Origin of the sequence: Sphingobium lactosutens DS20, from assembly GCF_000445105.1 — a bacterium.
GTDB classification, from domain to species: Bacteria; Pseudomonadota; Alphaproteobacteria; order Sphingomonadales; family Sphingomonadaceae; genus Sphingobium; species Sphingobium lactosutens.
This window is the reverse complement of sequence record NZ_ATDP01000089.1, coordinates 56,020-112,094: the sequence shown is the minus strand read 5'-3', so window position 1 is coordinate 112,094 and position 56,075 is coordinate 56,020. Positions and strand designations below refer to the sequence as shown.

At 61.8% G+C, this 56,075-nt stretch carries 57 protein-coding genes and 2 pseudogenes (1 of these 59 running past the window's edge); 16 read left to right on the top strand and 43 right to left on the bottom strand.

From position 1 onward, the window contains the following. The 6 genes from RLDS_RS40530 to RLDS_RS40505 form a co-directional block, all read right to left on the bottom strand. A protein-coding gene (locus tag RLDS_RS40530; RefSeq protein ID WP_021226140.1) for a zinc-dependent alcohol dehydrogenase family protein crosses the window boundary here: on the bottom strand, positions 1–490 show its 5' portion. Its footprint begins 518 nt before the window's first position; the window shows 490 of its 1,008 coding nt (coding positions 1–490); its start codon is at positions 488–490; its stop codon lies off the left edge, out of view. 121 nt (positions 491–611) lie between these two features. After that, positions 612–2,006, bottom strand: a complete 1,395-nt coding sequence (locus RLDS_RS40525) for an NAD(P)/FAD-dependent oxidoreductase (RefSeq protein ID WP_021226139.1) — start codon at positions 2,004–2,006, stop codon at positions 612–614. Between the two features lie 55 nt (positions 2,007–2,061). Next, entirely contained in the window at positions 2,062–3,510 is a 1,449-nt protein-coding gene (locus tag RLDS_RS40520; RefSeq protein WP_021226138.1) for a coniferyl aldehyde dehydrogenase, read from the bottom strand. Positions 3,511–3,569: 59 nt separating this feature from the next. Continuing rightward, positions 3,570–4,661: a Zn-dependent alcohol dehydrogenase gene (locus RLDS_RS40515; protein ID WP_021226137.1), complete on the bottom strand. Its 1,092-nt coding sequence runs from the start codon at positions 4,659–4,661 to the stop codon at positions 3,570–3,572. Then, complete coding sequence (locus tag RLDS_RS40510; RefSeq protein WP_021226136.1) at positions 4,658–4,936, bottom strand: hypothetical protein; 279 nt, start codon at positions 4,934–4,936, stop codon at positions 4,658–4,660. Before RLDS_RS40510 ends, RLDS_RS40515 begins: the two co-directional genes overlap by 4 nt. Further along, the gene (locus RLDS_RS40505) at positions 4,933–6,513 is read right to left on the bottom strand and encodes a phytoene desaturase family protein (RefSeq protein WP_021226135.1); all 1,581 of its coding nucleotides are present in this window, start codon (positions 6,511–6,513) and stop codon (positions 4,933–4,935) included. Before RLDS_RS40505 ends, RLDS_RS40510 begins: the two co-directional genes overlap by 4 nt. Positions 6,514–6,791: 278 nt before the next feature. Here RLDS_RS40505 and RLDS_RS40500 point away from each other — a divergent pair, with 278 nt between their 5' ends. Beyond that, positions 6,792–7,754: an AraC family transcriptional regulator gene (locus RLDS_RS40500; RefSeq protein WP_021226134.1), complete on the top strand. Its 963-nt coding sequence runs from the start codon at positions 6,792–6,794 to the stop codon at positions 7,752–7,754. 38 nt (positions 7,755–7,792) lie between these two features. On the opposite strand, the gene RLDS_RS40495 is transcribed toward RLDS_RS40500, so the two are convergent. Then, a complete protein-coding gene (locus tag RLDS_RS40495) occupies positions 7,793–8,707 on the bottom strand; it encodes an AraC family transcriptional regulator (RefSeq protein WP_021226133.1) in 915 nt (304 codons plus the stop codon). 73 nt (positions 8,708–8,780) lie between these two features. Between RLDS_RS40495 and RLDS_RS40490 the strand changes: the two genes are divergently transcribed. After that, the gene (locus RLDS_RS40490) at positions 8,781–9,635 is read left to right on the top strand and encodes an SDR family NAD(P)-dependent oxidoreductase (RefSeq protein WP_236616853.1); all 855 of its coding nucleotides are present in this window, start codon (positions 8,781–8,783) and stop codon (positions 9,633–9,635) included. A gap of 190 nt (positions 9,636–9,825) precedes the next feature. On the opposite strand, the pseudogene RLDS_RS40485 reads toward RLDS_RS40490, so the two are convergent. Further along, positions 9,826–12,063: pseudogene (locus RLDS_RS40485) on the bottom strand (heavy metal translocating P-type ATPase); the annotation flags it as partial. Positions 12,064–12,121: 58 nt separating this feature from the next. Then, positions 12,122–12,532, bottom strand: coding sequence for a winged helix-turn-helix transcriptional regulator (locus RLDS_RS40480; protein WP_021226130.1), 411 nt, complete (start codon positions 12,530–12,532; stop codon positions 12,122–12,124). An 88-nt stretch (positions 12,533–12,620) separates the two neighbouring features. Between RLDS_RS40480 and RLDS_RS40475 the strand changes: the two genes are divergently transcribed. Together RLDS_RS40475 and RLDS_RS40470 are read left to right on the top strand one after the other, a co-directional pair. Continuing rightward, positions 12,621–13,475 (top strand): SDR family oxidoreductase, encoded by an 855-nt coding sequence (locus tag RLDS_RS40475; protein ID WP_021226129.1) that lies wholly within the window; start codon positions 12,621–12,623, stop codon positions 13,473–13,475. Positions 13,476–13,828: 353 nt separating this feature from the next. Next, positions 13,829–14,380 carry a flavin reductase family protein gene (locus tag RLDS_RS40470; protein ID WP_031298165.1) on the top strand — a complete coding sequence of 184 codons (552 nt, stop codon included), beginning with the start codon at positions 13,829–13,831 and terminating at the stop codon, positions 14,378–14,380. A 342-nt stretch (positions 14,381–14,722) separates the two neighbouring features. On the opposite strand, the gene RLDS_RS40465 is transcribed toward RLDS_RS40470, so the two are convergent. Together RLDS_RS40465 and RLDS_RS40460 are read right to left on the bottom strand one after the other, a co-directional pair. Beyond that, the gene (locus RLDS_RS40465; RefSeq protein ID WP_021226127.1) at positions 14,723–16,267 is read right to left on the bottom strand and encodes a carboxylesterase/lipase family protein; all 1,545 of its coding nucleotides are present in this window, start codon (positions 16,265–16,267) and stop codon (positions 14,723–14,725) included. Further along, positions 16,264–16,938: a TetR/AcrR family transcriptional regulator gene (locus RLDS_RS40460; RefSeq protein WP_021226126.1), complete on the bottom strand. Its 675-nt coding sequence runs from the start codon at positions 16,936–16,938 to the stop codon at positions 16,264–16,266. The genes RLDS_RS40465 and RLDS_RS40460 overlap by 4 nt, the downstream gene beginning before the upstream one ends. A 369-nt stretch (positions 16,939–17,307) precedes the next feature. Here RLDS_RS40460 and RLDS_RS40450 point away from each other — a divergent pair, with 369 nt between their 5' ends. The 3 genes and pseudogenes from RLDS_RS40450 (at position 17,308) to RLDS_RS0128175 (ending at position 19,269) form a co-directional block, all read left to right on the top strand. Beyond that, positions 17,308–18,309: a sensor domain-containing diguanylate cyclase gene (locus tag RLDS_RS40450; protein WP_021226124.1), complete on the top strand. Its 1,002-nt coding sequence runs from the start codon at positions 17,308–17,310 to the stop codon at positions 18,307–18,309. Between the two features lie 56 nt (positions 18,310–18,365). Beyond that, positions 18,366–18,596 (top strand): annotated as a pseudogene (locus tag RLDS_RS40445) (zinc-dependent alcohol dehydrogenase); the annotation flags it as partial. A gap of 13 nt (positions 18,597–18,609) precedes the next feature. Beyond that, complete coding sequence (locus RLDS_RS0128175; protein WP_052034125.1) at positions 18,610–19,269, top strand: alpha/beta hydrolase fold domain-containing protein; 660 nt, start codon at positions 18,610–18,612, stop codon at positions 19,267–19,269. Positions 19,270–19,364: 95 nt separating this feature from the next. Here the strand turns inward: RLDS_RS0128175 and RLDS_RS40440 are convergent, their stop codons facing one another. Together RLDS_RS40440 and RLDS_RS40435 are read right to left on the bottom strand one after the other, a co-directional pair. Next, entirely contained in the window at positions 19,365–19,547 is a 183-nt protein-coding gene (locus RLDS_RS40440) for a hypothetical protein (protein ID WP_021226121.1), read from the bottom strand. A gap of 606 nt (positions 19,548–20,153) precedes the next feature. After that, a complete protein-coding gene (locus RLDS_RS40435) occupies positions 20,154–20,501 on the bottom strand; it encodes a hypothetical protein (RefSeq protein WP_021226120.1) in 348 nt (115 codons plus the stop codon). A 198-nt stretch (positions 20,502–20,699) separates the two neighbouring features. On the opposite strand from RLDS_RS40435, the gene RLDS_RS40430 reads away from it, so the two are divergent. Next, on the top strand, positions 20,700–20,936 hold the full coding sequence (locus RLDS_RS40430; protein ID WP_031298160.1) for a hypothetical protein: 237 nt from the start codon (positions 20,700–20,702) through the stop codon (positions 20,934–20,936). 15 nt (positions 20,937–20,951) lie between these two features. Here the strand turns inward: RLDS_RS40430 and RLDS_RS40425 are convergent, their stop codons facing one another. From RLDS_RS40425 to RLDS_RS40380, 12 genes are all read right to left on the bottom strand, one after another. After that, positions 20,952–21,464 (bottom strand): hypothetical protein, encoded by a 513-nt coding sequence (locus RLDS_RS40425; RefSeq protein ID WP_021226118.1) that lies wholly within the window; start codon positions 21,462–21,464, stop codon positions 20,952–20,954. 281 nt (positions 21,465–21,745) lie between these two features. Beyond that, positions 21,746–22,726, bottom strand: coding sequence for a DUF2493 domain-containing protein (locus RLDS_RS40420; protein WP_021226117.1), 981 nt, complete (start codon positions 22,724–22,726; stop codon positions 21,746–21,748). 100 nt (positions 22,727–22,826) lie between these two features. Further along, the gene (locus tag RLDS_RS56980) at positions 22,827–23,459 is read right to left on the bottom strand and encodes a DUF6117 family protein (RefSeq protein ID WP_236616852.1); all 633 of its coding nucleotides are present in this window, start codon (positions 23,457–23,459) and stop codon (positions 22,827–22,829) included. A gap of 70 nt (positions 23,460–23,529) precedes the next feature. Continuing rightward, positions 23,530–24,540 carry a DUF2493 domain-containing protein gene (locus RLDS_RS40410; RefSeq protein WP_021226115.1) on the bottom strand — a complete coding sequence of 337 codons (1,011 nt, stop codon included), beginning with the start codon at positions 24,538–24,540 and terminating at the stop codon, positions 23,530–23,532. 71 nt (positions 24,541–24,611) lie between these two features. Next, positions 24,612–24,890 (bottom strand): hypothetical protein, encoded by a 279-nt coding sequence (locus RLDS_RS40405; RefSeq protein ID WP_021226114.1) that lies wholly within the window; start codon positions 24,888–24,890, stop codon positions 24,612–24,614. Between the two features lie 87 nt (positions 24,891–24,977). Then, positions 24,978–25,448, bottom strand: coding sequence for a DUF736 domain-containing protein (locus RLDS_RS40400; RefSeq protein WP_014076245.1), 471 nt, complete (start codon positions 25,446–25,448; stop codon positions 24,978–24,980). Between the two features lie 616 nt (positions 25,449–26,064). Beyond that, a complete protein-coding gene (locus RLDS_RS56975; RefSeq protein ID WP_021226112.1) occupies positions 26,065–26,286 on the bottom strand; it encodes a hypothetical protein in 222 nt (73 codons plus the stop codon). After that, entirely contained in the window at positions 26,283–26,912 is a 630-nt protein-coding gene (locus RLDS_RS40390) for a hypothetical protein (protein ID WP_236616851.1), read from the bottom strand. Before RLDS_RS40390 ends, RLDS_RS56975 begins: the two co-directional genes overlap by 4 nt. Before the next feature lie 97 nt (positions 26,913–27,009). Beyond that, positions 27,010–27,216, bottom strand: coding sequence for a hypothetical protein (locus RLDS_RS0128165; protein ID WP_031298157.1), 207 nt, complete (start codon positions 27,214–27,216; stop codon positions 27,010–27,012). A gap of 39 nt (positions 27,217–27,255) precedes the next feature. Further along, positions 27,256–28,539: a hypothetical protein gene (locus RLDS_RS40385; RefSeq protein WP_021226110.1), complete on the bottom strand. Its 1,284-nt coding sequence runs from the start codon at positions 28,537–28,539 to the stop codon at positions 27,256–27,258. Positions 28,540–28,551: 12 nt separating this feature from the next. Beyond that, a complete protein-coding gene (locus RLDS_RS0128160; RefSeq protein WP_031298156.1) occupies positions 28,552–29,754 on the bottom strand; it encodes an ATP-binding protein in 1,203 nt (400 codons plus the stop codon). A gap of 60 nt (positions 29,755–29,814) precedes the next feature. Continuing rightward, a complete protein-coding gene (locus RLDS_RS40380; RefSeq protein ID WP_021226109.1) occupies positions 29,815–30,657 on the bottom strand; it encodes a hypothetical protein in 843 nt (280 codons plus the stop codon). Positions 30,658–31,091: 434 nt separating this feature from the next. Here RLDS_RS40380 and RLDS_RS40370 point away from each other — a divergent pair, with 434 nt between their 5' ends. Beyond that, complete coding sequence (locus RLDS_RS40370; protein ID WP_021226106.1) at positions 31,092–32,480, top strand: DUF6880 family protein; 1,389 nt, start codon at positions 31,092–31,094, stop codon at positions 32,478–32,480. 21 nt (positions 32,481–32,501) lie between these two features. Here RLDS_RS40370 and RLDS_RS40365 read toward each other — a convergent pair whose 3' ends face one another. The 6 genes from RLDS_RS40365 to RLDS_RS40340 all read right to left on the bottom strand — a co-directional run bounded on the left by RLDS_RS40365 (position 32,502) and on the right by RLDS_RS40340 (position 36,797). Then, on the bottom strand, positions 32,502–33,584 hold the full coding sequence (locus RLDS_RS40365) for a DUF5983 family protein (RefSeq protein ID WP_021226105.1): 1,083 nt from the start codon (positions 33,582–33,584) through the stop codon (positions 32,502–32,504). Positions 33,585–33,599: 15 nt separating this feature from the next. Then, positions 33,600–34,061: a hypothetical protein gene (locus RLDS_RS40360; RefSeq protein ID WP_021226104.1), complete on the bottom strand. Its 462-nt coding sequence runs from the start codon at positions 34,059–34,061 to the stop codon at positions 33,600–33,602. A gap of 137 nt (positions 34,062–34,198) precedes the next feature. Continuing rightward, a complete protein-coding gene (locus tag RLDS_RS40355; protein ID WP_236616850.1) occupies positions 34,199–34,498 on the bottom strand; it encodes a hypothetical protein in 300 nt (99 codons plus the stop codon). A 37-nt stretch (positions 34,499–34,535) separates the two neighbouring features. After that, a complete protein-coding gene (locus tag RLDS_RS55305) occupies positions 34,536–34,883 on the bottom strand; it encodes a DUF4262 domain-containing protein (RefSeq protein WP_236616849.1) in 348 nt (115 codons plus the stop codon). Between the two features lie 418 nt (positions 34,884–35,301). Continuing rightward, entirely contained in the window at positions 35,302–35,514 is a 213-nt protein-coding gene (locus RLDS_RS40345; protein ID WP_021226101.1) for a hypothetical protein, read from the bottom strand. A gap of 86 nt (positions 35,515–35,600) precedes the next feature. Continuing rightward, positions 35,601–36,797: a hypothetical protein gene (locus tag RLDS_RS40340; RefSeq protein WP_021226100.1), complete on the bottom strand. Its 1,197-nt coding sequence runs from the start codon at positions 36,795–36,797 to the stop codon at positions 35,601–35,603. A gap of 188 nt (positions 36,798–36,985) precedes the next feature. On the opposite strand from RLDS_RS40340, the gene RLDS_RS40335 reads away from it, so the two are divergent. Both RLDS_RS40335 and RLDS_RS40330 read left to right on the top strand, forming a co-directional pair. After that, on the top strand, positions 36,986–38,716 hold the full coding sequence (locus tag RLDS_RS40335) for an ABC transporter ATP-binding protein (RefSeq protein WP_021226099.1): 1,731 nt from the start codon (positions 36,986–36,988) through the stop codon (positions 38,714–38,716). A gap of 76 nt (positions 38,717–38,792) precedes the next feature. Continuing rightward, entirely contained in the window at positions 38,793–39,065 is a 273-nt protein-coding gene (locus tag RLDS_RS40330; protein ID WP_021226098.1) for a hypothetical protein, read from the top strand. A gap of 376 nt (positions 39,066–39,441) precedes the next feature. On the opposite strand, the gene RLDS_RS40320 is transcribed toward RLDS_RS40330, so the two are convergent. The 7 genes from RLDS_RS40320 to RLDS_RS40295 all read right to left on the bottom strand — a co-directional run bounded on the left by RLDS_RS40320 (position 39,442) and on the right by RLDS_RS40295 (position 43,700). After that, positions 39,442–40,170 carry a deazapurine DNA modification protein DpdA family protein gene (locus RLDS_RS40320; protein WP_313231179.1) on the bottom strand — a complete coding sequence of 243 codons (729 nt, stop codon included), beginning with the start codon at positions 40,168–40,170 and terminating at the stop codon, positions 39,442–39,444. Then, positions 40,122–40,469 (bottom strand): hypothetical protein, encoded by a 348-nt coding sequence (locus RLDS_RS57285; protein WP_313231178.1) that lies wholly within the window; start codon positions 40,467–40,469, stop codon positions 40,122–40,124. Before RLDS_RS57285 ends, RLDS_RS40320 begins: the two co-directional genes overlap by 49 nt. Before the next feature lie 5 nt (positions 40,470–40,474). Then, the gene (locus RLDS_RS40315; protein WP_021226096.1) at positions 40,475–40,816 is read right to left on the bottom strand and encodes a hypothetical protein; all 342 of its coding nucleotides are present in this window, start codon (positions 40,814–40,816) and stop codon (positions 40,475–40,477) included. 29 nt (positions 40,817–40,845) lie between these two features. Continuing rightward, positions 40,846–41,664 carry an N-6 DNA methylase gene (locus RLDS_RS40310; RefSeq protein ID WP_021226095.1) on the bottom strand — a complete coding sequence of 273 codons (819 nt, stop codon included), beginning with the start codon at positions 41,662–41,664 and terminating at the stop codon, positions 40,846–40,848. A gap of 147 nt (positions 41,665–41,811) precedes the next feature. Beyond that, entirely contained in the window at positions 41,812–42,516 is a 705-nt protein-coding gene (locus RLDS_RS40305; protein ID WP_021226094.1) for a hypothetical protein, read from the bottom strand. Positions 42,517–42,559: 43 nt separating this feature from the next. After that, complete coding sequence (locus RLDS_RS40300; protein ID WP_021226093.1) at positions 42,560–43,222, bottom strand: hypothetical protein; 663 nt, start codon at positions 43,220–43,222, stop codon at positions 42,560–42,562. Further along, a complete protein-coding gene (locus RLDS_RS40295; RefSeq protein ID WP_021226092.1) occupies positions 43,215–43,700 on the bottom strand; it encodes a hypothetical protein in 486 nt (161 codons plus the stop codon). Before RLDS_RS40295 ends, RLDS_RS40300 begins: the two co-directional genes overlap by 8 nt. Positions 43,701–43,894: 194 nt before the next feature. Between RLDS_RS40295 and RLDS_RS40290 the strand changes: the two genes are divergently transcribed. Further along, positions 43,895–44,773, top strand: a complete 879-nt coding sequence (locus RLDS_RS40290) for a MucR family transcriptional regulator (RefSeq protein ID WP_021226090.1) — start codon at positions 43,895–43,897, stop codon at positions 44,771–44,773. Between the two features lie 76 nt (positions 44,774–44,849). Here the strand turns inward: RLDS_RS40290 and RLDS_RS40285 are convergent, their stop codons facing one another. Continuing rightward, a complete protein-coding gene (locus RLDS_RS40285) occupies positions 44,850–49,130 on the bottom strand; it encodes a strawberry notch-like NTP hydrolase domain-containing protein (protein ID WP_021226089.1) in 4,281 nt (1,426 codons plus the stop codon). A 405-nt stretch (positions 49,131–49,535) separates the two neighbouring features. Here RLDS_RS40285 and RLDS_RS56970 point away from each other — a divergent pair, with 405 nt between their 5' ends. The 4 genes from RLDS_RS56970 to RLDS_RS55300 all read left to right on the top strand — a co-directional run bounded on the left by RLDS_RS56970 (position 49,536) and on the right by RLDS_RS55300 (position 51,791). Continuing rightward, positions 49,536–49,943 carry a ribbon-helix-helix domain-containing protein gene (locus RLDS_RS56970; protein WP_021226088.1) on the top strand — a complete coding sequence of 136 codons (408 nt, stop codon included), beginning with the start codon at positions 49,536–49,538 and terminating at the stop codon, positions 49,941–49,943. Further along, the gene (locus tag RLDS_RS40280; RefSeq protein WP_021226087.1) at positions 49,940–50,269 is read left to right on the top strand and encodes a type II toxin-antitoxin system RelE/ParE family toxin; all 330 of its coding nucleotides are present in this window, start codon (positions 49,940–49,942) and stop codon (positions 50,267–50,269) included. Before RLDS_RS56970 ends, RLDS_RS40280 begins: the two co-directional genes overlap by 4 nt. A 118-nt stretch (positions 50,270–50,387) precedes the next feature. Beyond that, positions 50,388–50,606, top strand: a complete 219-nt coding sequence (locus RLDS_RS56670) for a hypothetical protein (protein WP_201767478.1) — start codon at positions 50,388–50,390, stop codon at positions 50,604–50,606. Positions 50,607–50,844: 238 nt separating this feature from the next. Then, positions 50,845–51,791 (top strand): IS630 family transposase gene (locus RLDS_RS55300; protein WP_152528047.1). Its coding sequence is split into 2 segments (ribosomal slippage): positions 50,845–51,181 and positions 51,181–51,791, totalling 948 coding nucleotides; the frame shifts between segments, so codons are not numbered across the junction. Here the strand turns inward: RLDS_RS55300 and RLDS_RS0128130 are convergent. From RLDS_RS0128130 to RLDS_RS40260, 4 genes are all read right to left on the bottom strand, one after another. Then, positions 51,776–52,051, bottom strand: a complete 276-nt coding sequence (locus RLDS_RS0128130; RefSeq protein ID WP_152528046.1) for a hypothetical protein — start codon at positions 52,049–52,051, stop codon at positions 51,776–51,778. The genes RLDS_RS55300 and RLDS_RS0128130 overlap by 16 nt on opposite strands. A 289-nt stretch (positions 52,052–52,340) precedes the next feature. Continuing rightward, a complete protein-coding gene (locus tag RLDS_RS40265) occupies positions 52,341–54,383 on the bottom strand; it encodes a ParB/RepB/Spo0J family partition protein (RefSeq protein ID WP_021226082.1) in 2,043 nt (680 codons plus the stop codon). 163 nt (positions 54,384–54,546) lie between these two features. Further along, entirely contained in the window at positions 54,547–55,422 is an 876-nt protein-coding gene (locus tag RLDS_RS0128125; RefSeq protein WP_031298145.1) for a DUF7146 domain-containing protein, read from the bottom strand. A 14-nt stretch (positions 55,423–55,436) separates the two neighbouring features. After that, a complete protein-coding gene (locus RLDS_RS40260) occupies positions 55,437–55,925 on the bottom strand; it encodes a sigma factor-like helix-turn-helix DNA-binding protein (RefSeq protein WP_021226079.1) in 489 nt (162 codons plus the stop codon). Positions 55,926–56,075: the final 150 nt, after the last annotated feature.

Below are 56,075 nucleotides of genomic sequence, written 5' to 3'. Positions count from 1 at the left end.
GAACACGGTCTCCAGCTTTGAGGTGGCCATCTCCCACAAGAGCCCGCCATGCCGTGACGCCCGCGGTCGTCAGCGTCGCGGCCTCGATAGGGCTGTAGCCCTGCGGCGCATGCGTGAACCAGGTCGCCGGACGCAGGACAACCTCGCGTGCGTAACCGTCTACACCATCGCCAGGAACGGTGGCGAAGTCGCCGACGCGCGGCCCACCGTCGCTCCAGAACGGAAAAAACGTAGAGACCACCGCATCCCCAACGGCAAACTCCGTGACACCTTCGCCGACAGCCTCAACCTCGCCCGCTCCGTCGGACAGAGGAATGCGATCAACAAAGGCCGGTGCATGGGATCGGACCACGCCATAATCATGGTAGTTCAGCGAACTGGCGTGGATACGGACCCGGATTTCGCCGAAACCGGGCCGACCGGGATCGGGCAGATCAACCATTTCGAGCCCATCGATGCCTCCGGCCTTTCCGATACGGACAGCTTTCATATCATACCTTTCCGGCTATTCTCCAAAACGGAGAGGGTTGAACGTCGCTAACCGCCACCGGCGTCTGCGATTGGTGAGACTCGCGCCATCGGACCCAACGACAATCGCATTTCAAGGCACACTAGACGGAGCGATCCGGCAGATGCTCAACCGAAGAAGGCGGTTTGGTGCAGTCATGTTTCACTGACTCATTTTGAGTAATCAGCAAGGAGCCGCGTTGATTGCGCATATGAATCCAGAGCCAGCTCCATGCCACGCTCATTCGATTGCGAACACCGATAAGAAAGTAGATATGCGCGAGGCCCCATAGCCACCAGGCGAGCGCTCCACGCAGTCTGATCCAGCCGAAATCGATGATGGCGAGGCGCTTGCCGATCGTCGCGAGACTTCCCTGATGGCGATAGCGGAAGGGAGCCGTATCTGATTTTCCGGCGAGCCGCCGGCGGATGGACGCCGCAACATAGCCGCCCTGCTGTTTCGCGGCCGGGGCAATGCCGGGAACCATGCCGCCATCGGGTGCCCTCACGGCAGCCGTGTCGCCGATGACAAAGATTTCGGGAAAGCCGGGGACGGTCAGATCCGCCTCGACGACGACGCGCCCGGCACGATCGGCTTCGGTGCCGATCCACCGCGCCGCAGGTGACGCCTGCACACCGGCTGCCCAGACGATGGTCGAGGCCGCAAGCGATTTGCCACCATAGATCACCCCGTCGGCAGAGCAGTCTATGACGGGTTCGCCAAGATTGACCTCTACTCCCAGCTTCTCCAGCGAGCGATGGGCGTATTGCGCCAGCCCTTCGACGAAAGCCGGCAGTATGCGCGCACCGGCCTCGATCAGAACCACCCGCGTCATGCGCGTGTCGATCGATCGGAAATCGCGGACCAGCGTATCGTGCGCCAGTTCGGCTATTGCTCCCGCCATTTCCACACCCGTCGCGCCGCCGCCGATCACGACGAAGGTCTGCAACGCCTGCCGGCGTTGAGGATCGCTCTCGCGCTCAGCCTTCTCAAATGCCAGCAGGATACGTCGCCGGATCGTGGTCGCATCCTCCAGCGTCTTCAGGCCCGGCGCCACATTCTCCCAGCTATCATGCCCGAAATAGGCATGCCGCGCTCCCGTGGCGAGGACGAGAGTGTCGTAAGCGACGAAGGAGCCGTCATCGAGGAGAACATGGCGCCGATCCATGTCGATACCCACGACTTTTGCGAGAAGCGTGCTGACATCGGAACGGTCCCGCAAAAGATGACGGACCGGCCAGGCGATTTCCGATGTTGCCAGCGACGCGGTGGCAACCTGATAAAGCAACGGCTGGAAGAGATGGTGATTGCGCTGATCCACGAGAGTGATGTCCACCGGCGCTCCATTGAGCCGGTGGACGACCTCGAGCCCGCCGAAGCCTGCGCCGACGACGACAACACGGTGAGGAGAGGCAGAAATTGTCTTGCGTGAAGGCATGCCGCCACTTTCCCTGTTGATATAGAAGGTCTCGATATGAAGCTGTCGGTCCAAGGCCATACGAAACAGCCTTGGGCATCGACTTTTCCCTCCGCGCATAGGCTTCGAAGCGCCTTCACCTCCCTGATATGGTCGTCTCCAGGAACTGCCTGACAGGCTCGCCGTAGGGTGGACGCACCAGCGCGTCACCCTCTTGACGATCCGTTTGCCGAAAGATCGCCTTAGGATGGCTGAAGCTCAGGAAACCCCACTTTCCGTGGTAGTTGCCCATGCCGGAATCGCCGATTCCGCCAAAGGGCAAATCTTCCACCGCAACATGGCTGACGCAATCGTTGATGGTCACCGCGCCGGACGTCGTCGCGTCGAGGATATGCTTTTCCTCCGCCGCGTCCTGCCCGAAATAGTAGAGCGCGAGCGGTCGGGCATCTGCATTGATCAGATCGATAACGTCATCGATCCGATCGTAAGAAAGCACCGGCAGTGCAGGGCCGAAGATTTCCTCATGTCTTATCCGCATCTCGGCGGTCGTATTCAACACAAGGGTCGGAGGGATTCGATGTGCGGACTGCTGCGAAAAATCCTCATCGGACGGATTGATCTCGACGATCGTCGCGCCTTTTTCCTTCGCATCGCTCAGCAGTCCCATGATACGATGATAATGACGCTCGTTGATGATCGACGTATAATCGGGGTTCTCTTTCAGCGTCGGGAACATCCTCGCGACAGCGGCACAGGCAGCGTCAACAAGTTCTCCCTCGTGCCCTCGGGGAACGAAAACATAATCCGGCGCGAGACATATTTGCCCGGCATTCAGCGTTTTTGCCGCCATGATCCGGCCGACGGCCAATTCGAAATCCGCCGAGCCGCTGATGATCACCGGCGACTTTCCGCCCAGTTCAAGCGTTAGCGGCGTCAGATTGTCTGCCGCAGCGCGCGCCACATGGCGAGCCACCGCCGTTCCGCCGGTAAACACCAGATGATCGAATGGAAGAGCGGTAAACGCAGCACCGATATCCGGTCCACCAGTCACCACCGCCAGTTCGAGTTCATCAAAGCTGCCGGCAACCAGTTGTCGCATGAGTTCGGAGGTTACAGGGGTCAATTCCGACGGTTTCAGGATCGCCCGATTGCCCGCGCCGAGGACACCGATAACCGGACCGAAGGCAAGCTGGACCGGGAAGTTCCACGGGCTGACCACACCGATGACGCCTTTCGGCTGGAACGCTACATGGGCTGCTGTTCCGGGATAGGGCGGGCTATAGACTTCAGTATCCATCCAGTGGGCGAGATGCGCCCTGGTGTGTTTGATCGATTCGAGCAGTGCCACCACGTCGTAAAAAAGGCTGGCTTCGCGGCTGTGGCTGCCGAAGTCTTGCGAAATGGCGTCGGCGATATGCTCGCTATTTGTGGCCAGCAGCGAGGCCAGACGATCAAGGCGATCGAGACGCAGGGCGAGATCAGGATATCCATCCGACAGATAGGCCTGCTTCTGACGCCGGAGGAGGTTTTTCATCTCATCCTCACCGGTTTCGATGCCGGGAGAATGTGTATCGGGATTACTCATGGCGCTTCCTTTCGCGGCATGAACGCCGCCGCGCAACACGCCCTTGCGGGTCTGCGCACTCAGAATGAGGTGATGATGCTGCGGGCGATCGTGCCGCCCTTGAGCGCCTCGTAAGCCTCGTTGATTTGGGAGATGTTGATTTCCCGCGAAACGAGGTCGTCAAGATTGAGCCGCCCCTCAAGGTAGAGCTGGGCGTACATCGGAATGTCATGCTTGATATTCGTCGACCCCATCATGACACCCTGCACCTTACGCTGCTTCGGCAACAGAGCTTCCATCAGCGGGATCTCAAGCTTCGTTCCGGGCTTGTGAACACCGATCAGATAGGCTCCGCCTCCGACACGTGTCATCAGAATCGCCTGTTCGGAGGTCGACTTGAGACCGATCACTTCGAATGCATGATCGACGCCGCCGCCGGTCAGGCGCAACACTTCGGCGACAGGGTCTGTTTCTGCCGAATTGACGGTGTCCGTAGCGCCGAACCGCTTGGACAATTCGAGCTTGGCGGGTTGCAGATCGATGGCGATGATCCGTGTGGCCCCCGCAAGCTTGGCCCCGGATATCGCGTTCAGGCCGACGCCGCCCACACCGATCACGGCAACCGTATCGCCCGGCCGCACATTGGCCGTGTTGATAGCAGTGCCGGCTCCGGTGATCGTCCCGCAGCCAAGGATGCAGGCCTGGGGAAATGGGATGTCTTTAGGGATCTTCGCCAACTGGTTCTCATGCACCAGCGACATCTCGGCAAATGCCGAGGTGCCGAACGCGGGAGTAACTGCCTCGCCCTTATATGTGAGGCGCTGGCCCTGGGCGGGATCGCGAAGAGATTCTCCGGGGCTGTCGCATTGGAACGTGCGTCCAGACAGGCAGGAGAGGCAATGCCCGCAATATTGAATGAGCGCAGCGGCCACATGGTCGCCGATCGCAAATTCCCGCACGTCCGGCCCAATGGCTTTCACGATCCCTGCAAGCTCATGACCGAAGACGGCAGGCAAAGGCACGCCGAAGTCGTTATGGGCAAAATGAAGATCCGTATGGCACAGGCCGGACGCCTTGACCTCGACCAGAACCTCCCTGCCGATCGGAGCGGCAATGTCGATATCCTCGATCTCGAAGCGATTGCCGGTTGCGTTCAAAACCGCGGCTTTCATCGTTTTCCTCCAGCGTTGCTTTTTCCTCGGCTGAACAGCATTTTCAGGATCTTCCAGATCAGCCCTGGCGTTACGAACTTCAAAGCGGCTCGCAATTCGTCCGGTTTGAGGACCACTTTCATGGGCATGGTGCCCATGACCTTGCCTTCGATCAGAATGCCTTGCTCATGAGGTGCCACGGAGGCGACGTCCATGAGGATTGTCTTGTCGAGTGTGAACAGCTTGACGCTCTTGCGGGGCGCTTTTGAAGCACCATTGGGTGTGGGTGACGTCATTGCGTCACCTTGTCAAAGTCCCAGCCCTTGTCATCGAACAGCTTTACCGCGGTAACCCGCCCACCACCGCAGACGCCACCTGCTGTTGGATGCATGAACACACCTGACAGGTACAGGTCCTCAACACCAGGCACGGTGAATTGCGATAATGACGGTGTCGGGCGATGCCCCTGACTTTGAAACAGTGGAGAGGCAAGGCCAGACACATCCCCGTTCTGGAAGGTCGGCGAGTAGGCGGCGATGTCATCAGGCGTGTCGAAAGCCTTGCCGATAACGCTTGCCTTCAGGCCCGGCAGGAATGAATCAACCAGGTTGAGCGTTTCCTCCTCAACCTCTGCCTTATGTTCAGACCAGGACGATCCGTCGGCCAGTTTGAACGGCATGATCCGCCAGACAAGGAAAGTAGACTTGCCTTCCGGCGCACGGGTTGGGTCCACCGCGTGCGTGGAAATAGTGCCCAGCGAGGGAATCTTCGGGATGTAGCCGTTACGGACGTCAAACAGCACTTTCTTGTAATCCGCCAGCGATGTCGGGCACAAGCCGTGCAGCCAGGCATGATTGATGTCCGGATGGGCATAGGTTGGCGGCTTGTCCAATGCGTAGTGCGCCGTGACGCAGCAGAAGGGCGCTGTTTCCGCGCGGTCGATTTCGTACCTCGTCTGATCTTCGAGAATGCCCTCATCGAGCATCTTCGGTAGATTGAAGGGATGGATCTGTCCGACGACGGCTTCCTTCGCGAAAAACTCTGCGCCATCAGCGAGACGCACGCCCACCGCCCTGCCTTTGCTGGTGAGGACCTTGACGACGGTGGAATCGGTCCGCAGGTCTGCTCCGTGATCCTTCAACTGGCGCACCATCGAATCGACCAACGCGCCGCTACCGCCTCGCGGTGTCTGCAAACCATATTTCTCGATGAACGCCGGGTACATGAACAATGCGCCGCCTTCGCCTCTTGCCTCAGGGTCAACGAAGTGTTCGGTCAACAGACGCATCATGTGAATCTTGAGCTTATCGCTCTCGAACCGCTCGTTGAGAATGCCGAGCGGGCTGTTCTCCAGTTCGTGCAGGATGTTGCGACCTTCCGCCCCCTGATCGAGCAGGGCGATAAAGGCCCCATATGGCGGCGGCGGCACAAACATCTGCGCCGTCGCCATCGGGACGAAGGCCGAACTTTCCTGGTACAGCTTGTAATAGGCGTCGGCGTCCCTGCGGGAGCAGGTCGAAGCGATGTTATCGAGAGTGCGCTCGAGATCATTGTACCCGATTAGGGTGCTGCCATCGGTAAACGTCGTCGCATAGGCTGCGTTGGGACGGATATATTCCAGCCCGTACTTGCTCTTCAACTGAAGCTCATCATTGGCGATGAGCGGGTTGATGAGAATACCGAGATGAGCCGACGAATGCAGATCGTGCTTGAAACCCGGGACGGTTACCTCCTTCGTCGCAACGCCCCCACCGAAATAGGGCTTGCCCTCCAGAACGAGGACCGATTTACCCGCCTTGGCAATATAGCCCGCTGTGGTCAGGCCGTTGTGACCGCCGCCGACGACAATAACATCAAATGTTTCAGACACCATTTTACTCCCAAAGGGTAAGGGTTGCTTTGGGGAATTGGTAATAGCCAGTTGGAAGACCAGTTAGGACGTTTGAGCACTATATGCGGGACGATCAAGCACACGCTGCACACAGGACCCGGAAACAAAGACTGGCCCGAGCATCCTCCACTGAGGGGATGGTTCTCCGACCGTTGACGCACCGCTGCCGTGAGGCGTATCAAAATAGGGGCAGGTCCATTGCGCAGGATGAGGTAGCACCAAGAGGCTTTCCTCGAGTGAAAGAGGAAGGAGCTTGCCACATGGTGACGATTTCCAATGGCGCAGACTGGTCGTGGTCGTCTGTCTCCACCTCGCGGGCTTTGGCGGAAACGGAGGAGCTCACCTCGCGGGAGATTGGCAGTACGCGGATAAACGACGAGTCCGGCCATTATCGAATGCTCTGGCAGCATTACGAGATGGGGCCGGTCGGGCTTAATTTCATGAAGGTCAGCCCCCAGCGGGTCATCCGCAGCCAATCGATGATTGAACGCGATCGAAACAGGGATTTCCACATCATGCTGTTGCGGTCCGGCGCGGCGCACGCGCAGCAAGGCGGCAAGAGTTGTGAACTTCCAGCCGGCACCATGTACCTGCTGGATTGCGCCCAGCCGTGGGACATTCTGTTCCCGGCCGATCATTATTGCCTGACCGCTCATATAGACTATCTCTGGCTGCAACACTGGCTGCCCGAGCCGTCTATTTTGGCTGGTCGGGCGGTTGACGCGAGCGGTTCGTGGGTTCTGCCCTTGGTCAGCATGATGAATGCGATCGCAACCGATGGTCTTGACAACGCTCCGCTGCCCCGCGCCCTGCTGGCAGACCAGATGGCGGGCTTGCTGGTTCTTGCTCTGGGGCCGCATGAGCATATGCAAAGGCGTCACGACACGGAATTGCTAAGACGTATCCGCGCGATTATTCGGGATCGATACGACCAGAGGAATCTCACAGCAAAGCAGGTCGCGGATGACCTGGGTATCTCCCGCCGTTATCTCGACAAGACACTTGCCGATGCAAAGACGACCTTTCTGACTCTACTCGAGACCCAGCGCCTGGAAGCTGCGCGTTTGAAACTCGTAGACCACCGTAGCATGACGCAGATCGCAGAGATCGCCTGGTCCTGCGGCTTCGCCGATCCGGGATATTTTGCGCGCCGGTTCGCACGACGATACGGTATGTCGCCTAGCCGCTTCCGCCATGCGATAACCGATGAGCGGAAGCAGTGACACGACCGACTGGTGGAAGTCGAAATCTCGCCTGCCCCCTATATAAAAGGTGGTCGCTTGAAGACAGCTTCCTCGATCTGCCGCCGTACCTGGCGGACATCGCGAGCGGGCGGCGCACCGAACTGCCGCAGATATTCGCGGCTGAACTGGGACGCGCTCTCGTAGCCGACCGCGAAGGCAACGGCAGAGGCATTGCGCTCGCCGGCAAGCAACAGGCGGCGGGCCTCCTGCAAACGAAGCTGCTTCTGATACTGCAGCGGGCTGAAACCGGTGATAGCGAGGAAATGCCGATGCAGGCTGGGGCGGCTCATGCCGCTCGCTTCGCACAACGCTTCGATGCGCAATTGCTTGTCGTGATGATCCCTGATCCATGCGACAGCGCGACGGATGCGCGCGAGTGATCCGTCCGGCCGCGCGATCTGGCGCAGCAGGCGACCCTGCGGCCCTTGAAGAAGCCGGTAAAGCAATTCGCGCTCGACCATCGGCGCAAGCACGGGAATGTCGTCGGGCGTGTCGAGCAGCGACAGCAGCCGGAGTAGCACGTCGCGAAGCTGCGCTGTCATGGGATTTATCGCGATGCCTATCCCTCCGGCATCGGCCTCCCGCTCCGGCCCCATCATCGCCGCCAGTTCAGCCAGCAAAGCCGGATCGAGCACCAAAGACACCGCGACATAGGGCCGGCTCCGGTCGGCATCGAGTACCTCGCCCATCAACGGCAGGTCGAGGGCGCTGACCAGATAGTGCGAGCTGTCATAGCTGAACACCTCGTCGTTGATCGCAACGCGCTTCGCCCCCTGAAGAATGAAACAGACCATAGACCGATAGAGGCATGGAGTACCTGCGGTCCGGGCATGGCCTACTCGCAGATCGAGGTGCGGGACCTGTGTCCCGGCACGCCCCGGCGCGGCATGGCGCAAGGCGATATCCAGATGCGGCTCATAGTCATTGCTCATGAGCCATTATGACCCCTGCCATCGCTTCAAACAAGGCGCGTGAGACAATCGGGCAAGAAGCTGAGCGTATCGGGTGGGTTCGCGGCTGATGGATTACCTATCTCAGGAAGGTCGAGGAACGTCTGGGAATGGCGGACCTCACCACAATCAACCTCCTGAAAGGCAAGACATGACCGAAAAGATCGCCCTCATCACCGGCGCCAGTCGCGGACTTGGCCGCAACATGGCGCTCCATCTCGCCGAACGTGGTGTCGGCATCGTCGGGACCTATCGCACAGGCGCGACAGAGGCCAAGGCGCTGAAAGAGGAAATCGAGGCGAAGGGCGGCAAGGCCGCTATGCTTCCGCTTAACGTCGATGATACCGCCGGCTTTGCCGCTTTCGCAGAGGCAGTCAGTGGTGCGCTGAAGGAAACCTTCGATCGCGAGCGGTTCGATTTCCTCGTCAACAATGCCGGCATCGGCATCCGCGCGAATTTTGTGGACACGACCGAGGTGCAATTCGACGCGCTGGTCGCCACGCATCTGCGCGGCCCGATTTTTCTCACACAGAAACTGTTGCCGTTGATTGAGGACGATGGGCGCATCCTCAACGTCTCGTCCGGCTTCGTGCGCTTCACTCTACCAGGCTACAGCGTTTATGCGGCGATGAAGGCCGCGGTGGAGGTACTGACGCGGTTTATGGCGGTCGAACTCGGCGCCCGCAGGATCCGCGTAAACGCCATCGCGCCCGGCGCGATCGCCACGGATTTCGCGGGCGGCGCGGTCCGTGACAACAAAGCTGTCAACGCCTTTGTGGCGCAAGGCATCGCTCTGGGGCGCGTAGGGTTGCCAGACGATATCGGCGGTGCGGTCACAGCAATCCTTTCCGACGACATGGGCTGGGCGAACGGAACGTCGTTCGACATCTCCGGCGGACAGATGCTGTAGGCGAACAGCGCGTCGATAGTCTGGCCAAGCATCTCAGGAGGGCCGCTGCTTTCGAGCGTGAGATCGGCGGCGGCGGTAATTTCCTGGGTTGCCGCAGCCGGATCGCCTGGCGGCTATTCACGATATAAATAGCGCCGTTGCCATCCGAGATCGCGGCGGCTCCCGGTTGCGTCCACCGCGACCATGCTCGTCGCACCAGCGACAAGCGCCGCCATGATCGCACTGATAGGCCCGTGCTTTCAATGGCGACGTCGGTGCCCGAACCCATGGCGATGCCAATATCGGCGACGGGCAGTGCCGGGGCGTCGTTGACGCCGTCGCCAGCCATTGCGACCACCTTGCCTTGCGCCTTCAGCTTCTGAACGACAGCGGCCTTTTGATCGGGCAGCACATCGGCTTCACCTCATCAATGCCAAGACGCCGGGCCGCGGCGTCGGCAGTGGTTTGGTTGTCACCGGTCAGCATGACGATGCAGATGCCCTCGGCGTGGAGCGCATCAAGAGCGGCCTGCGTGGTGGCCTTGACCGGATCAGCGATGGCGAAAATGCCCGCAACCCTTTGGGCCACTTCAACATAGATGGCGGTTGCGCCATCACGGCGCAAATCATCTGCGGCTGCCGCCAGAGGCGTCGCGTCAAGCCCATATTCGCCAAGAAAGGCGGCGTTGCCCAGCACCACGCGTTGACCATCGACTGTTCCGACTGCACCCTTGCCGGTCGGGCTGTCGAACGCGGTAACAGCGGGGACCGAGAGCCCCTTCGCCTCGGCCGCAGCAACGATGGCGCGTGCGAGTGGATGCTCGGATGCCTTCTCGACACTGGCGGCGAGACGAAGGATCTCGTCTTGGTGGAGGCTCTGCGCGGCGACGATTTTCGTCACAGCCGGTTTTCCCTCGGTAAGCGTGCCGGTCTTGTCGACCACAAGGGTATCGATCTTCTCCATACGCTCCAGCGCCTCGGCATTCTTGATCAGCACGCCCGCCCCTGCCCCTTTGCCGACGCCAACCATGATCGACATGGGCGTCGCGAGACCGAGCGCGCAGGGGCATCCAATAATCAGCACGGAAACGGCGGCGATCAATCCGTGCACGAGCCGCGGCTCCGGTCCCCAGATCCCCCAGGCAGCAAATGCGATGAGGGCAATGACCATGACGACGGGTACGAACCAGCCGGAGACCTGATCCGCCATGCGCTGGATCGGCGCGCGCGATCGCTGGGCGTCGGCGACCATCTGGACGATGCGCGACAGCATCGTATCGCGGCCGACCTTTTCGGCCCGGATGACCAGCGCCCCGGTCTGGTTGAGCGTACCGCCGACAACCCTGTCGCCAACGGCGCGCGTCACCGGCATGGATTCGCCCGTCGCCATGGATTCGTCGAGCGAGCAACGCCGTCTTCCACCAGGCCATCGACGGGCACGGTTTCACCCGGCCGCACACGCAACCTGTCATCAAGCGCAACCTCCTCCACCGGCACGTCCTGCTCGCTTCCAACGGCACTAATGCGGCGCGCTATTTTAGGTGCGAGGTCAAGCAGCGCGCGGATCGCCCCTGAGGTCTGCTCCCGGGCGCGCGATTCGAGCACCTGTCCAAGAAGGACCAGAACGGTAATGACGGCCGCCGCCTCGAAATACACCGCCACCGTTCCGTCGGCGTCGCGGAAAGCCGATGGAAAGAGAGAGGGGGCCAGTGCTGCGACCATGCTATACGCCCAAGCCACACCTGTGCCCATGGCGACAAGCGTGAACATGTTCAGGCTGCGGTTGACCAGTGACGTCCAGCCGCGCTGGAAAAACGGCCAGCCGGCCCAGAGCACGACCGCTGTTGCCAGGATCAACTGCACCCATGTCGAGATATAGGGCGGAACGAGATGATGCAGCGCAGGGATGAGATGCGAACCCATCTCTAGCAGAAAGACCGGCATCGCCAGCACGAGGCCAATCCGGAAGCGGCGCGTCATATCTTTCAGTTCGGGGCTAGGTCCAATCTCGGCCGTCGCGACCAGCGGCTCCAGCGCCATGCCACAGATCGGGCAGCTTCCCGGGCCGTCCCGCCGAATTTCCGGGTGCATCGGGCAGGTCCAGATCGTGCCTTCCGGAACCGGCTCCGTCGCTTTGCCATGCTGTGTGTGATCATGCGCAGAATGGCTGGAGGAGTGAGCATCGGCGGAGGCATGCCCGCCTTGCGTGGCGACAGGGTTTTCAGCTGCTGAGGCGGCATAGCTGGCGGGCACCGCCTCGAAGCGGTCCTTGCAATTGACAGAGCAGAACCAGAAGGTCCGACCGTCGAACTCCACCCGATGCGCCGCCGTTAACGATCGATCTCCATTCCGCAGACGGGATCGATGACCCTTGTTGCACCCTCCGGTTTAGGATGAGCGCCATGTCGGTACTGGTGATTGTGCTGCGCATTGTGGTCGTTCGATGTCATGCCTCGCCTTCTTTCTGCCTGAGGTGCTGCCATCCTGAGGCATCGATCAACCTTCCCGCTACGTTCCATTCCAGCGCTGCGAGATCTGCGGAAATGAGATTTCGATCCAGTCCGCCAGATCGCGAACCCGGGCGGCAGCCTCCTGCCCTAGCGGGGTAAGCGTATACTCCACATGCGGCGGGACGATCTTGTAGGCCTTGCGATCCACCAGGCCGTCTTTCTCCAGCCATTGCAGCGTCTGCGCCAGCATCCGTTCGCTCACGCCGGTTACCTTGCGGCGCAGATCGCTAAAGCGATGTGTGCCCGGCATCAGGGCGATCAGGACCAGAACGCCCCATCGGCTCGTCACGTGCTTGAGCACTTCGCGCGAAGGACAGCCATCCACCATCAGATTGCCGCGCTCGATCTTCTCCGAGAGACTTGCGACAGCAACGTCTCCGGTTTCGCGTGGGGGCGCGTTAGATTTCATCAAACTTACCTTCATGTGCGTACTTATTAATCGGCAGCAGCATCATACATCCAATTGACAGCCAGACACGACAAGGAGTTCTCAAAAAATGATCATCGCCGTAAGTGGATCAACCGGTCAGCTCGGCCGCCTCGTGATCGACAAGCTGAAGGCAAAAGTCCCGGCGACGGATATCGTCGCGCTGGCCCGCTCACCCGATAAGGCCGCCGATCTCGGCGTCGCTGTGCGCGCTGCCGACTACGCTATACCGCAAACACTGGAAGCAGCCCTGGCGGGAGTCAAGACGCTACTGCTCATCTCCTCCAGCGAGGTCGGCCAGCGCGCGGTGCAACACGGAAACATCATTGATGCCGCCAGAACGGCCGGGGTTAGCCGGATCGTCTATACCAGCCTTCTCCATGCCGACACGTCACCGCTCAGCCTCGCCGAAGAGCATCGGCAGACAGAAGCGGCTTTAAAGGGGGCCGGCATCACCTATACGATTCTGCGTAATAGCTGGTACACGGAGAACTACACCGGCTCGATTGGCGGCGCGCTGGCGGGAGGCGCTTTCATCGGCAGCGCCGGCGACGGCAAGATTTCCTCCGCTTCGCGTCTCGACTATGCCGAAGCCGCTGTCGCGGTTCTGACCAGCGAGGGGCATGAGGGGAAGACCTACGAGCTGGCGGGCGACACCGCCTGGACGCTCACCGACCTTGCCGCCGAAATCTCGAAGCAAAGCGGGAAAGACATTCCCTACAAGAACCTGACGGAAGCCGAATATACGAAAGCACTTATCGAGGTCGGCTTGCCGAAAGCGCTGGCGGCCTCGATCGCTGGCTGGGATGTCAGCGCCTCTGAGGGCGCGCTGTTTGACGACGGCAAGCAGCTTTCAAAGCTGATCGGCCGCTCGACCACTCCACTGTCCGTCAGCGTCGCTGATGCCCTCAAGGCCCTGGCATGAAGGGACCATTCGTTAGGCGACCTCTCGTCTAACCTGCACTCTGTCAAAACATCGGCCCTTTGTCGGGCTGGCGATGGAACGGCGTGAGACTTAATCGTGGGTCTGCACCACCAGACATCGCCGCGTCGGCAACTCACAGATCATGTCCGTCGGTGAATGCTGACGGACATGGCGTGCCGCCAGCCCATGCGCAGCGGGTGCTTACCAGACGCTTCGCGGTTCGAACGATTGGGGCTACACGCGTTGCCGCCCGATCTTGCGCGCGCATCACCATCCGACAGGTGGGAAAGCCGCAAATAAGTGGTACGCAATAGCTGGTCGTAGTTCCGTCACACCATGACAAGGATCATGATATGCATTCGTTCGCTTTGGATAGAGCATTTACCCTGATCGAACCGGGACCGGTTGTATTAGTGACGACCAATAACGGTAAAGAGAATAATATCATGACCATCACCTGGACGATGGTCATGGATTTCTCGCCGCGGTTCGCGATCACGACCGGCGGGTGGAACCATTCCTATGCAGCTCTCAAAACTACGAAGGAATGTGTGATCTCGATACCAACCGTCGACATGGTCGACACGATCGTCGGCATCGGAACCTGCTCGGGGCAGGACACAGACAAGTTCCGGAAATTCGATCTCACGGCGCTCCCCGGAAAGCATGTCGGGGCTCCACTCATCAGGGAATGTCTGGCGAATATCGAATGCTGCGTCACGGAAATCATAGAACGCCACAGCATCATCGTGCTGGACGGACTTGCTGTCTGGTATGATGATGCGCGCAAGGAAAAGCGCATGTTGCACGCCGTCGGCGACGGCACATTTATCGCCGACGGTCGCAAATTCGATCGGAAGGAGAGTATGAGGTCCAGGCTCGCGCCTGGAGTTGTAGAGGGGTAGTCTGGCAGCATTTTTCGCTTCTGGCAAATTTCAACCCGTTTCCCCCTCTCCCGTGGCCCAGAGAAACCCGCGGTCGCGGGTTACTTTTTTCAGATCGGAATTGCTTGCCTCCAACATTCTGCTCTCCGAACCTCTTTCATGGTCCCACCACACTGGTAGGCGCCCCCCCTGGGCGAGAAGATCAGATGAGAAGCGCTCATTCCTAAAATAGGTTGGGACCAGCGTCTTCGAGGAATGCAAGGCCAGCGCCTGTTTCGCAACGTTGGCGTTGCCACTCGTCATGGTGCGCATGATCGATACGTCGATGACGTGGAAGCGATCGACATCCCTCACCTTGAGTTTTTATGGCGACGAGGGGCCCCGGTAGCCGCCCCAGGCCACTCGCCGTTGATGGCGCGGATCGCCTTCTTCGCGATCCTGGGTATCGAATATCCAGGTCTTGCGACGCTCGGCATCGTAACGGTTCCACTCCGGTGTTCCGCTGTGGGTGAAATCGAGGAAGGCCTTCTGAAAACGCTGGCTGACCACTCTGGACTGTTTCCGTCGGAAAAGATCGAGACGTCCGAGTTCACCCTCGCCGGTCGTGCCGAACAGCATCGGCAGGTCGAGGCCGTGCGTCGCTTCCTTAAACGCAAGTCGTGTGAGCGGCGTGGCGTAGTCAAAGCGGTAAACCCAGCAGTTCGCGAAGCGCGAATGTCCTTCCGCGATGCGCAGCGTCGGAACCCAGAAGTTCAGATCGCCGCCTACGTCGATGGCCGTCCCTTTCGACGGGTAGCCCGGATAGGCAGAAACGATGCGACTGCGCAGCGCGGCATCGGCTGCCGCGAACATGGCCTCCAGCCGGTTGACTCGGGAGCAGATCACCGGGAGGGCCTTGTCCAGAATGGCCCCCTCGCGCGACATCGTTCCGATCACCAGCGGCACGCGATGTGCCAAGCCATCGTTGAAAGCATCGACCGGATGCTGCGGCAGGAAATCGCCATCGATGACCGGCGATGTCGGCAGGAAGCCCGGATATTTGTCGGGAGCGATATCGTAGAAGAAGCGCCCGGCGACCTCGTTCAGCCTGTCGACATCAACAGATCTCAGCGCATCACCCACGATATCTGCGGTCGGGTCGATTCCAAGCATGCCAAGGATTTCGCGTGCAAAGGCGGCATGGGCGTCGCGCCCGTAGACGCTGAACCCCGCCGTGCTCATGGCGAACGCGCGGTGGAAAAGGCCCTTTGCTGCGGGAACGCACAACAGGAAGGCAACAGAAGCAGCACCGGCTGATTGCCCGACGATCGTGACGTTTTGCGGATCGCCACCGAAAGCCGCGATGTTGTCGCGCACCCATTCCAGCGCGGCGACCTGATCTCGCAGGCCGAGATTGCTATCGACCGGGCCTTCCTGCGTCGACCAGCAACTGAAGTCCGAAAAGCCGAAAAGGCCTACGCGGTAGTTGAAACTGACGAAGACGACATCACCGTTTTGCACGAGGTGATTGCCGCGATATAGCGGTGACCGGCTTCCGCCGAGCGAAAATCCGCCTCCGTATATCCACACCACCACGGGCTTTGGTGACTGACCGCCGCCAAGCGGTGCGGAAACATTGACCGTCAGGCAGTCCTCGGATATCGGAGTGGACGCTCCAGCACCGCCGATCGCTTCAAAACCACGTTTCTGCACCGGTATCGGACCGAACGCGCTGGCGTCGCGGATAGCTTCCCAGGATTGAGACGGTTGAGGCGCGCGAAAGCGCAATGCACCGACGGGCGGGGCGGCATAGGGAATGCCTCGCCATGTCCGCACACAATCGTCGACTACGCCGCGCACAATGCCGGATGTCGTGGGCCGCTCGAGCTCATGTAGATCGGTCGCAGCAGGCGATGGACTTACCGTCATTGCAGCCGCTCCCCTTCCGTTTCGACGGGAGCATTCGCCTCTTGGGATTGAATGAGAGCCGCATAACCGTGCAGGAACAGGTTGATTCGTTTTCGCATCTCCGTTCGCGTTTGTTCCGTCACTTCAGGCCGCCACAGCCCCAGAGCTGCGCCTCGAACTTGGGCCGCGATCGTGAGATCCCACAATATTTGTGCTGCGTCCCGTGTGTGCGCCTCATCGACAGACCAGCGCCCCAAGGCAGCGATGGCGGGCTGGAGACGATGCATCGCGCTCAACCTTGCGCTTTCGAGTATGGGCACGATTTCTGGAAACTGGCCCGCCTCATGGACAACAACACGCTCTATTGCGACGACGTCAGGGGTCAGGAACAAGCCGAGCACATTGAGACATGCTTGGTGTATCTGCTCTTCTGGAGGAGAGCCGTGCGTAATACAGTGATCTATGGTCTGCAAAGATTGCGCCGCGTAGCTGACTGTCACCGCTTTGAACAACGATGCCTTGTCGGCGAATCTATTGTATATACTGCGCTTGGATGCACGCAATTCGCAGGCAAGTTCCTCTATGGTGGTAGCTGCATATCCCTTGTCCAGGAACATACTGGTGGCGACCCCGATGATCCGCCGGGAAAGTTCTTCCGATTGCTCTTTTGTCGGGCGCCCTGACCTTGCCATTCCGAAACCTTGAACCTGCGTTGGCTCAATATGTAGTTATGACTCAGCTTAATGCAACGGCATCGGTGCATTATGAAGAACAGCAGTTCGTGGCCTATCTGCGGCTTCTCAATGCCAAGGCCGAGGATGCCAGCTGGAAGGAGGTCGCAGATCGGGCGACATTGCGATCCGGCCACGGACGAGGTATGCAGCCTGCAATACGGGGAAGCCATTTCGGACGTGCGCAATGGCTTTCACACAAGGGCTAAAGACGGATTCTCGGAGCAGGATTACGCCAAATATACACGGGCCTGCTTCAATATTTGAGACGATAGCTATACTAGGTTTATCGTTGAATTTCTCTACGGAATATCAATACATTTTGGTGACATGATTATTATGTTCACAGGCCTACGACTTAATGAAATGCGAAAAGTATTTTTGTCCATTCCGGTGGCTACCTGCCTATTGGACAAAAACCTACGGTTTGTAATCGCAAATGAGAAATTTGCGGCTACCATCGGCGCGCCTCTGAACACTCTCAAAGGCAGGGAGATGAAAGAATTTGCGCCGCCCGAGTGGATTGACCTGGCCCAGAAAAATTATCTCCTTTTGGACAGGGGTGAGACCATTCCCGATCACGAGGTTTCTTTGGGTGGAAGAACCTGGCTTGCATCGTTGAATATGCTCCCCTGGGGCCCCCGAGGCTCTACGAAACTGCTTTCCGTAGCGCTTGTCGATATCACGGAGCAGAAGAACCTCGAGGCGGAACTGGCGTCGTCAAACGAGAAGCTCGCGATGGCGTACGAGAAAATCCAAGCTCAGGCCGAAACCGATCCCCTGACTGGCCTTCTCAACCGCTACGGACTGCGAAAGGCGCTGGAACTTGAAACTCGTAGATGCCGTCGGGGCGTACAGTCCCTGTCTCTGGCGATGATAGATGTGGATTGGTTCAAACCTTACAATGATCGTTATGGCCACATTATCGGCGACGCTGCCTTGCAGGCGGTAGGTGCCGCGATAAAGTCATCAATCCGTCGGCCGGGCGACTGGGCTGCGCGTTACGGGGGAGAGGAGTTTGTAATTGTTTTGCCTAATACGCCTCTTGCGGGCGCGAAACATGTTCTCGCCGCAATGACGAACGCAGTTCGTGATCTTGCCATAGAGCACGGCGCAAGCCCACTAGGGCGATTGAGTGTCAGTGTCGGGATAGCCTGTACCGATACCGTGCAGCGAGATCGTGAACCAAACGCAGTCTATGAATTGCTTCTGCGAGAAGCGGACAAGGCGCTCTATGAAGCGAAGGAAAAGGGACGAAACAGAATCGAGGTGATCGGAAGCGATCCGCCGGACAATGCAACAGCGCGCGGTAGCCGCCCCGCATCATCTTGATGCGATGCGCCAAAACCGCGCACAAATGGGACCGTTTAAAATAATTTCCTTATTCCGGCAGCTCTGCCGAATATGTTCTCGACGATCCCAATTATGTGGGGCATCTGCTCGACAACGTTTCGTTCGTCGACATTGCGCCGATCCTGTGTGCTGGCGTCACCGTCTACAAGGGCCTCAAGGTAACCGACACCAAGCCAAGCGACTGGGTGGTGATCTCCGGCATCGGAGGTCTCGGCCATCTTGCCGTGCAGTATGCCAAGGCGATGGGTCTCAATGTCGTCGCGGTGGGAGGGCATTGATATGGCCCTCCATCCTCAGACCGCCGCATTCCTCGCCGGCTACAATGCGAGCGCGCCCGTGATCGACTATGACACCGTGACGGCAGCCGAGCTGCGCGCGCTCTTCAGCATCCCCAAGCCGGAGATCGGGTCGGACGGGCTGCGAGGCATCGAAGACCGCACCATTCCCGGTCCAGCGGGTTCGGTTAGCGTTCGTATCTATATGCCCCAGGGTGACGGCCCGCTTCCGCTGACGCTGTTCATTCACGGCGGCGGTTTCTGCATCGGCGACGTCGATACGACTGACGGGTTGTGCCGCTTCCTGGCCGAAGAGGCCCGAAGCCTTTTCGTCTCCGTAGAATATCGTTGTGCGCCGGAAGCCCCATATCCTGCCAGCCTCGACGATTGTTGGGCCGTGCTGCAATGGCTTGCGGAACATGGGAGTGAGATCGGCGGCGATCCGTCCCGCATCTCCGACGCGCCGCATGATGTTCGCGATGTCCACGCCGGCATCGCAGAAACCTTCCGGCGCAGGATCGAGCGCACCGGAAAACGGGCTACAGGCCAAGCTCTAGCCTGGCTTCCCGTTTGTCATCTCGGTCCAAACGAGGCCAGTACCCCATCGACAATAGCATGGCCGGTCGGGAGGGAAATTCTTATCCACCATGTCATTTTTCCATGACGTTGACGCACGCAATGCAGCGCTATCGATTATCTGACGAATGGCGAACTGGCAGTCTATGCGCGGAAATAGATGATGGGAAAGGACAGTTTTGATCAGTTGCTCCTGATGATGACCGAAGGCAGAGCCGTTCCGCCCGTATCCTCTCGATGTCGCCGAATTTCGGCGATTCCTACCCTGATTTTCTTGGCGACGGTGTCCGAGATGCGCCGCACATCGCCACGCGTGTCGAGACCCGGAATGCCCTCGAGGAATTCCGCCAGGAGGAGGGTGAGCATCTGACAGACCTTCGCTGTCCCGATGTAAAGAGTATCGCCCCTCCCTGCCGATGAGTTTCCTAGCGAGTTGCAGATACTTCGCAAATCCCTTTCACGACTGCGTGGCGAAGATTCGCGAAATACTCTTCGTTCAACTCCGCCATGACAGGCTGTCCTCTTTGCAAAAGAATGAACCATGGGGCGGTTCGACCCGCCAGTATCCAGAAGAGTGCGCATCACTTACAGATTGCGCAGTGTGGCGCGTACCACATGATAATATATTCGATCTCAACGCATTAGAAGTGAGAAGTGCTGCTTGGTGTTCTGTGTACTACGATTGACAGGTATCGCGTACGACTGGTTGTACGCATCACCCATCTGATCTTAAAGCAAAATCTGCTCGCAGCACCCGTGCGTAGGGTCCATTACAAAACGGCCTTGCGCCGTGCGTCCCGCCTTACGCAGCGCGCTCGCGCTGCGCAGCCTCGCACCGGAAGGCGCGGGGCACTCTTGCTGCAGATTTACCGAGGAAATCGGCTTGATGGTCTGAGGGATGTCGATAATGGGTGGGGTCTCCCCAAATAAAAAAAAGGGGACCGGGCGTCAGGCCCGATCCCGGGAATGTGGTCAGCCCTGCCGGGCGGCTTGTGCGTACGCTTCATGGATGAGCATGGCCGCCTCGTCGTCCCGGCTCTGCGCCCGAATAATCCAATACGCATTGGAGCGAGCGGCCATGCGGGCGAGGTCGCAAGCCTTGCTCCATTCGGCTTCATATTCCTCGTCACATTCGCCGGTGATCACGACATCGCCGGTTTCGTGATCGGTGTAGCCATAATATCGGCCAGCGTAGGAATTGGCGCTTTTGAGGTGTCGTTCGATCTTGCGAATGAGCGCGAAACCCCTCGCCTGCGCATGGAAATAATGGGGTTCATGGGTTTCGACGAAACGATCGAAATCAGGTCCGATGGCAAGCATGGAAGCCTCCTTGAAAGGGGGCCGCAGGCGACAGGCACCGCAGGCCGATGGATGGGATGGGTCAGTGAAGGATCGACAGGAGCGGCCAGGCGCGACGCCCCGCCGGTTCCGTAGGAAGCGGCAATTCCCGCTTGCGCTGGTCCGTCGATGTGGCACAGTTACAGGTGACGGGCAGGCCATCGGGGAAGGACGATGGAAATGCCGAAGATGACGGAAAGGGATCGGCTCGCCGATCTGGAAACGCGTCAGCGCAAGATGAACGATGAACTGGAAAGCGCGCGCCGTTCCCTGCGCGGCAAATATGCCGCGATGATAGCGGAGGTGCCGGTGGAGAAGCTGACGGAAAGGGACTTCCGAGAGCTTCTGACACAGGCGATCCGGGTAGGTGGCAGTGTTGCGCTGTCGGCGCTCAAGGGATTGCCGGCAGCGACCTGATCGCGCCGCAGGCAATCAGAGGTTCCGGCAGGGATGCGCCTCGAGAAAGCTGTCCCTGTCGGAATCCGATCGGAGCGTGACGAACCGCTCTTCGGGTCCAAACCAGATGAGAATGAAGCACCGGCGCGCTGCCAATCGGTGGATATTGGCGAGGCTTCCCCGGCTGCGACCGTCCCAAATCACGAACCCGCAGGACGCATCTTGCGCCATTGCCTTGTCCTTGGGCGTGTGAAAGGCGGCGGTGCCCTTCGCTCCGGAACACGGGATGTTTCGGGTGGGCCATTTTCCGAGGTTATTGCGCGGTCCATCGCCCGAACAATAGACCATGACGGCATCGATATTGCGATCGGAAAGGAAGCGCTGGACGGCACGGTCCGCACCGCGCGCATCCCCGATCAGGACAGGAAGCGCGCGCTCAATGATACCGCCGATACGCTCGATTACAGGTTCGGGAAGCGCGGTAATGGACAGCGATCCTGAAATGAAGACCGCCGGGTTGGTGGATGATGGAAGGATATGGTCGGACATGGCTGTAATCTCCTCGAATGAACCAATCGTCCCTGCCCTCCTCTCCTCTATGCGGCGGAACCGGACCTTGCCGCCTCAACCGACGCCGCCAAAACCGCACCCGAAGGGTGTCCCTGCGACGAGCACGGCGAAGCCGCGCGCAGGAGGCCGGGACCGCCCTGGCGGTTCCGCATCGGCCTCGCGACGGACCCGCCTGCGGGTCCCTGAGCGGGGGCGAGTGCTACGCTCGAAAAAGAAAGGAGGACCGGCCCGGTGAACCGGACCGATCCTCTTGGGGACGCTCACTGCGCCTCCCATCCCTGATCGCTGAGCCTGACGAACCGCGCCGGGATACGCTTCTCCTTCACGAGACGCGCGAGGTGGGATTGCAGTCCCGACCCTTCGCAGACCAGCGCCTCGACGGGCCGCAGCCCGACCATCTGCTCGTTGCGCACGAACCCAGCCCGCTTGCCCAGCTTTGCACTGAGGCGGAAAGTGACGAGCTTCACCTTGCGGGAGGCTGCCCACGCTGCGGCCATGGCGTCGCACCCCTTATCCTGTGCGGTGGTCGCCAGCAGCATCATCGGGTTTCTCGCTTTCGCTTCGTCGAGTTTCGCCCAGATAAGGCGGTCATCGAACCACGTGTCCGCTCCCCCTGAGAAGATCACGATGGGCCCTTGCGGGTTGTGTGCATCGGTCCGGCGCTGGCGGCGGGCGGCAAGGAAATCGGTGGCCGCTATGACGGAGGCGGTGCGCTTGCTCGACACCAGCGACCCCTTCGGCGCGGACCACGGCCGGCCGGTTTCGGTGTGGAAGACGTCGGCGGCATGATCGCGCATGCACCGCAGGGCGTCGGTGGCTTCGTCGAGAAATTCCAGAGTGTCGCGTGCCTGCTCGAGTTCGACGCCGTGGATCTCGCTGCCGTCGGCGCACCGCAGCAGGTCCTGAACATCGCGGGTCGCCTTGTCGGCCTGACCCTCCCATTGCTGGGCGACATGATGGAAACTGTTGACGATGCCCCATGCGAGGCGCTCGGCGGCGGGCTGCAACCGGCTGTCCCGCAGCACGTCGAAGAGTGTCGTGACAATGAGTTCGACGGCGAGTTGCGCTTCCCTCGGATCGGGCATGTCGGTCGCCATCTCCTCCTCATCGCGCCCGATGCGGATGCCCTCAAGATTGGAGGCGAAGGCGGCGTGGAAGTCGTCGGCGGTGGCCGCTGTTTCCTGTGCGATGAATTCGGCGATGTCGCAGAACGGGCGGACGGAGCGGTTGATAGTCGTCATTGGAACCTCCTGTTAAAACGAAAGAGGTTCCCCCCTCGGCACGGGCTCCGAGCGGCGGGGTCAAGGATCGCGGAGCGACCGGCGTAGCCGGCGATGGGGGTCACGATTTTTTTGGGCGGCGACCATCATAGCAGGCCAGGCGCAACGCCCGACCCGCCCGGAAAAATGGTGGGGCCCCGTCGTCCTTGAGGCCGACGCGGTCCCGTGCCACCATTGGAATTCTTGAGAGAGAGAAGAGGCTTTGCGAATCTGGGGCTCGATGCCCCTGATTCGCAAATGGGTGCCTCCAGGCGCCTCCCTCAAATCCATGGACGGTGAGGGCCGGGGTCACGGACCGCGGCACGCGGCCGCGAAGCGGCGGTGGGGGCAACGATTTTGCACAGCAAAATGGTGGGGCTCCGCCGTCCTTGACGCCACCGACGCTTCCATGACGATGATGGGAATGGAAGGGTATTGCGAGCTTGCTCGTGATGCCCGCATCTCCCTTCTGCCCGATGGAGGGCACGCGCCCTGCTCGGGCTGCCGGCGGGACATAGGCGGCGAAGGGATCGCCCTCATGCAAGTGCCCAGACGGCGTGAACAGATACGCCTCCCCGCTCCGGCCGACGGCGCACACGACAAAGCGCGGTTCACCCGAAGCCGCATCGGCGCATTCCAGCAGGGCGAGATCGCCGCTCAAGGCTGCATGCAGCAATGTTTGAAAATTGGCTTGGTGGTGATCGGGTATCGCCATGACACGTCCCCATGAAAATGGGGACAGCGCGAAGCGCCGTCCCCGACAGGATGAATGAACCTCGCGGCTCTTATGCCGCCCGACGGAGCCGGCCCCGCACTGGCGGAGCGATCTTCTCGGCCGGAGCCTGATCCGCCTTGCGGAAGGCATGGATAGGGACACCTGCCTTGCGCAGTGCCTGATAGAGGTTCGCCTGAATGCCCGATCCCTCCCCCAGCAAGGCTTCGACGGGTTTGAGATCCACCAGCTTGCGGTTGCGCGCGAAGGGCGCACCGCGTCCCGAGCCCGTCAGCGAATAGGTCACGAGCTGGACCTCGCGGTTGCCCGCCCATGAGGCCACGATCGCATCGAAGCCCTTGCGCTGCGCGGTCGTCACCAGCGTCATGTGCGGAATGCGCTCGAGGATGGTATCGAGCCGGTCCCAGAGCTGCTGCCAGTCATGCCATTCGGCATGGCCAGAGGCGACAACGATCGGACCACGCGGGCGGTAGCGCTCGCGTTCGACCAGTTCGCGGGCGCGCAGGAAATCCTGTATCGATACCTGCGTGGCGGTCGCGACCTTCGATACGCGCGAGCCGCGAGCGGGCGACCATGGGCGGCCCGAAAGCACTCGAAAAGTGTCGGCGGCATAGTCGCGCATGCACTCGACCGCCTCGCGCTGTTCGCTCAGCGACTGGCACAGCAGCTGCTTCTCCTCCAGTTCGGTGTTGAACACCTCGGAAGGATCGGTACGGCGCATCATGTCGCGCAACTCGTCGGCCAGCGCATCCTCCTGTCGCTCGAGCTTGCCGGCGACGAAGTGGAAGCTGTTGACCATGCCCCATGTAATCTCGGGCGCAAGCGCATCGAGCCGGGTATCGGTCAGCAGATCGAAGATCGTCGCGATAATGCCGGCACAATCGGCTTGCGCGTGGAGCGGCTCGGGCATGTCATGTTCGCCCGGTTCGTCTCCCGGGCTGATGATCGAAAGCGGGATAGGATCGCCAAAGGCGCGCTTGAATTCCGGCGTCGCCGTTATCTCGGCGAACAGCGCCGGAAGGTCTGCGAAGCGGCCGATGCTGCGCGAATGTTCTCGGGTCATGGAAGTTCTCCGTGGATATGAAAAGAAAAAGGGGCGCGGACGCCTTGGCGTCCCGCCCCCATGTTGTCGGATCAGTGCAGGTTCGCCCGGATGCTGGCGAAGGCGATCGAGCGCGTCAGGACGGCTCCGACGATTTCGGCGGCATACGGGGCAAAGGGCGTGCCCTCGAGCAGGTCGTAAATGGCAGCGATGATCTCGCCGCAGGTGATCCCGGCCGGGATTTCCGGAACATGGGCCGCAGGAAACGGCGGCGAAAGCATATCCCGGATGGCGGGACTGGCCATGATCGCTGCGCAGAGCGCGGAGAGATCGGCGAAGGGGGCGAGGTCGTGCAACGAAGGGAGCGGCATGGGCTGCCTCCTCAGACAAGAGAAAAGAAAAGGGCCGGGGAAGCCTGACGCCTCCCCGGCCCGGAACCTGTTCCGATCAACCGGCGATCAGAACGGATCCTCCTCGCCGAACGGCGCACCCGCGCCGGTCAGTTCGCCATTGGCACCGGCAGTGCTGCCGCCGAAGCCATCCTGATCGCGCGGTCCGCGATCGTCATAGTTCGTGCGGCTGACGCCCATGCCACCGCCGAAGTCGGAACGCATGGTGTCGCGCCGCCACGCGACCATGTAGCCCCCGTGATCGGCCGGGAAGAGCGCGATCGGCATCGGTTCGGGCAGGCTGGGATCGTCGATGTTCCCGGCGAGGAACACTTCGCCGGTGCGCTTCGAGACGGCTTCCCACAGCGCGCCGATCTGGACCCAGCGGCGTGCGACGTTCAGGGCGAGGATCTCGTAGACCGGAGCCTTCTCGTTCTCGCTCATCACCTTGCGCAGCCCGATGCGGGGCAGGTCGATCGTGCGGGTGGCGATCGAGCCCGTCAGGCGGTTGTTCACATTGAAGATTTCACCGATGTTCATCGTCTTGACCTTTCGAATGTCGCTCGAAAACCATTCTCCGGCGACACCCTCCCCGGTCCTTCTCTCCTCTCTGCCCCGCCCTCTCCCCGCGCGCCGTCCGCCCGTGGACCAGCGCTCCGCTGCCTCCCGCGCCCGCCCCGCCTGCCCCACGCGCAACGCCACGGCCCGCCCGCAACTCTGCGCGACCACCGCGACATGGCGCGCGGCCGGAGCGGAGGTGCGGGGCCGAAGAGGAGCTGGGGAGTGAGGCTGGAGGCGCGGCGGTAGCCGCGCTGGCGTTACGCCAGCGGACGTAGCGGTAGCGGAGCTGGCGGCATAATCAGGCGGTCCCTGCAGGCGGAACCGGCGGACCCATGCTGGAACGGTACCAGCCGGTGCGTTTCCGGTATCGGGAGCGATCGGGATATGGCGGCGGGCCGCGCGGCGGGATCGCCGTAGACTTCTGTCTCATGGGGGATAATTTGTGGGACCAACGGCAAGAGGCACTGGACCGGATTGGCTGCGAGGTGGCGGAGCATGCCTTTGGGCGGACTATGCTGGTCTTGTCGGCCATCGTCCCAAATGGCCGTATGGCTTCCGGTATCAGGGATATCCAATGGTTAACAACGCCCTGAAATCAGGCTGCCCGGGAGAGGTCATCCAGATCATTGACGGGCGGGGAAACGCAGGCCCGTCCGGTATTGAAACGCTCGATCCATGTGCTGATATGGGCTCGTTGCTCGATCGGAACGACCGCGGCGGCACGCTGGAATTCGAGAAGGTCGAGCGGTGCGCTCGCGATGATCTCGTCGATCTCGTCGGGATCGAGCAAGCCTTCGGCACGGATGAACGCGGTCATTGACCGGGACGTTTCTTCGTCGATTTGCGCCACAGTCCTTCAACGGTTCGAAGCCTCGGCGCGGCGCGTGCTTCGAGCAGAACGATAAGGCGCAATTCGTCACGCGGTAGCGCTCGGACCTCTGAAATCTGCATTCCGGAACAAAAGAAGCACGAACTCTTATGAAAAGGAGGCAGACCTTCATCCGCGATAAGGCGCTCACAATCTTCCCGTGTAAAACCCCATTCTCTCAGCGGGTATCTGTACTCGAAGAGCGGATCGACATGCCCCATGCGATGCGAGTAACGCTGATTGTCGCGAGCGGAACAATCGTACCCAATCAGGCGCATCACCTTACGCCCGCTTGCCCAGGCATGCCGAGCTGGCGGCCAAGCCTTAACCCATTTCTCCTGCGGGGAGATTTTATGACGGGCCGAGCAGCTATGCCGCCCAAAGGCTATCGATGGCAATGTGCCATTCGTGAGACAGGCATCGAGCAACGAGGTATAGGGCGGCCAATGCTTGAAGAACCGGGCCTGATATTCAACGATCTCGTTGGGAACGCCATGATCGTCCATCCATTGCCGGAAGACAGGGATGAGCCTGCGCGTGTGCGGCTGCTCGGGCATCGCGGCCAGCAACGTCATCTCAGGGATTTCGCCGCGCCGACGAGTTCGATGATCATCGCGGTCGAATTGGTGCCCGCCCCCCATGCCGCGACGACGGGCGCACGATTGCCCGCGCTCATGCGACCATCGCCAGCCAACGGTCGGGCCATGGCGGCGGACGGGTCGTGACGCGATAGGCCTGGAAAGGCGCGATGCCGTGCACGACATAATGAGGAACGCCGGTGGCTCGCCGCAGGTTCAGCGCAATGCGATAGGCGCGATCGAAGGAGGATAACTGGCTTCTGAGCGGTGAGAGGCAGGCGGACGGGACTGGCAGAGCCATGGGAACCTCCGAAAGGAGCTAACCGGGAATGGAAATCGATCAGGCCGCAATCGGCAGATCGGGTGGATCGAGAGCGAGGAGACTTTCCAGTGTCACAGGCGCGCGGCTCGCCCGGCGTGTTCGCGGTCCCCGGCTTGGCCTCGCTGGATCATTGAACCGGTAGCCGATACGCGCCGCATGCTTGCCGATCACCGCCGGATCGCGGCCAAGTGCCTGTGCTACATCGACCATCGAAACGCCATGGGTCCAGGCGCTGCGGATAGCCCCGTCTTCATCGCTGCTGAATGGGCGCATGAACCCGTGGACGAGGCCCAGATGGTTGGCGCGGTAGAGCACGGCGCGAAGCCCGCGTCCCAATGCCTTGGCGATCTGGCGCGTCGGGATTTTGCCATAATCGGCGCGCAGACGCGCTTCATCCTCAGCGGTCCAAACCGACCCCTGCCGAAATCCGTCGCGGCGGACATGGGTGCCGCGCAGCTTCAGGGCTTCGGCGCGCCATCGGATGGAATGGGACGAACGGCCCAGCCTTTCCCGTAGCGGCGTGAGACTGGCGCCGGTCGCATAGGCATGGCGGAGCAGATCATCCTCTTCCGCGATCCACGCACGTCCCCAGCCCCGTCCATAGCCGAGCATCCGCAGGCGCTGCCCCAGGCTGCGGCTGTTGCGCTCGGGAAAGCCTTCGTGGGCCAGCATCCGGGCAATGGCCATATAGCGCGCGCCCGTGGCGGCGAGGTTGAGCGCACGGGTCATTTCCGCGTCGCTCCAGTCGTCGGGCTGGCAGGCATGACGCAGGCCCAGCACCGATGCGCGCGCGATGACACCGCTTAGCGGCCGCCCGATGAGGCTCGAAATCTGGGCGACCGGAACGCCCTGTTCATAGCCGACGCGAAGTTGCGCATCTTCCCATCCACTATAGGGTGGGGACCCGGGCTCGGACAGGCCGAGCAGCCGCGCGCGGGCATAGAGGGCGCTCACGCCCCGGCCGAGCCGGGCGGCCAGCGTTGCCGTCGGGACATGTGCGTAGCAACATGCCATTTCCTCGTCGTCCCAGTCGCTCCAGGACCGCCGGGAGTTGCGGCGCAGGCCGAGGTCATGAATACGCGTGGCGACACCGGCCCGGGGCCTGCCGAGCATGGCGGCGATCTCGTCGATCGTGCGATCTTCGGCAAAGGCGGCGCGCAGGCGATTTGTCTCATCGGGCAGCCATGCGTCCGCGCGAAAAGCCAGCTCCGCAAGCGGCGCGGTTGGGACGGTTTCCGTTTCGGGGACAAAAGGTGTCAGTTCGACGATATCGGCGTCGAGATCGATGCTGTTCCGGGTCATGGCGCGCGCCTCTCAAACCAGGCCGACGACGGGCGTATCGACGACGCACAGGCGCAACCGGGCCGACAGACGCGCAATACGCGTATCCCCCCGCGGCATCGTGTCGGACGCGCCGATGGCAGCTAGCAAATCCAGCCCGGCGTCCACGTCGTTTGCGGGTAGCGCGAGATGGCGCGCGAGATCGTCTGCCGTGGTGGCATTGGGCGCTATGTTGCCCAAGGCCCCGACAATGCGTGCGGCGGCGGGAGCGGCAGGGTCGAGCAGAAAGGCGTCGAGCGCACGCTGTCCCCGCATGGCGGCATGCGTGGCTCTGGCCGGCGCAACCTCGCGCAGGTTTTCAAGGTCGAGCAGAGTGCGGCTCTCGTCCGGGCCAAGATCGGCCGCGGCCACCAGATCGGGCGTGCGGCCGATATGCGGTGTGATCGTCGGATCGATTTTGGCGAGCACAGGCGTGGCGGCCAGCGCGGGACCGAAGGCAAAGAACTCGCCGGGCGGAAGCAGGCGTAGCAGCGCCGCCTGATCGCTGCCGAACCCAAGCAGGTCGGCGGCGCGCGCCACATCGCGGTCGAAGACGTTGAGGCCGATCAGATGATTATGCAGTTCCGAGACCACCGAACTGGCGAGTTTGGCGAGGCGCTGCGTAGCGATGATTGTGCCGATGCCGCGTTTGCGCCCCCGGGCGCACATGTCGGTCAGCGTGGCAACGCCCAGGCGGCGGGTTTCCGCATCACGGGCGGACGCTGCCATATGCGGTGCCAGCAGATGCGCTTCGTCGATGCATACCAGCACCGTGTGCGCCCAATGTTCGCGTTGGGCTGACAGAAGCCCGGCGAAAAAGGCGGCCGCCTTCTCGATGCGGTGATCGGGTTCGAGATCGGTGAGATCGAGGTGCAACGCGATCCGGTGCTGGCGCGTGCGCAGCGCGAGTGCGGTGAGCCCGTCATTGGCATAGTCGCGCGCGACCACGGTGGTGGCGCCGATATGCGCGGCGAGATTGGCGAACTCTCCCTCCGGGTCCACGATGATGGTCGTGAGATAGTCGAAGGCTTCCTCGATGATCCGGCGCAGCGTCTGGCTTTTGCCCGCGCCGGATGATCCCTGGATGAGGCAGCGGCCCGACATGAGCTTGCCGAGATCCAGTTCCAGGGGGCCAGTCGAGCTATGACCGAGCGGGACGCGGGCGTCACGTGTGAAATTGCTGATGGGAATGTTCATCGGGCATACTCCTTCACCGCCGCCAAAGGCGGTCGTTCGCGTTGCGTGTGGTGGGGGAATTCAGGCGGCGATCGCTGCCGGAAGAATGATGGGTCCAGCATTGCGCCAGTCATGACCGGCCGCTTTCAGGGCATCGGTCACGACAGCAAACTGGCGATCGCCGTCATCGTGGAGGATTCCCAGTGCGCAGGCGTCGACCACCAGATGGCTGAACAGGCCGCCTCGATAGGCGTCGAAATCTTGCCCGGCGCCGAATGGCGCCTCGCAAGTAACCCAGAGCGAAGCCTGGATTTCCCGGATCAGCGCAGACACGCGGTCCAGTTTCGGATCGTGGAACAGCGAGCGGCGGCGCAGCAGGAGCTCAGGCGCCCAGCAAGGGCCTTCGGGCTGGTCGATCTGCTGTGCGGCCGCCTGCCATCCGCTTTGCGACAGCGTGTCGGGTGGCGGGAAGGCGACGATATCGTTGAACCAGCGCAATAGATGCATGCAATGGATGCGCGCGCCGATGGCGTCGCCCCGGTCCAGCGCATCGGGATAGTCGGCCTCGAGCGCCGCTTCCAGTTCGGCGGGTGTCAGCGCGATGAAACAGGCATCGCGCTGCGGGTCTGGAACGGCGCGGGACGTGTAGAGATTGGCCAGCGTGACCGGTGCAGATGCGGGAGTCGGAGCTTCGACAAGGGCGGGCGCCACCGCGCGCCAGAGCGCATCGGGATAATCGCCGAGGGCAACGACATGTTTGAGCGTGCCGCTGTCGTCAGCATCGATCAGGTTGAGCCGCGCGCCGCCCCGGATCGATAATATGGCTGCGGGATCGAAAAGAGCGACCTGCAAGGCCGAGCGTTCGAGGCTGCTGAGCGCAACATGGGTGATGATGTCGCCAGCTACGCCGGATGGAATGGTCATGCATTGTTCTCCATTGTTCCAAGGCGCATCGCGGCCGGCGAGGCGTGATTGACGCCGCCGGTGTGGACGGCGGCATCGAACACCAAGTCCTGTTTGCCGTCGTCCCAACACGCCCGGTATCCAACCACATGGCGATCCGCCTCTCGAGCTGTCCCGATGCACCCTAGCTTCCATCCCCCTGCCCTCCGTCCGCATTACATGGTGGGCAGGTGCATGTTCCGGTTTTCAGATGCCCGATGCTGCGGCAAAGAGGCGGGCATGCCTGATTCTGCGGATTCGAAACTGAACGACCTGCTTCGCCGCTTGCCCGACTGGATACGCCGCGATCTTGCTTCCACAGACGCTTCACGTCGAGCGCGTGCGGAAGACTCGCTCCACGCGATGCTGATGCCTCTGATCGCTGGCGGGAGCGCCGCAGGGAAAGACGCCGGTTGATGACGTCGCGCGCTAAGGCCACGCGCAGTTCATCCAAGCTGACGCTCGAAAATCTTGAGAGCCTGGGCGCTGCCCGGCTGGCGCGGCTTGTGCTGAACCAGGCCGAGATCGATCCCATTTTCGCACGTGCCGCGCGGATGGAGATGGCGGCCAGGGATGACAGCGGCACATTGGCGCATGAGATCGGCAAGCGCCTGAAGACCATCCGCCGCTCGCGTAGTTTTATCGAGTGGGACAAGGTGCGGCCGCTCGCCCAGGAACTCGACCAGTTGCGCGCCGGCATAGCGGGGCCACTTGCCGAAACCTCGCCGCAGGAGGCCATCGAGTTGATGCGCCTTTTTCTCAGCCTCGCCGAACCTGTATTCGAACGCGCAGATGACAGCAGCGGTGCGCTCGGCGATGTGTTCCGGCAGGGTGGCGAGGATCTGGGGAAACTTTGGTCCCTCGCGGGCGCGCCGGAACCCAACATACTGGCAGGCGACATTCTGACGCTGATCGAGAGTGACGGCTATGGCGTGTTCGACGAGTTGCCGGAAGCCGCTTCGCCTGCGCTGGGCAAGGAGGGCCGGGCGGCGCTTCGACATATGCTGCTGGAGCGGCAGGCATCGTTGCCCGATGCGGAGCGGAGGCGTTTCGACTATACGGCCGGCTGGCTCCTCCCCAAACTCGCGGACCTGGATGATGATGTTGACGCCTACATCGCCACTGTCGATCCTGATCGACGAAACGCGCTGCTCAATGCGAAAGTCGCCGAACGGCTGATCGCACATGGACGCTGCGAAGAGGCACTCGGCTGGATCGAAGCGCCGACCGAGCGCGGGCATACCGAGCGTGAGCTTGCCGACCTGAAGTTGCAGGCCCTCTGCGCCCTGGATCGCAGGGAAGACGCGCAGGCGCAGCGCAAGGCGATCTTCGATCGCTGGCTGGACAGCCAGGCGCTGCGCGACTGGCTCAAGAAGCTGCCGGATTTTGAGGATTGCGACGCGGAGCAGCAGGCGCTCGATCAGGCCATGGCGTTCGATCCCGGCGTCCCCGCCCTCGCCTTTCTCGTGGAGTGGCCGGATCTCAAGCGCGCCGGCCAGCTGGTCCGAGCTCGGATCGATCAGCTGGATGGGCGAGCCTATGACATCCTGCGCCCCTGTGCCGAGGCTCTCTCCTCTAGCGATCCGGTCGGCGCCACGCTGCTCTACCGGCAGTTGGTCACTGGCGTGCTCGATCGTGGCGCGTCGAAATATTATGCTTATGCCGTGCGGGATTTCGTCGCGGCCGGCAAGCTCGCGGACGGCATTGATGCCGGAGCAGATATCATGCGTCATGTCGACTGGATTGATCTTCTGCGCCGGAGCCATGGGCGCAAAATCGGCTTTTGGAGCCAGATTCCCACCTGACGGCATGATGTCTGGCAAGGTCTACCAATCGTGTACCGGCAAATCATCCGAGCGGTCACCGTCGCAATCGAGGAGCAGGAACTGGAAGCCCCGGCTTTGACCGAACGCCATCAGGCGCAGCAGGTCTGCCGGCAGTTGCGTCTGGCGCGCTTCGTCGAGCGAACGGGTGGGTACGAACCAGCCGTAGACGGAAGCGGCGATGTCGATCGGCCGCTCGGTCGGCGGCCAGGATGCCCAGCCATCGAGAAGGCCGGCGGTCTGGACCGTCAGATGCGCGGTCGAGAGCACGCAATAGCGTCCGGTTTCCACCGATTTCGCAGCGATGCTTGTGTGGAAAAGCGGCGGCGTGACCTGGAGTAGGTCTTTGGCGCATCCGTCCGAGGGGTGCCCGTCGAAATAGATGGCAATCACGGTTTCATCGTCCAGTGTAGCGGGATCGCGCTCGTCGCCAGCTTCTTTCCACCACTCCCGGCACCATGCGGCGATTTCCGCGTCCAGCGTGGCCTCATCGATCGCGGCATGGATATTGGTACCATAGCGGTGCTCGATAGCAGCGGCATGAAGGTGGATCGGCCAGGACAAGGGCGATCGTTCGATATGGTCCTCGGCACCGCGGATATCCGCAATCAGTTCGCTGCGTGCATGGTTTGCGAGGTGATCAGGATATTCAATGGCCGACCGTGCCCGCGCCCGCAGGGCCAGATGATCCTCGCGGCCGGCGATATCCGTCGGTCCCGACGATGGCGTTTCCTCAATGCCGGTTGGCCAAGCCTGTGCAGCGTCCTGTTCGGTCGCATCGGAAAGTAGAACCGGGTGGTGCGGATGGGTCCAGTCGACGCTTTCGGTCAGCCAGCGGCCGACATAGGCCCAGTCGAAGCCAAAGGGGCAATCGTCATCAAGGCCCTGCAATGCCCGTTCGACCGTAGCGGTCCAGCTGAGTATGATGGGCCGCAGGGTCTCAGTCCCAAGCCTATCGAACGCCCCGCGGATCGCCAGGGCGCGTTCGAGCGCATCGGGATCGGCGGCAGGCCGATCACGCAAGGCCAGGACCGCCTCCCATAGGCAGGCAGCGATTTCGAGATGGAGGGGGGCATAGTTGGTCATGGGCTCAATCCTGGTTCACGCTGCGCGGCGGTGATTGTTGCGACAAAGGCCGAGGTCGGCGGCAATCAGCGTTTCAATCCGGGGCGCGAGGGTATCGAAGGCGGCGTTGAGATCGATGCCCGAGATGCGATGGCGGATCTCGCCAGGCTCATGGTCGAGCAGAAGCATCGGCGGAACGAGACGCGCGGTCATTTCAGGGAAAATGGCCTGCAGGATGATGGCCTCGACACGGCGCGACACGAGGTTGAGGCGCGCGGCCAGGCCGCAATGCACGGCGAGATAGCGCTCGAACCAGCGGCTTGGCGCCAGCACGTCGGCGAGCCGGGTACAGGGCAGCCGTCCCGCCGGTGTCGGGACATGAAGAATGACGACACGATGCCGACGGTGGGGAGCAAGCTCATCCAGCGGGACCAGAACCCGATAACTGTAAAGGGGAGCCTGCCCGCTGACACGGGTCCTGCAGGTGATCATATCCATCGGGCATTTCCTTCATATGCGTGCGCAATGCTGCTCGCGGTTTCACGCATGCCCCCTCCCCCTTTCACTCCGGTGCCCGGTCGTGAAGGCGGTCTGTATGTTCTGCAAAAATGGGCCGGATTGGGCTGAAATGGATGTCAGCGCTCTGGCTGGTCACCACGACAAGCTGCGTTGTCATAGATCGGCTTGTCGCCCGGTCGCCACGGGATGGGATGCCAGATACGGCCATTGTAGCTGATGCGGCCGGCAACGATATCCTCGTGGAGGAGTGTGGCATCCGGGAAGGTACTAGCGCCAAGGCCAGTCTGGTCGCGGCGTTCGCAATAGCGGCGCGACGCTTCTGCGAGCGTTTCCACGATGATGTCTGGATATCCGGCTTGCCTGACGATCAGGGGCAACCGGCTTTGCTGGCCTGGTTCCATATCTGGGCGTTTCACGTTCGGGCGCATGGACGCGTTCCTCAAGGGCAGGACATTATGGGCGGGGAACGTCGTAACGAGGGTCGCACCCCGCCTCGCCCGGATACAGGCCCATCGGATCGGGCAGGAGGAGCTGGACGACGGCATATTCCTCATGGCCAAGAAAGCGCCCGACCTGGTTGGTGCATGCGCTGCGTGACGTCGCCCCGGCAAGGCGCGGACGGATCGGGAAGGCGCCGCCGATATCGATATCCCTGTCTGGCACCTGGTCCGCCTGACGCATTCGCCGACCGACTTCGTTGAGAACCGACGCCATCAGGGGCGGCGCGAAATTGCCGATGATCAGCAGTTCGGGCAGGCCAAGGCGGGCGTTGCCGATCGTGTATAGCGCTGAAACTGGCATTGAACGCATCGACGGCGATGAGCGAGGGCATCGGCCAATATCCGGTCTCGCCGCGTTTGATGATGATGGTCTCGCCGGTTTCCGGATGGGGACAGGCGCACATGTCTGGAAGCTTTTCCAGATTGGCGAGGCGCCGCGCCGCCTTGTCGAGGCGAAGCTTCGGCAGGTCCCATAGCCAGGATGGCCCGAAATGATTGCGGATCATACGAAGCGATGCGCTATCTGGCTCGCGCTCGTCATCGCCGTTCATCCATTTGAGATTGAGCGCGTCCTTCCAGCGCCGGCCATGGCGCGCGCGGAAATCGAGCAGCGCACGCCACATGCGATCGTCGGGTTCCTGCATGATGTTTCCCCTGATCGGGACCGGCCACTGCGACGCATGATGCGGCGGAGTGGCCGGCGGGATCGCAGACCCGTGTCAGGCTGGCCTGACGGTGGCGGTGCGACGCGAATCGGGAATGCGCGCATTATCGTAGACGCTGTTCACCGACATATGCAGCGCCTGCTGCTGCGCGCTGAACCATGTCGCGGCAGGGATCCGATATGTCTCGGTGGCGAAAGGGTCCGACCCGCTGAAAAAGGCGACGTCGACGGTGAATTCCTGGAGAGGGGCGGATTTGTGGGGACGCATGAGGGCATCCTTTCATGAGAAAGGGCATCCTGGCGCGGGACCAGGATGCCGGACTGGAAAGGGAAGAAGCGGACGAAGGCCGGACGTCAGAGCGCCTGTTCGAGGAGCTTTCGGGCCTTGGTTTCCAGTTCGAGGCGGCTGTCCTGATGGGGCTTTGTCCGGGCGAGCGCGGTTATGCCCTGCACGAAATCATAGATGGATTCAGGCGGCCGGCCTTCCTCGGCGAGCACCGTCTGGATGATCTTCGTGGTTTCGGCCTTCGAGAAGCCGCGCCTGCGCAGGAAAGGCTCGCGATCTTCGTCCTTGCGCGCCACGATCCGTTCGCGGGCGGCCTTGATGCCGGAGATGAAATGCGACGGCGAGGAATTCGCGAAATGCTCGAGTGCCGGAGCGGCCTGATGGGCAAAACGGGCGCCGGCGAATTTCGAGTGACGGATGTTGACTTCCTCGAAATTCTCGACACCCCAAAGGCATCTGTTCGCGCATACTCCGCGCAAGTAAAATGTCGCGATGCCGAGCGTTTTCGAGCCGACCTCGCTGTTCCAGGCATAAAAGCCGCGAAAGTACAGGTCAGGATCGCCATTTGGCAGTTTTCCTGCCTCGATCGGATGCGTATCATCGACGAGGAACAGGAAAATATCTCTGTCCGATGCGTAGAGTGTGGTCATCTCCTTGGTGATATCCACGTGGGGATTGTAGGTCATGCTGCCCCACTGGATTGTGCCAGGCACCTTCCAGCGCGTATCGCCGACACCATCACCGGCAAAGGCCATTACAGCCTGGACCAGTTCCCAGTCGAAAATGCGCCCATATTCGGAACCGGTAGCAGCGCGCAGTTCGGTTCTGCCATTGTCCGTCTGCAGCAGTTTGACCTGCTCGCCGCGGTGGGTCATGAGCCCATGTTGCAGGTTGATGCCCGCAAGGGCCGCTGGAAGCTGGCGCAGATAGGAAGCCGGTGCCCCAACGAGGCTCGCCACCTGGCCGAAGGACCAGTTGGTCGGCGCCAGGGGGCGATCATCGCCGGGCGCCATCAGCATCAGGCGTTCGGGATTGTCACTTTTCGCCTCGACCCGGATCGCGCGGCTTTCGACGATGCGCGTGGTCGCCCGGTCCGCGCGGCCACGAACGGCATCATAGAGGCTGGTGAGCGAGAGATATTTCTCATCGTCGGGCCGGGAGAACCATTCCGACGATACGCGGCTGCTCATTCGGCCACGCGAGACATCGATGCGATAGGGGGCGGATGCGGGGGGCGCTTCGTTCATGCGGGCAAGGGTCGCCATGGGAACCATCTCCTTGAGATAGAGGAACGACGGGACGATCCACGTCTCCCGTCACATTCCCGCCCCTCCCTTCCCTTTCCGGCGTCTCGCGATCCCGGCTTCGCAACAGCCTGATTTGCCGCTAGGATAAAGGCCGCGTTCCGAATCTTCCTTCTGGCTCTTCCATCGATCGCCAGGAGGCCATTAAAGTGACAACGTTCGGCATATTGGTCCGGCTGAGGCGGCTGATGCTGTCTGCGGACCTCGGTGCCAGGCGAAGCCTGACGGAGGCTTTTGCCCTGGAAACCCTCGTGATCGCGATGGGCGTCGCCGGTCCCTATGCGCTCAAGCTGCTGATCGACACGCTGGCCGGACCAGTGGGACCGCCCATGCAATTGTTGTTGTACATCCTGCTGTTCGTGGGATGCTGGGCGGCCGCCGCCATCCTGGAAACGGCCAGGCTTTCCTGCACCGCGAAAATGGTCGATGCACTGGCGCGGCAGCTTAAAACCCATGCGCTTGGCGCCGCCCTGCCTCGAATCACGGCGGCACGCGACAGCCGGAGCGGACGCGTTCCCGGCATGCTGGAGCGATTGCCCTATAGCCTGACGCTGGTCGTGGAAGGATTGATCTGGCGGCTGGGGCCCGTGTTTCTGCTGGCTGTCGCCAGTCTCGCGGTGATCGCCAGCTTGATCGAACCGCGCTATGTCCTGATCCTTGGGCTTACGCTTTTAGGATTTCTCGGGGCGACCTGGATGGGGGCGGCACGCCATCGTGTGCATGCCGATGCGACCAATGCGGCTGCATCGCATGTGTCCCGCACGATCGGCGACATCGTCCGCAATGCCCGCCGCGTCATCCTCAACGGCGCCCTCGATCGCGAACTTCGTTATGTGGGCAGGACATTGAGCGCCAGGCGGCACGCCCATGCGGGCATGTACCGATCGCTGACCGTCATGGCGGCGCTGCAATTCTGCATTGTCGGCGCCGGGATTGTGGCGCTGCTGATGCTGGCCGGTCTGGACGTAGGCAAAGGCCGAATGACGGCAGGCGGCTTCGTGCTGCTGCAGGCCTACGCCTTTCGACTGACGGTTCCGCTGAGCGCGCTGGGCTATATCCTGGCGCAGGCGGGCGTCGCGATCGCCAACATCCGCGACGTGCTGGCATTGACGAATGTCGAAGACGCGCGGAGTTGTCGGCAGCCCGACCGCTTTGCCGACGCCGAACTCGCCGCCGAAAATGTCAGCTTCCGCTATGGGGATGGCCTGCCCGCTCTCGCCGGGATTTCGCTGTACATCCCATCAGGGCGCTTCGTCGCGATTGTTGGCCCAAATGGTTCGGGCAAATCCACGCTTGCACAAATTCTGGCCGGCGTGCTCGCGCCTGCTTCGGGGAAAGTCGAGATTGCAGGGGTCGACATGGCGACCATCCCCTGGGGAGAGCGTCACCGCTATATACTATATGCGCCGCAGTTCATCGGCCTGTTCAACCGGTCGCTGCGGGAGAACATCCTCTATCCCCCGGCGAACCAGCCGATCAGCGACGTCGAGGAATTGCTTCATGTCTGGCGCTTCCATGAGAGTGGAAGACCGATCGACTTCGATATGGAATTGGGCGAACAGGGCGAGCGGCTGTCGGGAGGCCAGATCCAGAAGCTGGAGCTTGCCCGGTTGGCGGGGGTCGACGTGCCGGTCCTGATACTGGATGAAAGCACGTCCGCGCTCGATCCGCGCAGCGAGGCAGATGTGATCGAAAGGCTACGGCGCAGGACCCATAGCGCGACGACGCTGGTCATGATCACCCATCGCCTGGCGACAGCCAAGGGCGCCGACCAGGTTCTTTTCATGCAAGGCGGGAAACTGGTTGGCAGCGGATCGCATGCAGAATTGATGCGGCGATGCGCGTCCTACCCGGCTCTCTGGCATGGGTTGCAAGAGTGAGGTTGGAGGACCGCATCCCGGCAAGGTTTCCCAGCTTCTGCACATTGGCGTATATGTTCAATGGAAGGGGGCCCCGATGCCGGTAAAGCACAAAGATAATCTGTCCCAGCGACATGAAGCGGTCGTGGTGGCCGCAAAAGCGGCAGGATTGCTGTCCGGCGCGAACAGCCGGCTCAGCGCGCGCGTGCCGCGTGAACTCATAGATCGTGCAAAGATACGTAGCGGCATCGCCTCGACAACCAATCTCGTCGAATATGCACTTGCCAAAGTAGCGCTCGAGGATGATTTCGGGGCAAGGCTGGTAGGTCGGAAAGGGGCGATTCCTTCGGACATTGCGCTGGGAGTTTGATCGCGAGGCGTCGCTGGGGCGAGCGATGTGGGGACGCGCCCCATTCTTTATTGATCGGTGGTTCACCTGTTCGCGTCACACCTCATCGCGCAGAATGGAATAGACGTCTTCACCATATAGGCGAGCTGTCTGGCAGCTTTCATCCCAGAAATGCGTTCCGGCGCGGAGACGCGCGGCAACCCAGAGTCCGGTGTCCAGGGTGCGCCAGGTGCCGATAGCGGTCCACAGTCCGCGCGGAGAATATTCAAACCAGAGTTGGCGGCCGAGCTGGCGCACTTCATCTGAAATGCCCAGCCGCGATGGTGGCGCTCGGCCCTGACCTCGTCCCCCGCAAATAGACCGGGCAGGATGCGTTTCATGCTTTCGCCGTGGCGGATCATTGAGGGCTTGCCGAGGACATAAGCGGTTCGGCCTGAAAGAGATCGGCCGCCCACTGCGCGATCCAGGTGTCGGAAATTTCGTCGTGCGAAAGTTGCCCCTCCTCGATCAGCACCCGGATTTCGGCACGGGCCTGTGCGATCGCCCTCTTCCACGGATCGCGTGGCGGGCGATCATCGGGTCCGAGCGGCAGCTCGCCCTGTGTGGGCGCGAGAGCATGGGTGGACCGCGCATATTGGCGGCGTACCCATCTTTCCATATGATCGGCAACGAAAGTATCGGTCTTGGAGATGCCGCGCTGGCGCGCCTCGATCCTGCTGGCAATTCCGAAGGCCTGGGAATCGACTGTCTGGATGCGATGTTCGAGCCCGCGCAGCTTGCTTAAGGCCGTGCCCTTTATGCCGAAAGCATGTAGCATTGTCCCGTCGCCGAGAATGCGATCGAGATGCTCGAAAATGGCGATCACGCCGTCACTGCCGCCGACGGGCCTGCGGCACATCGAGCCGATCCCCATCAGAGGTACGGCATCGATGATGTCGCCAAGCGCGTCGATGCAAAATTCATAGTCGCCCGCGACCCTGCCCTGCACTACGGGCATGAAGCGATGGGCAATGCCGCGGTCATGCGCGCCGCGCCAGCAATCGCGATTGACCCGGATGGTTCTCGAAATCCGGTCCCTCACCTCTTCGCGATCGGGGGCGATTTCGGGTTCGACGCAATAGTCCATGCTGGCGAACCAGCGAAACGGATAGCTTGCGGCCAGATCGAGATACTCTTCCGTTGCCCATGGATATCCGCGATAGATAGAGCCACGAATCCGGCGGAATCAAGTGACAGGCTGGACAATCCGTCGGCATTTTTCAGCAGGTCGAGGCGCCATCCCTGCCACTCGCGCCAGCCCTTGCCGCGGTTCCAGCGCGACAGCGCATTCGCGGAGATAAGGGTCGGCACCTGCATGGCACGAGCGCGGTTCAATATCGGGCCCTCGCGCAGGTGCGGCAGGCCTATCATGATCTCGATCGCCATGGGGCTCAGGCGACGCGCCAGCGGCACCAGCGCTCTGCGGCTTGCCGGGCGTTGAGCAGGCCATGATTCGCGCCGCACCATCGGCGGAAAGAGGGATCGAGAGCGAGAGCGGGGTCGCCGAGCCGTGCGATGACATCCTGGATGAAGGCGTCGGCGGGATCCGTGCCGAGCCCAGCGCGCGCGGCGCTGATCGCAGTCTGAAGCCGCGCCGCCATTTTCTCGGCTTCTTCGAGCGAAATATCCTCGACGGCGCGCATGCCGCCGCGCGGTCCACAGATGGCCAGCGTTATGACTGTCATCCCCGCCGGCGTCCGGCTGAGCGCGGTGATATGGACATGATGGAACATGCCAGCCTCCAGCAATGTTAAATCCTGGGTCAGAAAAGGGTCAGCTGTTGCGGCATGGCCGGCGCCGAGGCGCGGGGTTCGCACAACGTTGGAACCGGGTGGCGCATCGGGACTGGCGCGGGTGGCGCTTCGACAACATGCACACGCGTTTCGCCAATGGGCTCATGGTGTCGTAGACAGGCGAGCCGGGCGTTCCATCCACCCAGAATATGGGCCGGCGTGTACCAATGCTCGGCTGTCTCGCCCGAAAGGGAGTTTCCCACCATGAGATGCGCCGGCACATGCAGCAGCGAGAGCTGGACATAGGCCATGTGAATCGCGCGCGGATCGATATCGATCGCGGTGACGTGAAGATGGCGCTGATAGTTTATGCCGAGATCGCGCATGGCCTCAGCGAGCGCGATGACCATCGATCCCGCGCCGCATGCCGGCTCCATGGCGATCACGAAGCCATGATCGCCGATGATCGTTTTCACGCTTTCCGGATTTCCGATAGTCACCTCAGCCATGAATCGACTGAGCGTATAGGGCGTGAAGAATTGTCCCCGCGCCTTGTTGTGAAGTTCAAGGTCGTGAAACAGGGCGCCCAGCACGTCGCCTGGACCGGCTTCTAGAGCCTGCACGAGCTCGGCGAGGACTCGCGGAAACAGATCGAGCACATCTGGCCGGTAGCGGCCGACAATGTCGAGATAGCGCGCTTCGCGTGGCTCACGTTGGCGCAGATCGACGCTGTTGGCGATGGCGAGCGCCATCGCCTCCATGCAATGACCGAAAACGGTGTAGAGATCGTGGCGCGGCTGGCTGCGGCGCAGCAGCGCCGCCATCGCCTTGAGATAGGGCTCATGCATCGGAGCCTCCGGGTCGGAGATGAGGCAGGTTCGGGCCCGCGTGGGCTGATAGCCCCATTGCAGCGGGTTCTTCTGCGATGCGCTTTGTGCGAGCGCCCGGGATTTCGCGCGGAGTACGAGGCGCAGGCGCGGATGATAGGGCCCTGCTCAGGCGGCCTGTCGGCGAATCCACTCGTACAGCAAATGATCATCCGGACCATATTCCGAGCCGATGGCGATCCGGATCAGGCGACCGTCACAGGCAAAAGCCGATGCCCGCGGACAGCTGAGATAGGAGCGTCCTTCGAGGATCAGGTCACCCGAGCGCACCTTCGTGATCTCGCGGGTCGTCCCAAGCAGGCGATGACCGGCCGGCGCGTCGACCAGTTTCAGCCTGTCACCAGCTTTGATCCGCTTCTTGAACGCCGCCAGCGATATCACCGTATCGACCGGATTGCGGCTGCCCTGGCGCTTTGCCAACGCCGCCCAATAGGCCTGGCCTATGCGCACGTCGCAATAGAAACTGCATGACCAGAAATCTTGCAGCGGATTCGTCCTCGTGAATCCGAACCGTTCCATCTGATCGCGTATCTCGACGATGAAGGCGTTCTGCGCGTCGCGGCCGGTCAGGTCGTTCGAGGCATCGAGGATCTCCGCGATGACCTTGCGCCCCCCGGCAAATTTCTCGGTGCGGATCGCGAAGGTGGTTGTAGCGAAATGCCCGGCCAGATGGTGTTCGATCCGCGAGGCAAGTGACGGCAGTGCTTCACCGGCGCGATAAAGGTCGCCTTCATAGTGGAAGTTCCCGCGTTCATCATGTTCGGTCTGGCTATACAGGCGCGCAGAAGCGCCCGGCGCGATGGCGTCGGTCATGATAATGTCCTTATGCTTCGAGAAAATTCGGGGAGTGGGCCGGTCAGGCCGGCGGCGGTGCAGTCAGGGCGTGGGCGTTGTCGCCTGCGTCAGCACGAGCGATCGCCCAGTCGAGATAGCCAAGACGCGTGTCTCCATTCAGAACCTCGGCTACCCAGTCGACGGATGGGTGGTCGGGGTCGTCGATCCATGGATCGGGCGGGTCCCGCATTGGCATGGGTGCGGATTTGGCCAGTCGTCGCGCCAGTTGCTCCTGCGTGGTGCCGAACTCGACATGGTCGGCGAATATCGCGCACCACCCTCCCCCGAAGCTGTCGCGACGCGGGCGGGAACAAGCATAGCTCCAGTCGAAACCGATGGGTCTGGCCGTCAAACTCTCCTGGCAACAATGGCGGATGAGTGCGGCGATCGGACCCGGCTGGAAGTCCGTGGTTCCATAGATCGAGACGACACAGTCTGCATCGCCCTCAATCTGGATCTCCGCGCCGAAATCGGGAAAGGCCGGATCATCGAAGATCGCGAGCAGGCCGTTGAACGGATTGGCGAGGTCCGTCGGCATGAAGGCGGCCAGAAACGCCGCGCTCGGTTCGCCGGGTGTGAAATCCCCCAGCAGGTCGGCAGCACGCTGCCACGCCTCCTCGATCAGGGCTCTTTCGGCTGCAGCGCAGGTAAAAGCGAAGGATCCCTGGACATGATGATCAGCCATGGACCGTCTCCGAAAGAGCGGGATCGCTGGAATCGTCATCGACCAGGACCAGCGGGGGCGGGTTCATGCGAGCAAGCTGGTATTCCGCTTCGATCGCGCCGATGCTTCCCAGTTCCCTGATGCGTTCGATCGGGAAGACTTGTTCGTCCTCCTCGGTTGTCAGAACTTGCTTTGGTTCGCCATGGCCCAGGTAAAGCATTCGAACAGACGGGAAGCTGCCGGGATAGCCGCCGGACCAGCGAACATAGTGAAGACCATGGCGGCGACAGACATGTTCGATCTCTTCGAAACGACCATTGGCGACGTCATGATCCATCAGCGCGAGGGGCGTATCGATGGGGATATCTATAGGGTTGAACGGCGTGCCATCCCAATCGATAGCCGGATTATCGTTCCCGATAGCCTGGACGAACTCGGGATATCGGGAGCGAACAAGCACGCCCCCCATCATGATGTGCGCGGATACACGGTCGGCCATGCTATGCCTTTCCTGGAAACAGAACCTTCAATCGGTCCTGATCTTCCCCTCTTCCTCCCCTTCCCGTTTTCGGACCCATGCGAGCGCGATGCACAGGGCGCTTGCATGAGCGGCGCATTCCCGTTTAGCTGTCTGCCCCAATTTGTTCTCCACAATCACCGCCATTCATGGCCTTCCAGTTCAGGGAGTTTACCGTGGCCGACACCGAGCAGCCCGATTTCACCGCCATGACGGTGCAGTTATTGAGCGCCTATTTCGCGAACAATCAGGTGCCGGCGGGCGATATTGCCGGGATCATCGAAGCGACCCGTGACGCCCTGGAACGGAAAGCCACGGTTGAGACACCAGCGGCGCCCGAATATGTTCCGGCTGTGTCGATCCGCAAAAGCCTGGGTTCGCGTGAGCACATCATCAGCATGCTCGACGGCAAGCCCTACAAGACGCTGAAGCGGCATCTTGCGACCAACGGGCTGACACCGGAGGAATACCGCGAACGCTATAATCTTCCCAAGGATTATCCGATGATCGCGCCGGCCTATTCGGAGCATCGACGCGCCGTCGCTGCACAGATCGGTCTTGGAAGGCGTGTTGGCGCTAAGTCGGCGACCGAAGCGGCGCCTGTCCCTGAGAAAAAATCCCGGCGCGTCCGTGCCCGGACTGCTCCTGTCGAGCTGGGCGGTGAGGCCGGGACCGCTGCACCCGAACCGACGCCGGAGCCGGCAGCCGCGCCCGTGCAGGTCGAAGCGGCCACTGCGAAGGCAAAGCCTGTGGCCAGGAAAGACGCCGTAAAGAAATCTCCCGCGAAGAAGCCGTCGGTGAAGAAGGCTACGTTGAAGAAGGCGCCGGCGAAGACGAAGTCCCCGCCGCCAGCCCCTGTGGAGGAAGCTCCGACCGCACCGGCAGCGGCGGAAGCTGCAAAACCGGTAGCCAGGAAGAAGGCCGTCGCGAAAGCCGCAGCCGTGGAGGCCGCTCCATCCACGAAGCCGAAAGCGCCCCGGCGTCGTGTTGCAGTAGTCAAACAGGATGGCGCTGCGTCGAAGGCGCCGGCGCCGGCACCGGCACCGGCGGAATGATGATCTTTTCGCGAAGCGGCGAGGAAACAGGCCGCACTTCGCCTACTGCCGCTTCGCAGACCGGGAGAAGCCGGGATCAGCGGCGCTCGGCGATGATCCTGGCAAGTATATCTTGTGCGCGTTCCGGCGACAGGAACAATCTTGTCTTGAATTGCACCACCTCGCTGAAGGCGCCGCTTGCCTTCAGCCAGTTGCGGTCTTCCGGGCGATAGTCGCGGATCTCGAAACGGGGACTGTCGTTGACATGAACGCGCACAAGCCTTGCGGGCCCAAGTCCGGGGATCGGAACGCCGCTGCCCGCACGCGCGCCGGCGATGATTTCTTCAGGACCAAGGGCAATGCCGCCATCGAGTCCGAATTCCCTTTCGATCCGTTCGATGGCGGCCGGATGGATGATACGTCCCAGGATCGACGTGCCGGCGCCATCGTCGATCCGCCACACGCGCACATCATCCTCGGGCAGCTTGTTCCAGACGGGCAACAGGAGACCGGTCGCGAGGGTAATCCTCTCGACCAGAAGATTCCTGCCGGCTTCGGCGGCCTCCTGCTCCCAGAGGAGCTGGAATGTGTCGCGGTCGATCTCGCTCCAGTAGCTGGCCGCCAGAGCTGCTACCTCCATGCGGGACTGGCCGGTGGGACGAATAAGATAGCATCGCTCGATCCAGTTGCCCTCTTCGTCCTGGCCCGGCCATGTCGGCACGCGCAGCGCCACGCGACCGGAGCGGGCATTGCGAAGCCAGGCGATATCGTCCGCATCCTTGCATTCGAGCTGGAGCATGGCCCAGCTGGTGATCGGAGGCCGCCGGTGCAGTTCCAGGCGCAATAGCCTCGTCTCGGCCCCGGTCACGGGATCGGTTCGCAAGAGTTGATCGGACAGCAGGTCCATGCGGTCGGCGCGGATGGTCTCGATGCCCAGGTCCAGTGTGCCTGCCGTGCGCGCTGCTTCGACGCGATCCTCGACCAGTCCCAGAAACTCCTCGAATATGCTGTTCTGGGTGGCGATCCGCAGCGCCAGGATGCGGTTGAGCCAGCGATGGATAGGAGGCAGGCGCTCGAGCAGTTCCCCGCCCTCGTCGCACAGCTCAAGTCCCGTCATCGCCTGAAAGGCGTCGAGCGAGACGCTGCGCAGCTTGCCCTCGTAGAGAAGATGGAACCACTGCGTGAGTGCGTCGCGAGCATAGTCCGATTCCAGATTGTCGGACGGATCGAAGAGGTTCTGCGATCCAGTCTGGCGCTGCCCCCTGGTCAAGGCGCCCAAGGCTTCGAGACCCCGGATGATGGTGCTGAGGAAGCGGCGCTCGCCGCGGCAATCGGTGGTGAGCGGGCGATAGACAGGCGCGGTCATCTGATTGGTGCGATGACTGCGCCCGAAGCCCTGTACGGCCGAGAGGATGCGGAAGCCCAGCTCGAGAAGAAAATGCGCGCGCCGGCGGTGAGCGGTCGGGCAGTTCCGATCGGAATGCATGGACCGGCCGGTGCTGCCCGCAAGCGAAAAGGCGGCGATCGGCTTGTTTCCATTCTGGAATGCCTGGACTTCGAGGACGTTGGCGCGGGCGCCCCGCCTCTCGATCTTCTGCTTTCCGGTGACGTCGGTCACGATGCGCCGCGAGCGTCCGGTGATCTCGGCGACGCGGTCGGTTCCAAAATGTGCGATCAGGGCGTCCAGCGCGGTGGGAATCGCGGGGAGCGCGCACAGATCCTCGATCATTGCGTCGCGAGCAGCGATCGCCTGCCTGCACAGCACCGGATTACCCTCCGCATCGGTCATCGGTTCGGCACGCACGGCGCCATCGTCCGCACGAAAGACCCGCATCTGGCGGATGGGAAAGGCATTCTTCAAATAGTCGATAAGAGTCTCTTTGGGCGAAACCTGGACATCCATCATTGCCCGTTCTTGCGGGGAGAGTTCGGAGAGCCGGCGATCCATGATGGCCTCGCCCGTGCTTGCGAGTTGCACCAGCACGGCATTGTCCGACGCCAGTTCCTGTTCGATTGCCTTGATGAGCGAGGGAATTTTCAGGCTCACAAGAAGGCTGGAAAAGAATCTCAGCTTGGCCGATTCGAAGGCGCTTAGCGCCGATCCGCGCGCCCGCGCGTTCTGCGTCTTGCCCGATATCCGGTCGACGATACCGATCTCGGCCAGTACATCGCGAAGTCCGCGGTGGATGATCGCCCAGCTGTCCGCATAGGCGTCGTAGATCGCGACCTGTTCGGGTGTCAGCACATGTTCGAGCGGTTCATATTCGACGCCTGCGAAGCTCAGGGCCCGGGCGGTATAGAGGCCCATTGCCTTGAGATCCCGGCAAACGACCTCAAGCGCCGCAATGCCCCCCTCCTCCATCGCCTTCATGAACATGTCGCGCGTGGGAAAGGCCGTGCCGGGGCCCCACAGGCCAAGGCGAACGGCATAGGAGAGGTTCTCGGGCCTGGCCGCGCCGGTGGCGGACATGTAGAGAATGCGGGCTCGTGGCAGGGCATTTTGCAACCGAACGCCCGCCAGACCCTGTTCCGACCCATGCGCCTTCCCGAAATCCGTCTCCGTTCCGCCGGCATGGGCCATGGCATGGGATTCGTCGAAGACGATCACGCCGCCAAAGTCCTCGCCGGTCCAGTCCAGCAATTGCTGCAGGCGCGATGCGGCGTCATGGCGTGCGGAGCGCAGGGCGGCATAGGTCAGGAAGACGATCCCGCTTTCCATCGCGATCGGCTTGCCTAAAGGGAAATTGGCGATCGGCTGGATATCGATGGCGAGACCGCCCAATGCGGTCCAGTCGCGCCGTGCGTCCTCGATGAGGGCCGCCATGGAAATCCAGATCGCGCGGCGATTGCCGCGGTTCCACTGGTCGAGAATGATACCGGCCGCCTCGCGGCCCTTGCCGACCCCGGTGCCATCGGCGATGAAGAAGCCGGTGCGATAGAGTTGGCCATCGCTGTCCTCGATCAGTCGATCGCCCGCCAGATTGGCCGAGAAACGACCGGTCAGATCGCGCTCATGCGCTCCGCCCGCATAGATGATGGTTTCAAGTTGCGCCTCCGACAGGGCCCTGGTCGCCCGGTCCTGGAGTATTGGCTGGTAGCGCGGTACCGGCAGCGACACCGAAGCCATGGCGATGGATTCAACCAGGTCATCGGGATGCCGGGAAGCATTTTCGATGGCGATGCGCGCGAGGCGCCATGCGGAATAAATGCCCACGGTCTCGCCAGGCGCAAGCGGCGTCTGGTGTGCGGCATAGCTGATCGGTCGCGCCTCATCTGCCGTGGCGGCGATCCGCGAGGGTGGCGCAAGCCTTTGGCCGTTCATGCGCGCGAAGAGCATGGCGGGCGATGGGGCGGCGGGGATAAGTGAACGGGGTGCAGCGGCGGCCGGCGGCGGCGCAAGCGGCGGCGGCGGCACGGGATCGAGTCGATCGGGCATGGCAAGCACGAGGCGCAGCGCCGCGTCGATGTTACTGGCGAAGTGGCGCTCGGGCGTGCCGGTCCATCCCTTGTCGAAGACCAGCAACCTTACATCGATCCCCGTGCCATGTTTGGCATAGGGACTGCCCGAAACGGTAAGTTCGACGTGGGGCGGCACAAGCTCGGCGACGGCATTATAGCCAAGCGCTGCCGAGCCCTCGGGTGAGAAGCTGGTCGGCATGATGGCGACGCATCGCCCGCCCGGCGCGAGACAAGCCAGAGCCGCGCGCAGATGGCGCGCGCCGGCATGGCGGTCGATCCCTCGTCCGTTGCTGCGGCTGAAGGGCGGGTTGATCAGCGCCAGCGTCGGCTGCCGCTCGTTGATCAGCAGATCATGGATATGTTCGCCATCATGGCGGGTGACAATCTGGCCGAGATTGTGGGACAGGAGGTCGGCACGCGCCGGATCATGTTCGTTGAGAAGCAGATGCGCGCCCGCCCGCAGGCCGTGGACCGCCAGCATGCCGGTGCCGGCCGAGGGTTCAAGCAGCATATCGTCCGGTCCGCAGCGCGCCGCCATGGCCACGAGCCAGGCCAGGGTGATCGGCGTGCTGAACTGCTGGAGATCGACCTGCTTTTCCGAACGGTAGGTCTGGGTCGGCAAACCGCGCTCGAACTGCCGCAGGCGTTCGAAAATATCGGTCGGCGTGCCGCCCAGGAGCGGGTTTTGCGGATCGGCGAGAAGCAGGACCTGGGCGGTTTCCAATGCGTCATAGGCGTCGCGCATCGACCATAGGCCGCCGGCATCGTCGTCGCCGAAAGCCTCGGTCATCAATCGCTTGAGGCCCTGGCGACTGACGGGAGCGCCGTTGCGCAGGCGTTGGCAAACAGTCCGGGCGACGTCGGACAGGCATGCAGCGCTGTCTCGGGTCTGCGACAAGGCAAGCTGGGGCAAGTTCATGGGTACCTCTTGGGACAACAGGACAATCTTCCTGTCCCCTTCCCGCTCTCCTCCATTGGGGTGCATCGATCCTCGCGATTGGGCGCTCGATGGCGATTTGGGCGAGTTTCGAGGGCGCGCACGGCCAGGCGCGCGCGAAACAGATCAAATCAGATCCATAAGGAGCGCTGATTCATGCGGACAACCGAACAGCTCAGCGTGGCGCTGCCGAACGACATGCCGGCACGTGTCCCCCCAGATACTCGAGGCGCAGGGGGCGAATTGGTCGCTCCCGGCAGGGTGGCCCGTCCGCCGATCCTACTACAGGCTCACACGGACGCGAACGAGGTACGGGGGGATTTCTCCCGAAGACGTGCGCACCGGACTGGCCGGACGCCACGAACGGGCCGCCAGGCACGGCTGAACATGTTCCATTCCATTATCTTCGCGCCGGAAGCGCGTGACCATCTCGACGCCATTCACGACTATTGTCAGTGTGCCTTCATTCGTGAATTGGTGCATGATCGAAGGCACGCCGCCAACCCATTGCGTGACACACCCATCTTGCCAAATTTTGCCAAACCGGCTATATCGGCGACTATGAGCACGATGAACATTTCGTTGCCTGACACCCTCAAGGCTTTCGTGGACGAACAAGTCGTAGGACGCGGCTACGGTACGAGCAGCGAATATGTGCGCGAGTTGATCCGCAAGGATCAGGACCGCCAACGGCTGCGACGGTTGTTGCTCGACGGCGCACAATCGGCGCCGGGCGCCCCGGCGGATGACGACTATTTCGAGGGGCTACGCGCGCGGGCTCACCGCGCTGCATGACCGTCAAGCGGGTCGTCCCCCGCGACAAGGCTCATCGCGATGTCGAAGACGCCATCGACCATTATGCGCGCGAGGCCGGGCCGGACATCGCACTCAGCTTCGTAACAGCACTCGAAGAGGCTTATCGCGTAGTCGCGGAGCATCCCGACATCGGCTCGCCGCGCTACGCGCATGAGCTGGCCCTCCCGGGGCTGCGGCATCGCCGCCTCCCGCGCTTTCCATGGCTGGTCTTCTATATCGAGCGGGACGACCATATCGACGTGTGGCGCGTGCTCGACGCGCGCCGCGACATTCCGGGCTGGCTCGACGATCCCAGCGATCATTAGTGGGCCGCGCGAGATCGTACGGGTTCACGCTCGGGGTGCGTCGTTCTTCGGTCGAGGCAAACCTCAAGACGGAGACAGTCTATCGGCCAATCGGAAAGGCGGCCGAGCATGAAGAGGCTTGAAGAACCTCATGCCACATGCACGCCCGCACAGCGCGAGACTGTCGACGCTCACAATCTACATTGCCGCGATGGGCGGCGATCTGAAGCTCGTGGCCGCGTTTCCCGGCCGCCCTCCGGTGATCCTCGCCAATCATTCCGATCTTGCCGAGGGCGACCTGCCGAAGCATCTGCGGCGCCGACGTAGCAATGTAATGGGTGCGGTGGCCTGGCACTGAGCGCTCTCCCGCTCGCCCCTAGCCCCAGCGCCCGGGCCGCTCGTTCACCGGCGTCGAAATCAGGGCCAAGGGCGCAAAGCATTTAATCTCGGCCAGATAACCTTAGGATTGTGAAACTCTCCCTGCGAAATTGGCCGGAGGCGATTAGAGCATATTTCGACCGGTATGAATCGGCAGGGATTCCCTGCGACTGCGTTTTGTGATTCATAATCCCTGCTGGTGGAGGAGGCTGGCATGGATGGGTCACCCGCTTTCGATGGATTTACGCTCCCGGCTTCTGGCAGCGATCGATAACGGATTGAGCTGCCGGGCGGCGGCAGCGCGATTTGGCGTTGCGCCCTCGACGGCGATCCGTTGGCAGGCGCGTCGGCGCGACACAGGCGCCTTTGCTGCCAAGCCGCAAGGTGGTGACGTGCGTTCGCGCCGGATCGAGGAGCGAGCGGCGGAAGTCCTCTCGATCTGGGAGGCGCGGAAAGACATTTCGCTGGAAGAATTGCGGGTGGCGCTGGCCGACGCTGGCCTGATCGTTTCGGTAGCAGGACTTCATCGCTTCTTTGTCCGCCGGGGCATGACGCGCAAAAAAAGACTGGCCATGCAATCGAGCAGGACCGTCCCGACGTCCTGAAGCAGCGCCATGAGTGGTTCGAGGGGCAGGTCGATCTCGACCCCGAACGCCTGGTCTTCATCGATGAAACCTGGACCGCCACCAATATGACCCGCAGCCATGGCCGCTGCGCCAAAGGCGAGCGACTGCGGATGGGTTTCCCTCACGGCCACCGCAAGACCACCACGCTGGTCGCCGCTCTGCGCATGACTGGCATGGTCGCGCCGATGGTGCTGGACGGTCCCATCAACGGCGATTGGTTCGAGGCCTACGTGACCCAGGTTCTCGTGCCCGAACTGCGGCCCGGTGACGTCGTCATAATGGACAATCTGTCGAGCCATAAGCGTCCGGCAGTCCGGGAACGGATCGAAGCAGCAGGCGCGACGTTACGATTCCTTCCGCCCTACAGCCCGGACTTCAATCCGATCGAGAAGGCCTTCTCCCGTCTCAAGGCGTTACTCAGGAAAATCGGCGAGCGAACGGTCAGCGGCCTGTGGAGCCTCATCGGCAAGCTCGTCGATATCTTCCAACCCGCCGAATGCGCAAATTACTTCAGCTCTTGCGGTTATGATCCAGACTGATCGAAATCCGCTCTAGAGGGAACATCATGTGCGACTATGATCCCATCATCATCAAGGCCGTCAGCGATGCCGGCGTGGAAGTCGGCGATCGAAGCGCGAGTTGGTTGGAGAAATGGGCCAATATATCGACTATCGTCGCAGTGCGCGCTCCGGACGATGAGCCGGGCCGAGTGACCGTAGGTATAGGCTTTCGTTAGGACCGTGTTTTCATCGAAATCGATGACGATGAGCAATGGACCGCGTTCTGCGCTGTCGCGCAAGATCATTTTCCTTTGGTAGCCCCGTTCGCAGAATTGCGCGAAGCCTTGGCGGAGCCGGGCATGCTGTTCCTGCATTGGGAAACAGGAGAGCCGCAGCAGTAGCCGAGACAGCGCATGTCCGCTCCCCTCGAGAACCAATTATCGCCGCTGTCATGCTGGAATTCGCGCAGAAGCGGGGACAAAGTTCGGCTTGGTCGCCTTGGAGGTTGACGCACGAATTTCGGCATTTGGCAGGCTAAGTTCAACCTCGAAGCCGGGGGATAGGCCGTAGCCCATCCCCCCGCCCTGATCAGGCCGCCTGAGAGATCTGATCGTCGTTGTCGGCATCGACGATCCCAGCGGGTGACGTGTCGTGATCGTCTCGCGTCTCTTCCGGCTCGCCAGCGATTTCGGCCGAGCCAAAGCGCATGGCTTCCGGGAGCCATGCAAGCGCCCGTTCCTTGATCTCGGGTTCGATTATGACGTCGCCTCCGAAAAGCCGTTCCGCCGAAGCCGAAAGATCGTGCTTCTTTGAACCGGCGTAGCGTGATTGCAGCTCCAACCCGCCGATTTCTTGGAACAGGCTGAGAATGGCGGGCTTGGTCAGCTTGTCGAAGTAGGTGAGCGCCGTCGGGCGCCACCAGGCCGCGACATCGATCTCGAGCTTCGTGCCCAGATGATCGAGGAAGGTTGCTTCGCGGCGGCCGGTCGGGACGGCCTGCAACGTGCGTGCGATCACCCAGCCGAGCCAGGCCGCGCGTACTTGATCGGGGAGCGCACAGAAGGCGTCGTAGCGATCCGCGATGGCCTGGTGATTGACCCAGCTTCGGTCGAGCGCCTCATCGAGCTTCGTCCATTCCCCCGCTGCGGCCGTCTCGGGCTTGAAGTCCGCGAGGAGACGGGCGGGAGCCGAAGCGCGCAGATCGCTTGGAATGTCGAAAGACGAGAAGCGGCATTCGCGGTCGACCATGATGAAGGTGCCCAGATCCAGCGCGAATGCGGGATTGCTGGCGACATGGACCGCCAGCAGTTCGGTTTTCATCATCGCCAGCATTTCGCGCAGACGCTGGCTCATCACCGGGCCGCTGTTTCGCGCTTCGTCCTCACCGGCCTCGTCTGCCGGGACTTCGCCGTCGGTTTCGCCGTCCTCGAGGTTTGCCTTCTCGTCGTCTTCACCCTCTTCGTCGGTGGCGACGGGCGCCACATACAACTCCTGGTGAATGTGCGGCTGGCCGTCCGGCCCGATCACGAGATAGGCCAACGCGCTCGCCTTCTGCTCGGCATCGACGATCGGCTCGCGTTCGACGATGGACGACAGTTCGGTCTGGAGGGCGTTGTAGCGATTCTGGTCCTCTTCGTCCGGCTCATAGCCTTCATCCTCGAGTTCGGCTTCCAGTTCGGCGAGTTCGTCCTCGATCTCGAGCTTGCGCTGCTCCTGCTCATCGCTGAGCGCCGGCGTCTCGACGGGCAACGGTGTCAGGGCGTAGGTATCCATATAGGGGACGCGCGTGTTGGCGACGGGACGGACCTCGGCAAAGCCTTCGCGTTCGCGCAGCATGTCCGCTTCGGCAGCGAGTTTGATCATGGCGAGTTCGTCGACGATGTGAGTGTCGATCCAGCGTTCGTCGTCCGCGTTCGAATAGAGGTCGGCGTCCTCGATCCGCCCGCCGGCGGCCGTGTAAGCATCACGGCCGACCAGCAATACGCGGGGGTCATTTCCCCGATAGCTATAGTCCTTGATGCGGCGGCGGATCTCACTGACGGAATGGCCGCAATAGCTGTCCGAGAGCATGTCCCAGATCGCTTTCTGGCGCGCGCTGTCAGCCGTGGTGCAATAGGCCTTGGCGACGTCGAGCGTGATCTCGCCATTCTCAAGTGCCTCGAAGATCGGCTCGGCAAGGTTGGCGAGACGCAGACGGCCCACTACGAAGCGTTCGGTGAGCCCGAACCGCTTGGCAACGTCTGTTGCCGTCTTGCCTTCTACCTCGATGATATCCCTGAAGGCACGGCATTCTTCGCCGGGCCCCATCGGAAGCCGTTCGAAATTTTCAACGAGGCTGACTTCGCGGCCATCCTTGGCACTGTCGAGAACCAGAACAGGGATCGCGTGATCCGCCGGGAGACTTCCCTTATCGATCAGGCGATGCACGGCATCCAGGCGGCGACCGCCGGCGGTGATCCGGTAATGGCCCTTCTTGCGCGAAACCGGCACGCCGACCAGATTCTGGATAAGACCGTGGGCAAGGATGCTGGCTTCCAGTTCCGCGTCGGCGTCCGCGTCACTGCGGGTCCGGACATTGACGGGTGACTTGGTGAGATTAGCAGCGGGTACGGGAATGGGGGTCTGGGACATGGGTTTCTCCATTGGTGCGGCTCGCTCATCGAACCGCCCATTCCCTCTCCCTTCCCTCCTGCGGCACTTAGCCGGGACGGTGTGAGACAGGACGCCGGCGTTAGGGATCGTCAACGATTGAATGGCGCTTGTGCTCGTGGCCGCAAAAACGTTTGCGTGGTTGTCACGCCGCGCGCGGCATTTGCTCGAGCAAATCCGCCCAGTCATTATGAGGAACAGGGGGCCATGGGCTGAACACCTCCAGCCCGCTATGCTGGTGGGCCAGCCGGATCTGGCGGTTCGCTTTCCATCCTGCTGCATCCCGGTCGAAGAGCAGAACGAGGCGTTCCAGTCGGCTGGGCAGCAGGACGTGCGCAGCGCGTTCGGCGCCAAGTGTCGCCCATACAGGAATTCGATGAAGACGCATGGCAGCAAGCGCCGTTTCGATGCCTTCGGCAAGTCCAAGAACGGTGGTCGCAGCGCCCAGCTGTACCGCGCCGCGGCCTGGACGTCCCAGCATCATCCGCGGTTCCGTCAGATCGCTGGCTTTCAAGCCAGCCAACGGATCGAGAAAGGTTCGATGGATTGCAACGAGCCGATGTCCCTCGCGGACTGCGGCGATGAGCGCCGGTCGAAAAACGGCAGCCCTTCCCCGCCCCAAAGGCGTGCGCGGATTGTAGCGAAGGTCGCGCCAGGGCGGCACGAGGAAGCGATTGGCAAGGTAAGCCTCGGCAGGCGTGCCGGCGATCGGATTGGAGGCCTCCCAGACGCGCAGTGCCGGCCCCGATCCGGTCTGCAAGGGTCTGTGCCTGACCGATGAGATCGAAGGACCTCGCTCGGGCAGATCGTGGTGAAGGCGGCGGATAGCCCGCAGAACGGCGATCGTGTCGCAGCCTGCGAAGCATTTGAACAGCAGGGCGGAGTTGCCGACGCGGACGGAGAGGCTTGGGTCATGGTCGTCATGGGCGGGGCAGAGACACAATCCCCGATCCTTATGCCATACCCCTCCCAGCCGTCGGCACAGGTTCGCGCCCTGGGTTTCCAGATCGGTTGATCTCATAGTACGGGCAGTTCTCAGGATTGTTCGTCGAGCGCGGCCGATAGCGCTACAAGCGCCGCCGCCAGCTCGTCCTGAACTTCGACCATTTCCAGGTTGAGACGACGCGCGATTGCCGAGTAGGACAGCCCTTCGACGCGATAAGCAAGAAATACGGCTCTGGTCTGGGGTTCCAATTGTGCGAGCCTCTTGCCGAGGTTCGTCAGCCGTAAGGCGTCGCTCGATGCCAATGCATCCTGCTCCACCCAGATCCATGCCCTGACCCACACACCTTCACGGGTCTCTTGAGTCTGCGTCTCGCCAGCATCGATGCGCAATAGCGGGGCACCTTCAAGCCTGCTTCTGGCAACCGCGATCGCCGAGCGTGAAGGGGCACTGACTTGATCCGCAATGGCATCGACAAGATCAAACTTGTTTGCGCGTTGACCGTCCGGTTTCAGCCAGCCGGTGCCAAGGAGACAGGTGGTAAGGCCCCTGAGCAGGGACAGGATTTCAAATTTGCGCATAGGAAGCGGTTCCTCTCGGATGATCCTCGCTCCCCCCCGTCCCTCTTCTCCTCCGAACAGTCGCGCAAATCGTCGCCGCTCTGCGCGGGAAAAATCCTGGGGGCAGATGACCAGCCATGTTTGAGGGCCAATTTTTGCCGCGATGTGTGA

Coding starts and splice junctions, on each gene's coding strand:
- RLDS_RS40525 (WP_021226139.1), bottom strand. CDS start 2,006: ATGGCCTTGGACCGACAGCTTCATATCGAGACCTTCTATATCAACAGG.
- RLDS_RS40520 (WP_021226138.1), bottom strand. CDS start 3,510: ATGAGTAATCCCGATACACATTCTCCCGGCATCGAAACCGGTGAGGAT.
- RLDS_RS40515 (WP_021226137.1), bottom strand. CDS start 4,661: ATGAAAGCCGCGGTTTTGAACGCAACCGGCAATCGCTTCGAGATCGAG.
- RLDS_RS40510 (WP_021226136.1), bottom strand. CDS start 4,936: ATGACGTCACCCACACCCAATGGTGCTTCAAAAGCGCCCCGCAAGAGC.
- RLDS_RS40505 (WP_021226135.1), bottom strand. CDS start 6,513: ATGGTGTCTGAAACATTTGATGTTATTGTCGTCGGCGGCGGTCACAAC.
- RLDS_RS40500 (WP_021226134.1), top strand. CDS start 6,792: ATGGTGACGATTTCCAATGGCGCAGACTGGTCGTGGTCGTCTGTCTCC.
- RLDS_RS40495 (WP_021226133.1), bottom strand. CDS start 8,707: ATGAGCAATGACTATGAGCCGCATCTGGATATCGCCTTGCGCCATGCC.
- RLDS_RS40480 (WP_021226130.1), bottom strand. CDS start 12,532: ATGAAATCTAACGCGCCCCCACGCGAAACCGGAGACGTTGCTGTCGCA.
- RLDS_RS40475 (WP_021226129.1), top strand. CDS start 12,621: ATGATCATCGCCGTAAGTGGATCAACCGGTCAGCTCGGCCGCCTCGTG.
- RLDS_RS40470 (WP_031298165.1), top strand. CDS start 13,829: ATGCATTCGTTCGCTTTGGATAGAGCATTTACCCTGATCGAACCGGGA.
- RLDS_RS40465 (WP_021226127.1), bottom strand. CDS start 16,267: ATGACGGTAAGTCCATCGCCTGCTGCGACCGATCTACATGAGCTCGAG.
- RLDS_RS40460 (WP_021226126.1), bottom strand. CDS start 16,938: ATGGCAAGGTCAGGGCGCCCGACAAAAGAGCAATCGGAAGAACTTTCC.
- RLDS_RS40450 (WP_021226124.1), top strand. CDS start 17,308: ATGATTATTATGTTCACAGGCCTACGACTTAATGAAATGCGAAAAGTA.
- RLDS_RS0128175 (WP_052034125.1), top strand. CDS start 18,610: ATGGCCCTCCATCCTCAGACCGCCGCATTCCTCGCCGGCTACAATGCG.
- RLDS_RS40440 (WP_021226121.1), bottom strand. CDS start 19,547: ATGCTCACCCTCCTCCTGGCGGAATTCCTCGAGGGCATTCCGGGTCTC.
- RLDS_RS40435 (WP_021226120.1), bottom strand. CDS start 20,501: ATGCTTGCCATCGGACCTGATTTCGATCGTTTCGTCGAAACCCATGAA.
- RLDS_RS40430 (WP_031298160.1), top strand. CDS start 20,700: ATGCCGAAGATGACGGAAAGGGATCGGCTCGCCGATCTGGAAACGCGT.
- RLDS_RS40425 (WP_021226118.1), bottom strand. CDS start 21,464: ATGTCCGACCATATCCTTCCATCATCCACCAACCCGGCGGTCTTCATT.
- RLDS_RS40420 (WP_021226117.1), bottom strand. CDS start 22,726: ATGACGACTATCAACCGCTCCGTCCGCCCGTTCTGCGACATCGCCGAA.
- RLDS_RS56980 (WP_236616852.1), bottom strand. CDS start 23,459: ATGGCGATACCCGATCACCACCAAGCCAATTTTCAAACATTGCTGCAT.
- RLDS_RS40410 (WP_021226115.1), bottom strand. CDS start 24,540: ATGACCCGAGAACATTCGCGCAGCATCGGCCGCTTCGCAGACCTTCCG.
- RLDS_RS40405 (WP_021226114.1), bottom strand. CDS start 24,890: ATGCCGCTCCCTTCGTTGCACGACCTCGCCCCCTTCGCCGATCTCTCC.
- RLDS_RS40400 (WP_014076245.1), bottom strand. CDS start 25,448: ATGAACATCGGTGAAATCTTCAATGTGAACAACCGCCTGACGGGCTCG.
- RLDS_RS56975 (WP_021226112.1), bottom strand. CDS start 26,286: ATGACCGCGTTCATCCGTGCCGAAGGCTTGCTCGATCCCGACGAGATC.
- RLDS_RS40390 (WP_236616851.1), bottom strand. CDS start 26,912: ATGACGTTGCTGGCCGCGATGCCCGAGCAGCCGCACACGCGCAGGCTC.
- RLDS_RS0128165 (WP_031298157.1), bottom strand. CDS start 27,216: ATGGCTCTGCCAGTCCCGTCCGCCTGCCTCTCACCGCTCAGAAGCCAG.
- RLDS_RS40385 (WP_021226110.1), bottom strand. CDS start 28,539: ATGACCCGGAACAGCATCGATCTCGACGCCGATATCGTCGAACTGACA.
- RLDS_RS0128160 (WP_031298156.1), bottom strand. CDS start 29,754: ATGAACATTCCCATCAGCAATTTCACACGTGACGCCCGCGTCCCGCTC.
- RLDS_RS40380 (WP_021226109.1), bottom strand. CDS start 30,657: ATGACCATTCCATCCGGCGTAGCTGGCGACATCATCACCCATGTTGCG.
- RLDS_RS40370 (WP_021226106.1), top strand. CDS start 31,092: ATGACGTCGCGCGCTAAGGCCACGCGCAGTTCATCCAAGCTGACGCTC.
- RLDS_RS40365 (WP_021226105.1), bottom strand. CDS start 33,584: ATGACCAACTATGCCCCCCTCCATCTCGAAATCGCTGCCTGCCTATGG.
- RLDS_RS40360 (WP_021226104.1), bottom strand. CDS start 34,061: ATGGATATGATCACCTGCAGGACCCGTGTCAGCGGGCAGGCTCCCCTT.
- RLDS_RS55305 (WP_236616849.1), bottom strand. CDS start 34,883: ATGCCAGTTTCAGCGCTATACACGATCGGCAACGCCCGCCTTGGCCTG.
- RLDS_RS40345 (WP_021226101.1), bottom strand. CDS start 35,514: ATGCGTCCCCACAAATCCGCCCCTCTCCAGGAATTCACCGTCGACGTC.
- RLDS_RS40340 (WP_021226100.1), bottom strand. CDS start 36,797: ATGGCGACCCTTGCCCGCATGAACGAAGCGCCCCCCGCATCCGCCCCC.
- RLDS_RS40330 (WP_021226098.1), top strand. CDS start 38,793: ATGCCGGTAAAGCACAAAGATAATCTGTCCCAGCGACATGAAGCGGTC.
- RLDS_RS40320 (WP_313231179.1), bottom strand. CDS start 40,170: ATGGACTATTGCGTCGAACCCGAAATCGCCCCCGATCGCGAAGAGGTG.
- RLDS_RS57285 (WP_313231178.1), bottom strand. CDS start 40,469: ATGGCGATCGAGATCATGATAGGCCTGCCGCACCTGCGCGAGGGCCCG.
- RLDS_RS40315 (WP_021226096.1), bottom strand. CDS start 40,816: ATGTTCCATCATGTCCATATCACCGCGCTCAGCCGGACGCCGGCGGGG.
- RLDS_RS40310 (WP_021226095.1), bottom strand. CDS start 41,664: ATGCATGAGCCCTATCTCAAGGCGATGGCGGCGCTGCTGCGCCGCAGC.
- RLDS_RS40305 (WP_021226094.1), bottom strand. CDS start 42,516: ATGACCGACGCCATCGCGCCGGGCGCTTCTGCGCGCCTGTATAGCCAG.
- RLDS_RS40300 (WP_021226093.1), bottom strand. CDS start 43,222: ATGGCTGATCATCATGTCCAGGGATCCTTCGCTTTTACCTGCGCTGCA.
- RLDS_RS40295 (WP_021226092.1), bottom strand. CDS start 43,700: ATGGCCGACCGTGTATCCGCGCACATCATGATGGGGGGCGTGCTTGTT.
- RLDS_RS40285 (WP_021226089.1), bottom strand. CDS start 49,130: ATGAACTTGCCCCAGCTTGCCTTGTCGCAGACCCGAGACAGCGCTGCA.
- RLDS_RS56970 (WP_021226088.1), top strand. CDS start 49,536: ATGTTCCATTCCATTATCTTCGCGCCGGAAGCGCGTGACCATCTCGAC.
- RLDS_RS40280 (WP_021226087.1), top strand. CDS start 49,940: ATGACCGTCAAGCGGGTCGTCCCCCGCGACAAGGCTCATCGCGATGTC.
- RLDS_RS40265 (WP_021226082.1), bottom strand. CDS start 54,383: ATGTCCCAGACCCCCATTCCCGTACCCGCTGCTAATCTCACCAAGTCA.
- RLDS_RS0128125 (WP_031298145.1), bottom strand. CDS start 55,422: ATGAGATCAACCGATCTGGAAACCCAGGGCGCGAACCTGTGCCGACGG.
- RLDS_RS40260 (WP_021226079.1), bottom strand. CDS start 55,925: ATGCGCAAATTTGAAATCCTGTCCCTGCTCAGGGGCCTTACCACCTGT.